Source organism: Tomitella fengzijianii (assembly GCF_007559025.1).
Taxonomy (GTDB): Bacteria; Actinomycetota; Actinomycetes; order Mycobacteriales; family Mycobacteriaceae; genus Tomitella; species Tomitella fengzijianii.
The window spans coordinates 914,814-970,351 of the sequence record NZ_CP041765.1; the positions used below are offsets into that span (position 1 = coordinate 914,814).

General features: G+C 71.7%; 56 protein-coding genes (2 of these 56 cut by a window edge). 22 read left to right on the top strand and 34 right to left on the bottom strand.

Annotated features, from left to right (window positions below; translation table 11 throughout):
* Positions 1-885, bottom strand: partial view of a cytochrome c oxidase assembly protein gene (locus FO059_RS04190; protein WP_143906631.1) — the 5' portion only. 1,233 nt of this gene lie to the left of the window's left edge; the window shows 885 of its 2,118 coding nt (coding positions 1-885); the start codon lies at positions 883-885; the stop codon falls past the left edge of the window.
* A complete protein-coding gene (locus FO059_RS04195) occupies positions 882-2,678 on the bottom strand; it encodes a cytochrome c oxidase assembly protein (RefSeq protein ID WP_143906633.1) in 1,797 nt (598 codons plus the stop codon). The genes FO059_RS04190 and FO059_RS04195 overlap by 4 nt, the downstream gene beginning before the upstream one ends.
* 500 nt (positions 2,679-3,178) lie before the next feature.
* Between FO059_RS04195 and FO059_RS04200 the strand changes: the two genes are divergently transcribed.
* Positions 3,179-3,808, top strand: coding sequence for a DUF5134 domain-containing protein (locus FO059_RS04200; protein WP_158726779.1), 630 nt, complete (start codon positions 3,179-3,181; stop codon positions 3,806-3,808).
* A gap of 92 nt (positions 3,809-3,900) precedes the next feature.
* Here the strand turns inward: FO059_RS04200 and FO059_RS04205 are convergent, their stop codons facing one another.
* Complete coding sequence (locus tag FO059_RS04205) at positions 3,901-4,371, bottom strand: hypothetical protein (RefSeq protein WP_233267130.1); 471 nt, start codon at positions 4,369-4,371, stop codon at positions 3,901-3,903.
* Positions 4,372-4,654: 283 nt separating this feature from the next.
* On the opposite strand from FO059_RS04205, the gene FO059_RS04210 reads away from it, so the two are divergent.
* Both FO059_RS04210 and FO059_RS04215 read left to right on the top strand, forming a co-directional pair.
* The gene (locus FO059_RS04210) at positions 4,655-5,347 is read left to right on the top strand and encodes a DsbA family protein (RefSeq protein WP_143906637.1); all 693 of its coding nucleotides are present in this window, start codon (positions 4,655-4,657) and stop codon (positions 5,345-5,347) included.
* On the top strand, positions 5,344-6,369 hold the full coding sequence (locus FO059_RS04215) for a cytochrome c biogenesis CcdA family protein (RefSeq protein ID WP_143906639.1): 1,026 nt from the start codon (positions 5,344-5,346) through the stop codon (positions 6,367-6,369). The genes FO059_RS04210 and FO059_RS04215 overlap by 4 nt, the downstream gene beginning before the upstream one ends.
* Positions 6,370-6,387: 18 nt before the next feature.
* Here FO059_RS04215 and FO059_RS04220 read toward each other — a convergent pair whose 3' ends face one another.
* From FO059_RS04220 to FO059_RS04230, 3 genes are all read right to left on the bottom strand, one after another.
* Entirely contained in the window at positions 6,388-6,834 is a 447-nt protein-coding gene (locus FO059_RS04220; RefSeq protein WP_308339538.1) for a DUF1801 domain-containing protein, read from the bottom strand.
* A 111-nt stretch (positions 6,835-6,945) separates the two neighbouring features.
* Complete coding sequence (locus FO059_RS04225; RefSeq protein ID WP_143906641.1) at positions 6,946-8,298, bottom strand: FAD-binding oxidoreductase; 1,353 nt, start codon at positions 8,296-8,298, stop codon at positions 6,946-6,948.
* Positions 8,299-8,332: 34 nt separating this feature from the next.
* Positions 8,333-9,040, bottom strand: a complete 708-nt coding sequence (locus tag FO059_RS04230) for a TetR/AcrR family transcriptional regulator (protein ID WP_143906643.1) — start codon at positions 9,038-9,040, stop codon at positions 8,333-8,335.
* Positions 9,041-9,190: 150 nt separating this feature from the next.
* Between FO059_RS04230 and FO059_RS04235 the strand changes: the two genes are divergently transcribed.
* From FO059_RS04235 to guaA, 3 genes are all read left to right on the top strand, one after another.
* On the top strand, positions 9,191-10,612 hold the full coding sequence (locus FO059_RS04235) for an MFS transporter (RefSeq protein ID WP_199257076.1): 1,422 nt from the start codon (positions 9,191-9,193) through the stop codon (positions 10,610-10,612).
* Positions 10,613-11,061: 449 nt separating this feature from the next.
* Positions 11,062-12,282, top strand: a complete 1,221-nt coding sequence (locus FO059_RS04240; RefSeq protein ID WP_143906644.1) for a nucleoside hydrolase — start codon at positions 11,062-11,064, stop codon at positions 12,280-12,282.
* Between the two features lie 54 nt (positions 12,283-12,336).
* A complete protein-coding gene (gene guaA, locus FO059_RS04245; protein WP_372497845.1) occupies positions 12,337-13,917 on the top strand; it encodes a glutamine-hydrolyzing GMP synthase in 1,581 nt (526 codons plus the stop codon).
* Between the two features lie 12 nt (positions 13,918-13,929).
* On the opposite strand, the gene FO059_RS18630 is transcribed toward guaA, so the two are convergent.
* On the bottom strand, positions 13,930-14,235 hold the full coding sequence (locus FO059_RS18630; RefSeq protein WP_233266919.1) for a hypothetical protein: 306 nt from the start codon (positions 14,233-14,235) through the stop codon (positions 13,930-13,932).
* Positions 14,228-15,589 carry a PspC domain-containing protein gene (locus FO059_RS18530; protein WP_199257075.1) on the bottom strand — a complete coding sequence of 454 codons (1,362 nt, stop codon included), beginning with the start codon at positions 15,587-15,589 and terminating at the stop codon, positions 14,228-14,230. The genes FO059_RS18630 and FO059_RS18530 overlap by 8 nt, the downstream gene beginning before the upstream one ends.
* A 128-nt stretch (positions 15,590-15,717) precedes the next feature.
* Here FO059_RS18530 and FO059_RS04260 point away from each other — a divergent pair, with 128 nt between their 5' ends.
* From FO059_RS04260 to FO059_RS04270, 3 genes are all read left to right on the top strand, one after another.
* Complete coding sequence (locus FO059_RS04260; RefSeq protein WP_143906646.1) at positions 15,718-17,052, top strand: ATP-binding protein; 1,335 nt, start codon at positions 15,718-15,720, stop codon at positions 17,050-17,052.
* 4 nt (positions 17,053-17,056) lie between these two features.
* Complete coding sequence (locus FO059_RS04265; RefSeq protein ID WP_143910423.1) at positions 17,057-17,740, top strand: LuxR C-terminal-related transcriptional regulator; 684 nt, start codon at positions 17,057-17,059, stop codon at positions 17,738-17,740.
* Between the two features lie 177 nt (positions 17,741-17,917).
* Positions 17,918-19,171: a family 43 glycosylhydrolase gene (locus FO059_RS04270; protein WP_143906648.1), complete on the top strand. Its 1,254-nt coding sequence runs from the start codon at positions 17,918-17,920 to the stop codon at positions 19,169-19,171.
* A gap of 43 nt (positions 19,172-19,214) precedes the next feature.
* Here FO059_RS04270 and FO059_RS04275 read toward each other — a convergent pair whose 3' ends face one another.
* From FO059_RS04275 to FO059_RS04300, 6 genes are read right to left on the bottom strand one after another with little or no spacing between them, the layout of a single operon-like run.
* On the bottom strand, positions 19,215-20,549 hold the full coding sequence (locus tag FO059_RS04275) for a serine/threonine-protein kinase (protein ID WP_268892874.1): 1,335 nt from the start codon (positions 20,547-20,549) through the stop codon (positions 19,215-19,217).
* 9 nt (positions 20,550-20,558) lie between these two features.
* Complete coding sequence (locus FO059_RS04280; protein ID WP_143906650.1) at positions 20,559-21,485, bottom strand: alpha/beta fold hydrolase; 927 nt, start codon at positions 21,483-21,485, stop codon at positions 20,559-20,561.
* Between the two features lie 22 nt (positions 21,486-21,507).
* Entirely contained in the window at positions 21,508-22,092 is a 585-nt protein-coding gene (locus tag FO059_RS04285; protein WP_199257074.1) for an META domain-containing protein, read from the bottom strand.
* Between the two features lie 33 nt (positions 22,093-22,125).
* A complete protein-coding gene (locus FO059_RS04290; protein WP_143906653.1) occupies positions 22,126-23,376 on the bottom strand; it encodes an MFS transporter in 1,251 nt (416 codons plus the stop codon).
* A 7-nt stretch (positions 23,377-23,383) separates the two neighbouring features.
* Positions 23,384-23,575: an N-acetyltransferase gene (locus tag FO059_RS04295; protein ID WP_143906655.1), complete on the bottom strand. Its 192-nt coding sequence runs from the start codon at positions 23,573-23,575 to the stop codon at positions 23,384-23,386.
* A 39-nt stretch (positions 23,576-23,614) separates the two neighbouring features.
* The gene (locus FO059_RS04300; protein WP_143906657.1) at positions 23,615-24,793 is read right to left on the bottom strand and encodes a low temperature requirement protein A; all 1,179 of its coding nucleotides are present in this window, start codon (positions 24,791-24,793) and stop codon (positions 23,615-23,617) included.
* Between the two features lie 122 nt (positions 24,794-24,915).
* Between FO059_RS04300 and FO059_RS04305 the strand changes: the two genes are divergently transcribed.
* The gene (locus FO059_RS04305) at positions 24,916-25,431 is read left to right on the top strand and encodes a helix-turn-helix transcriptional regulator (RefSeq protein ID WP_199257073.1); all 516 of its coding nucleotides are present in this window, start codon (positions 24,916-24,918) and stop codon (positions 25,429-25,431) included.
* A 74-nt stretch (positions 25,432-25,505) separates the two neighbouring features.
* Here FO059_RS04305 and FO059_RS04310 read toward each other — a convergent pair whose 3' ends face one another.
* From FO059_RS04310 to FO059_RS04320, 3 genes are all read right to left on the bottom strand, one after another.
* Positions 25,506-26,234, bottom strand: a complete 729-nt coding sequence (locus FO059_RS04310; protein ID WP_168226581.1) for a Clp protease N-terminal domain-containing protein — start codon at positions 26,232-26,234, stop codon at positions 25,506-25,508.
* 76 nt (positions 26,235-26,310) lie between these two features.
* On the bottom strand, positions 26,311-26,784 hold the full coding sequence (locus tag FO059_RS04315) for a hypothetical protein (protein WP_143906659.1): 474 nt from the start codon (positions 26,782-26,784) through the stop codon (positions 26,311-26,313).
* Positions 26,781-27,026 carry a hypothetical protein gene (locus FO059_RS04320; protein ID WP_143906661.1) on the bottom strand — a complete coding sequence of 82 codons (246 nt, stop codon included), beginning with the start codon at positions 27,024-27,026 and terminating at the stop codon, positions 26,781-26,783. The genes FO059_RS04315 and FO059_RS04320 overlap by 4 nt, the downstream gene beginning before the upstream one ends.
* 297 nt (positions 27,027-27,323) lie before the next feature.
* Between FO059_RS04320 and FO059_RS04325 the strand changes: the two genes are divergently transcribed.
* Together FO059_RS04325 and FO059_RS04330 are read left to right on the top strand one after the other, a co-directional pair.
* Complete coding sequence (locus FO059_RS04325) at positions 27,324-28,193, top strand: hypothetical protein (protein ID WP_143906663.1); 870 nt, start codon at positions 27,324-27,326, stop codon at positions 28,191-28,193.
* On the top strand, positions 28,183-29,736 hold the full coding sequence (locus FO059_RS04330; protein WP_143906665.1) for a DNA polymerase Y family protein: 1,554 nt from the start codon (positions 28,183-28,185) through the stop codon (positions 29,734-29,736). The genes FO059_RS04325 and FO059_RS04330 overlap by 11 nt, the downstream gene beginning before the upstream one ends.
* A gap of 299 nt (positions 29,737-30,035) precedes the next feature.
* Here FO059_RS04330 and FO059_RS04335 read toward each other — a convergent pair whose 3' ends face one another.
* Positions 30,036-30,419, bottom strand: coding sequence for a DoxX family protein (locus FO059_RS04335; RefSeq protein ID WP_143906667.1), 384 nt, complete (start codon positions 30,417-30,419; stop codon positions 30,036-30,038).
* A gap of 77 nt (positions 30,420-30,496) precedes the next feature.
* Here FO059_RS04335 and FO059_RS04340 point away from each other — a divergent pair, with 77 nt between their 5' ends.
* Entirely contained in the window at positions 30,497-31,039 is a 543-nt protein-coding gene (locus tag FO059_RS04340; RefSeq protein WP_233266917.1) for a hypothetical protein, read from the top strand.
* Between the two features lie 28 nt (positions 31,040-31,067).
* Positions 31,068-31,976: an RNA polymerase sigma factor SigJ gene (gene sigJ, locus FO059_RS04345; RefSeq protein ID WP_143906669.1), complete on the top strand. Its 909-nt coding sequence runs from the start codon at positions 31,068-31,070 to the stop codon at positions 31,974-31,976.
* Positions 31,977-32,127: 151 nt separating this feature from the next.
* Here sigJ and FO059_RS04350 read toward each other — a convergent pair whose 3' ends face one another.
* From FO059_RS04350 to FO059_RS04375, 8 genes are all read right to left on the bottom strand, one after another.
* Complete coding sequence (locus FO059_RS04350; protein ID WP_143906671.1) at positions 32,128-32,427, bottom strand: HigA family addiction module antitoxin; 300 nt, start codon at positions 32,425-32,427, stop codon at positions 32,128-32,130.
* 17 nt (positions 32,428-32,444) lie between these two features.
* Complete coding sequence (locus FO059_RS04355; RefSeq protein ID WP_143906673.1) at positions 32,445-32,723, bottom strand: type II toxin-antitoxin system RelE/ParE family toxin; 279 nt, start codon at positions 32,721-32,723, stop codon at positions 32,445-32,447.
* A 166-nt stretch (positions 32,724-32,889) separates the two neighbouring features.
* Positions 32,890-33,465 carry a carboxymuconolactone decarboxylase family protein gene (locus FO059_RS04360; protein ID WP_143906675.1) on the bottom strand — a complete coding sequence of 192 codons (576 nt, stop codon included), beginning with the start codon at positions 33,463-33,465 and terminating at the stop codon, positions 32,890-32,892.
* A gap of 327 nt (positions 33,466-33,792) precedes the next feature.
* Positions 33,793-34,461, bottom strand: coding sequence for a hypothetical protein (locus FO059_RS04365; protein WP_143906677.1), 669 nt, complete (start codon positions 34,459-34,461; stop codon positions 33,793-33,795).
* An 87-nt stretch (positions 34,462-34,548) separates the two neighbouring features.
* The gene (locus FO059_RS04370) at positions 34,549-35,490 is read right to left on the bottom strand and encodes a hypothetical protein (RefSeq protein WP_143906679.1); all 942 of its coding nucleotides are present in this window, start codon (positions 35,488-35,490) and stop codon (positions 34,549-34,551) included.
* A gap of 60 nt (positions 35,491-35,550) precedes the next feature.
* A complete protein-coding gene (locus tag FO059_RS18870; protein WP_268892873.1) occupies positions 35,551-35,685 on the bottom strand; it encodes a hypothetical protein in 135 nt (44 codons plus the stop codon).
* Positions 35,686-35,751: 66 nt separating this feature from the next.
* Positions 35,752-35,916: a hypothetical protein gene (locus FO059_RS18320; protein ID WP_158726609.1), complete on the bottom strand. Its 165-nt coding sequence runs from the start codon at positions 35,914-35,916 to the stop codon at positions 35,752-35,754.
* 285 nt (positions 35,917-36,201) lie between these two features.
* On the bottom strand, positions 36,202-37,080 hold the full coding sequence (locus tag FO059_RS04375) for an alpha/beta hydrolase fold domain-containing protein (RefSeq protein ID WP_143906681.1): 879 nt from the start codon (positions 37,078-37,080) through the stop codon (positions 36,202-36,204).
* Positions 37,081-37,189: 109 nt separating this feature from the next.
* Between FO059_RS04375 and FO059_RS04380 the strand changes: the two genes are divergently transcribed.
* The 3 genes from FO059_RS04380 (at position 37,190) to FO059_RS04385 (ending at position 41,266) form a co-directional block, all read left to right on the top strand.
* Positions 37,190-37,480 (top strand): hypothetical protein, encoded by a 291-nt coding sequence (locus tag FO059_RS04380; protein ID WP_143906682.1) that lies wholly within the window; start codon positions 37,190-37,192, stop codon positions 37,478-37,480.
* Between the two features lie 106 nt (positions 37,481-37,586).
* Positions 37,587-37,718 (top strand): hypothetical protein, encoded by a 132-nt coding sequence (locus FO059_RS18875; protein WP_268892872.1) that lies wholly within the window; start codon positions 37,587-37,589, stop codon positions 37,716-37,718.
* Positions 37,719-37,894: 176 nt separating this feature from the next.
* Entirely contained in the window at positions 37,895-41,266 is a 3,372-nt protein-coding gene (locus FO059_RS04385) for an error-prone DNA polymerase (RefSeq protein WP_143906684.1), read from the top strand.
* 143 nt (positions 41,267-41,409) lie between these two features.
* Here FO059_RS04385 and FO059_RS04390 read toward each other — a convergent pair whose 3' ends face one another.
* The gene (locus tag FO059_RS04390; RefSeq protein WP_143906686.1) at positions 41,410-42,375 is read right to left on the bottom strand and encodes an esterase/lipase family protein; all 966 of its coding nucleotides are present in this window, start codon (positions 42,373-42,375) and stop codon (positions 41,410-41,412) included.
* Positions 42,376-42,644: 269 nt separating this feature from the next.
* Between FO059_RS04390 and FO059_RS04395 the strand changes: the two genes are divergently transcribed.
* Positions 42,645-43,628 (top strand): hypothetical protein, encoded by a 984-nt coding sequence (locus FO059_RS04395; protein WP_143906688.1) that lies wholly within the window; start codon positions 42,645-42,647, stop codon positions 43,626-43,628.
* A gap of 164 nt (positions 43,629-43,792) precedes the next feature.
* On the top strand, positions 43,793-44,023 hold the full coding sequence (locus FO059_RS04400) for a hypothetical protein (RefSeq protein ID WP_143906690.1): 231 nt from the start codon (positions 43,793-43,795) through the stop codon (positions 44,021-44,023).
* A gap of 421 nt (positions 44,024-44,444) precedes the next feature.
* Here the strand turns inward: FO059_RS04400 and FO059_RS04410 are convergent, their stop codons facing one another.
* Positions 44,445-45,716, bottom strand: coding sequence for a helix-turn-helix domain-containing protein (locus FO059_RS04410; protein ID WP_143906694.1), 1,272 nt, complete (start codon positions 45,714-45,716; stop codon positions 44,445-44,447).
* Between the two features lie 183 nt (positions 45,717-45,899).
* On the opposite strand from FO059_RS04410, the gene FO059_RS04415 reads away from it, so the two are divergent.
* The gene (locus tag FO059_RS04415; protein WP_143906696.1) at positions 45,900-47,765 is read left to right on the top strand and encodes a flavin-containing monooxygenase; all 1,866 of its coding nucleotides are present in this window, start codon (positions 45,900-45,902) and stop codon (positions 47,763-47,765) included.
* A gap of 201 nt (positions 47,766-47,966) precedes the next feature.
* Here FO059_RS04415 and FO059_RS04420 read toward each other — a convergent pair whose 3' ends face one another.
* The 6 genes from FO059_RS04420 to FO059_RS04445 all read right to left on the bottom strand — a co-directional run bounded on the left by FO059_RS04420 (position 47,967) and on the right by FO059_RS04445 (position 53,347).
* Complete coding sequence (locus FO059_RS04420; RefSeq protein WP_143906698.1) at positions 47,967-49,163, bottom strand: ABC transporter permease; 1,197 nt, start codon at positions 49,161-49,163, stop codon at positions 47,967-47,969.
* Positions 49,160-50,098, bottom strand: coding sequence for an ABC transporter ATP-binding protein (locus FO059_RS04425; protein WP_143906700.1), 939 nt, complete (start codon positions 50,096-50,098; stop codon positions 49,160-49,162). Before FO059_RS04425 ends, FO059_RS04420 begins: the two co-directional genes overlap by 4 nt.
* A gap of 46 nt (positions 50,099-50,144) precedes the next feature.
* Positions 50,145-50,687 carry a hypothetical protein gene (locus FO059_RS04430; protein WP_143906702.1) on the bottom strand — a complete coding sequence of 181 codons (543 nt, stop codon included), beginning with the start codon at positions 50,685-50,687 and terminating at the stop codon, positions 50,145-50,147.
* Positions 50,680-50,994, bottom strand: coding sequence for a helix-turn-helix transcriptional regulator (locus tag FO059_RS04435; protein WP_143906704.1), 315 nt, complete (start codon positions 50,992-50,994; stop codon positions 50,680-50,682). The genes FO059_RS04430 and FO059_RS04435 overlap by 8 nt, the downstream gene beginning before the upstream one ends.
* Before the next feature lie 193 nt (positions 50,995-51,187).
* Positions 51,188-52,852 carry an ABC-F family ATP-binding cassette domain-containing protein gene (locus tag FO059_RS04440; RefSeq protein WP_143906706.1) on the bottom strand — a complete coding sequence of 555 codons (1,665 nt, stop codon included), beginning with the start codon at positions 52,850-52,852 and terminating at the stop codon, positions 51,188-51,190.
* Between the two features lie 30 nt (positions 52,853-52,882).
* Positions 52,883-53,347, bottom strand: a complete 465-nt coding sequence (locus FO059_RS04445; RefSeq protein ID WP_143906709.1) for a tRNA (cytidine(34)-2'-O)-methyltransferase — start codon at positions 53,345-53,347, stop codon at positions 52,883-52,885.
* A gap of 246 nt (positions 53,348-53,593) precedes the next feature.
* On the opposite strand from FO059_RS04445, the gene FO059_RS04450 reads away from it, so the two are divergent.
* Positions 53,594-54,631, top strand: coding sequence for a hypothetical protein (locus FO059_RS04450; RefSeq protein WP_143906711.1), 1,038 nt, complete (start codon positions 53,594-53,596; stop codon positions 54,629-54,631).
* Between the two features lie 75 nt (positions 54,632-54,706).
* Positions 54,707-55,538, top strand: partial view of a bifunctional methylenetetrahydrofolate dehydrogenase/methenyltetrahydrofolate cyclohydrolase gene (locus FO059_RS04455; RefSeq protein WP_199257072.1) — the 5' portion only. Its footprint extends 20 nt past the window's final position; the window shows 832 of its 852 coding nt (coding positions 1-832); its start codon is at positions 54,707-54,709; the stop codon falls past the right edge of the window.

Genomic DNA, 55,538 nt, shown 5'->3' on the forward strand with positions numbered 1-55,538 from the left:
GACCACCACACCCGCGGTGCACCACCGGACGCGGCGCAGTACTTCGCCGACGGGCGCGTTCGGGGCGGCGGCGCGCAGGTACGACCATGCGGCCACGAGCACACCCAGCCATACCGCGGCCGCCGCGGAGTGCAGGATCAGGAAGTTCGTGGCCAGGTCGTGGGAGAGGCCCTGGCCGTTGTTGCCGACCATGCCCGGCGCGAGCGCGGCGGGCAGCGACAAACCCAGCGTGGCCAGCACGGTCATCCAGCGCAGCGCCATGCGCAGCACCACGGCGACGACGACTGCCAGGACGAATGCCACGGTCCACGATTTCGGCTGCTCCACGGCCGCGTAGACGTCGAGGAACGCGTCGCGGCTCATCATTTCGCTGATGGAGACACCCGCGCCGTCGGCGGCGGTCGCGAGGATCATCACCGCCGCCGCGGCCGCCCATACCGTGGCGGCGCGGGAGGCCAGCCGGGTGGCCGCGTAGCCGCGCGCGCCCAGCAGGCCATCGCCGGAATGCCCGACGAAGAACGTTGCGAACACCGCGGCGCCCACGGTGACCGAGCCGGCGATCATCGCGGCGGCCCGCATGGCCGCCATGAGCGTCACCGACGCATCGCCTGGGTACAGCGACGAGACGATGTCGTACGGCCACGACCCCAGCCAGGCCGTCGCCGCCGCGGCCGCGGCGACGCACAGCGCGAACAGGACGGGCACGATGACCTGGCGCGAGGTCCGGCCAGCGCGGCGGGGCGCTGCCGTGGGGGCCTTCGAGGCCGTGCTCTGCAACGGTTCCGTATCGCCGGCGGGGTCGGTGTCGCTCGACCGCCCGGTGCCGCCCGGCTGTCCGGTGCGGCCTGTCGTGTCTGTATCGACCATGGGGTCCTTGTTGTTCATCTGCGCTGATCCTGTAGTTCTTTGAGCATGGCGTTGTAGGCGTCGAGTTCGTCGTCGCCGTACCTGTCGATCTGGCGGTCGTGGCGGGAGGCGGTGCGCCGGTCGCTGCGGGCCCACTGCGTGGCGAGTGAAAGGAACACCACCAGCAGCGGCAGTTCTCCGGACACCCACGCGATGCCCCCGGCGACGGTCTGCTGGTGGTCGATGGCGTCCGGCCCCAGGACGCCGAGCGCGCGGTAGAAGCTCTGGCCCAGCGCGCCGGACATCGACATCACTGCGATGCCGAAGAACGCGTGGAACGGCATGATGGCGAACAGCACGCCGAGACGGCCGACGTGCGGCAGCCGCTTCGGGCCCGGATCGATACCGATGATCGGCCAGTAGAACAGGTACCCGGTGATCAGGAAGTGCACCGTCATCCACTCGTGGCCCCACGGTGCGCGGATCGCCCAGTCGAAGATCCCGGAGAAGTACAGCCCATAGAGGGTGACGATGTAGATGGTGATCGCCACGAGCGGATTGCACAGCATCCGGGTGGACCGGGCGTGGACCAACAGCATGATCCACTCGCGCGGGCCCGGCAGGGACCGGGCACCGGCAAGCGCATCCGGCGCGTCGGTGCCGGTGTTCGGGGACTCCCCGGCGCCCAGGGCCTGCGGCCGTCGACGGCGCGCGGGCAGTGCACGCATCGCCAGCGTCACCGCGCCGCCCATCGCGAGCAGCGCGGGGATGAACAGGCTCAGGCCCATGTGCAGGATCATGTGCACGGTGAATTGGCCGTACGCGTAACGATTCACTCCGGTGCAGGTGATCACCGCGACGCCGAGGCACCCGCTCAACCACGACACCGTGCGCGCCACCGGCCACGTGTCCCCGCGGACGTGCAGCCGCCGCACCGCCATCAGATAGAACACGGCCATGGCGACGACGAGCGGACCGAACAGCACGTCCACCCGCCAGTCGGTCACCAGCCGCGCCCAGGTCCATTCCCCGGGCACGTCGAAGCCGACCATCAGCTGCTGCACGCTGAGCGGGTCATCCGGCGCGGGCCGGTCGACGTGCATCATCATCGTGGTGCTGACGGCGAGGACCAACAGCGCGCCGGCCTGCCCGGCGATGAGAACGCGGTCCGGACGATGGTGTCCGCAGTGGCGCTGCCGGGGACGGCGGTGGGCGGCCGCGGTGGCGGCGACCGCCACCGCAAGTGCCCCCAGGGAGACGGCGGACAGTGCACCCCACGCCGACGCCCATGACCCGCGCATGGTGATGACGACGATGCCGACGACCGAGTAGGCGAGCGCCGCCAGACACACCCACGACAGGTGCAGATGACGGCGGGTGGCGGCGGCGGTGGAGTCGCGGCGCGCGAGGTGGGCGGCGGCGCCGAGAAGTACCGGCAGCGTGACCGCGATGATGAGGCCGAAGACGCCGGTGCGGTCGTGGTCCGCCCCGTGCGTCAGTGTGCCCACAGTCGCGGGCAGGGCGGCCCCGGCGCACCCGGCGGCCACGCCTGCGAATCGTGTCTGCCACGCGCGCGCCCACCACGCGAATCCGGCCGCTGTGCCCGCCGCGAGTGCGGAGGCCGCCCAGGCGACGCGGGGCCCGGCGCCGTCGGAGGCATCGACGGTGGCCGCGGCGACGACGGCGACCGCCACCCACGCGAGGGAGGCATACCGTGGCAGCGCCTCCGCCGCTGGACGCCCGCGTATTCGGCCGCGATGGTCGGGATCGCTGGTGAGCAGGACGTGGGTGGCGGGGCCCACGGTGGCTGCCGCGAGCAGGACCGCCGCCATCTGCAGTGCCGTGGTTGCCGGGCCCCCCACTAGCGCCGCCGGTGCAGCCGCAGACCACCGTGGTCCACGAGTGCGTGTCGATTGCCGTTGTCGCACAGGCTGTGCGGCACACGCTGCAACGGCCGGGCGGTGCCGTGAGTGAAGGCCGTAGCGGCGTTCTCATCCCCGCTTCCGGCGGCGAGTGCCGGACGGGTCGGCGACGCGTCGTCCACGATTCGTCCTTTCGTGCAGTCGGCGTTCGTGTTCGGCGGCAGGGGTACCGGGAGCCGTCTACTACGCAACGTAGTCTTTACAGGTGGGAGAAGCTCCGATCGGTGATACGCCTCACCGGGCGGCGTGTGCCCACGATGCGCGCCGGAGGCCGTGCCGGTGGTCGCCGCACGCACCGGAGGCGCGCCTTGCCGCCCGTCGCGGCCGGACACGAGGAGTGCACGGGAGGTGCAGACGATATGAGGGACATCAGCGGAATGGGAGACATGGGAGACATGCACGATCATGCGATGACGTTGCTCCCGGGCGGGCTCGGCATCGCGTTCGGCGTCGTGTCGCTGCTCGTGGTCGTCCCGCACCTGCGGCACGTCGCGTCGACGGCAGGGCAGCACCGCTGGTGGCATGCCGGCCACATCGTCATGGCGCTGGGCATGGTGCAGATGTTCCTGCTGGGGATGGGCAACCCGGGTGTCGACAACGCCATGGGCGGGCTGTTCATCGCCATCGCATTCACCGTGCTCGTCGTCGCGGTGTGGTGCCGGACGCGCGAAGGAGTCGTCAATCCGCTGTGGATTGCCACGGCTCTCGACATGGCGGCGATGGCCTATATGTATGCGCCGCAGGGACTGCGGCCCGCACCGGTGACCTGGCTGGTCATCGCCTACCTGCTGGTGCAGGCGATCGCATGGGCGACCGGCGCCTGGGGTCGCGTACCGGTGTTCGCACTCGAGCCTGCAGCGGTGCCGACGGGAACCGGTGGCGGTGGCGGAGACCCGGCAAGCGTTGTGGCGGCGGGTGAGGGCGCGGCGCTGACGGCGCGGCTCGGTGTGGGGCTCAGTGGCCGCAACGGCCCGGGCGTGCGCGCCACACTCACGGTGATGGCGCTGCTCATGGCGTACATGCTGCTCGCCATGGTGTGACGATATCGGCCCTGCGGGGGCGACCCGGGCGGAGTTCCGCAGCGAGGGACTGCATCCCACCGTTATCGACGATGAATCGAACCCGGTGCGGGTCATGGGGTTTGGCAGGTGGTGCCGCAGTCGCGTCGTCGCCATCGGTAGGCGACGGCGGCGCCGAGTAGTGCGAGGGATACCACGGCGAGGTAGGGCTGGATGGGTGCCCAGAGTCCGAGTGCGCCGGAGGTGCCGACGGCGAGGAGTACGAGTTTGTTGCATACGGGGCAGCCGACGGCGAACAGGGCGAGGGCGGCGCCGCCGTAGGCGCCGGATTTGCCGGTGGTGTCCTGGGGGCGGGTCATGCGGATGGCGAACCATGCCGCGGTGAGCAGGCAGGTGGCGGCGAGGACGGGGTATTCCCACCATCGCACGGGGATCTCGCGGGAGAACCAGGGGTTGGCGATGATGTCGGTGGGCACGCCGACGATCACCGCGGTGGCCACTGCGGCCACGGCGGCGCGTGCCCAGTGGAACCGGGTGCGCGGGCGGGTGTCTGTTGCCGCGGGCTGGCCTGGTGCGACGCGCATTCCGGGCTCCTTCCTGTGGGGGGTCACGCCGGTGCCGGTGGCGGTGCTGATCGCCGGTGTCGGGCGTGACGTGTGTGTCCTATCCGGCATGGTAGCCATCTACTACTATCTGGCATAGTAGTTGGGGTGGGTCTGCCCGTGGGGCGCGTGGTGGCGTGTTCCGCGGGTGGGCCGGCCCATGCGCAACTTTCGAGGACACGGAGCACAGATGAGTACCAGTCCGGAATCCGGCGGCACGCCGCGTGGCGTCGGTAGCACCCGGCGGCGCCTGGAGATCGCGGCGATGGCGGTGCTGGCCGTCGTGGCCGTGACGCTCGGGGTCATTGTTTTCACCGGTAATGATGATGGCGGGGGCGGGCAGTCGTCTGCGGCCGCGTCGGGCGGGCAGGGGGTCACGCCGGGCGAGTTGGGGCCGCTCGGTGAGCTGGCGACCCGCGAGGAGGGGGATCCGTTGGCGCTCGGCGCGGTCGATGCTCCGGTGGTGCTGGTCGAGTTCGCCGATTACCGGTGCCCGTTCTGCGCGAAGTTCAGCCGTGATGTGGAGCCGGGTCTGGTCGCCGAGTACGTCGAGTCGGGGCAGTTGCGGATCGAGTGGCGTGATATGCCGATCTATGGGGATGAGTCGATGCTCGCTGCCCGGGCGGGGCGTGCCGCGGCGGCGCAGGGCCGGTTCTGGGAGTTCAACCGGGCGTTGTATGCGGCGGCGCCCGAGGGTGGGCATCCGGGGATGGATGTCGATAAGTTGCGCGGGTTCGCCGAGGATGCGGGGGTGCCGGATATGGATCGGTTCACCGCGCAGATGCAGAGCACTGAGTTCGATGCGGCGATCGGGGCGGATGTGGCGCAGGCCCAGCAGTTGGGGATTCCGGCGACGCCGGCGTTCTCGATCAACGGCAATCCGATGCTGGGGGCGCAGCCGGCGTCGGTGTTCAATCAGGTGATCGATGCTCTGCTCGGCGGGGAGGGGGGCGCATGAGTTCGGAGATCGGGCTGCTGGGCGCGTTGCTGGGGGGCATGTTGTTGCTGCTCAGTCCGTGTTCGGCGTTGTTGTTGCCGTCGTTTTTCGCTTATGCCTTCGATGGGGTGGGCAAGCTTGCGGCGCGTTCGGCGTTGTTTTATCTGGGGTTGGCGACGGTGATGGTGCCGTTGGGTGCCGGGGTGGGTGCGTTCAGTTCGTTGGTGACGCGGTATCGGGGGACGGCGACGCTGGTGGGCGGGATCGTGTTGATCGTGTTCGGTGTGGTGATCATCGTGGGGAAGGGGTTCTCGTTCGGGCCGGCGCAGCGGGCGAGTGCGTCGATCAAGATTTCCGGGAATGTGTCGGTGTATCTGCTGGGGACCGTGTATGCGTTGGCCGGGTTTTGTGCGGGGCCGTTGATCGGGGCGGTGTTGTCGCTGGCGTTGATCGGGTCGAATCCGGTTTACGGGGGTGTGATCGGGGCGGTGTTCGCGTTGGGGATGACGGTGCCGATGTTCGTGTTGGCGTTGTTGTGGGATCGGTTCAAGCTTGGTGACCGGCGGTGGTTGCGGGGGCGTGGGATCAAGATCGGTCCGTTGCATACGCACACGATGTCGTTGGTGTCGGGGTTGTTGTTCATCGCGATCGGCGTGTTGTTCCTGGTGACCGATGGTACGGCGAATCTTGGTGGGATCGTGGGGGTCGATACGGATCAGCAGTTGCAAGAGAGTGTGAGTGGTTTCGCCGGTTCGGTGTCGAATGCGGCGGTGATCTTTGCTGTGGTGGTTGTTGTGGGGTTGGTGTTGGGGTGGCGCATTGATCGTCGGCGTCGTCGCGAGCAAGACGCCGACAATGCCGACGGCACTCACAGCACCGACAGCGGCGACAGCACTGACAGCGGCGAAAACGCCGACGGCTCTAACAGCGCCGACAGCACTGACAGCGGCGACGAGGATGAAGCGGTGCCGTCCCGCGCCGGGGATGTGGCAGCGGCACCCGACGCCACTTCCGCAGCGGCCGAGCGGGACTCGGCGGGGTGATCGCGCGGGTCCGCCCGATCAGCGGGTGGCCTTGCTGATCAGCTTCTCCAGCTCGGCCCAGGCGGCCTCGGTCGGCTCGGTCAGGGCGTAGGAGGTCGCCCAGAGTCCGCTCGTGTCGTCGAGGTCGGCCTGCATGCTGAATCCGAAGGTCGAATACCGCTCCTTGTCATCCTGGCCGCTGCGGAAGAAGCACAGCACCTTGCCCTTTCTCGCATATCCGGGCTGGCCGTAGTACAGCTTGGGCTGCAGGTCCGGGGCGCACGCGGTGACGATCGCGTGCACCCTCTCCGCGAGGCTGCGGTCGGGTTGGGGCATCTCCGCGATCTTCGCCAGCAGAGCCGCCTCGTTGGCGGCAGCCTTGTCGGCGGCCTTAGCGCTGCGGCCCTGGGCCTTGAGCTCCGCGGCCCGTTCCTTGATGGCGGCGCGCTCCTGCGGGGACATGGTCTCAGTGGTCTTGTCGGTCACTTCTTCTCCTTCTCGGGTGCGTCTTCGGGTGTCGAGTGGCAGCGGGAGCCGGATCCTTCCGGGGCGATGATCCGCGGGCAGGAATCGGGCCCGCGTGGTCGGTCTGTCCGCTCACCGGCCATCGAGCCGCCCCCGCGCGGGCGCGAGCAGTCCGTCCGGGTCCACGCGGGCTGTGATGTCGACCAGCCGGCGCAGGTCGTCGGGGGCGTAGCAGTCGTGGGCGGGGGCGACGCCCCGGTTGTCGCCGAACAGGAAGTTGAGCACGCGCCCGGCCGGCTCGATGCTCAGCGACCGCACCAGGCGATCCTGTTCGTCCGCGATGACCGCGGGATCGTGCGCGGGGCCCGGGCCGGTGATGATCCGGGCGAGGTACTCGGCGTCGCGGTTGCCGATGCACGAACCTTCGTCGGGTGCGGCGGCCATCTCGCCGCCCAGGCGATGGATGAATACGAACTGCGGCCGGTCCTCGGCCTCCAGGCATGGCGCGTTCGTCGCAAGCGCTTGTGCAGCGATTCCCGACGTCGCCATGGCGTCGCCCTGGAAAGGATGCGGCCCGGCCGGTTCGCGGAACACCGCCGTCAGTTCGGCGGGAGGCGTGGGCGCGAGGCCTGCGGACCGGTCTACGAGTCCGCCGAGGGCGCGTACTTGGTCCACTGCTTCGGACTCGGTTCCCAGCGAGGTCACGTAGACCGTCGCGGTGCGCTTGCCGCGGATCACCTCGGGCAGGCCGGGCAGGTCGGGGAAGCTCTTCAGCGACAGGAACGTGCCCGTGTGGTCGGGGATGCCCGCCGACCAGGTGGCGAACCGGTCAGCCGCCTCGGCCCAGTCGTCGATGATGACGGGCAGTGCCCCGGCCCGGACCTGGTCGATGGGGAAGAGCCGGAATGCCATGCGGGTGACCACGCCGAGCTGGGCTCCGGCTCCGCGGGCGGCCCAGAACAGTTCGGGGTCGTCCTCGGCGCTCACGTGCCGTAGTCGGCCGTCGGGGGTGACGAGGTCGAGGTCGACGAGGTGGTCGGCGGCGTAGCCGAACGTCCGCGACAGTGGTGAGATGCCGCCGCCGAGGCTGTAGCCCACGGCGCCGACCGTGCCGGCGGTGCCGCTGAGTGGAGCAAGGCCGTGCCGGGCGGCCGCCGCCGTGACCTGGTCCCAGGTGGCGCCTGGTCCGATCTCGGCGACCCGGGTGTCCGGGTCGATCGTGATCGCCGACATCCGGTGGGTGCGGATGAGCAGGCCGCCGGTGAGCGAGGTCGCGCCGTGCCCGGTGCTGGTCACCGACACCGGCATGCCCCGCTCGGCGGCGTGGCCGATGGCGCGGGCCACGTCGTCGCTGTCGAGCGGCTCGACCGTCAGCTCGGGGCGGACTGTGACGGCGGTCTGCATGGAAGGGAGGGCGCCGGGTGCCCCTTCTGCTGTGATGGGGCCGCGGAAACCGCGTATCGACGTGCTGTCCGGCCGGTTCATGGTCGTTCTCCTCTTCGAGTGCGGTCGATGATGGTCATGGGGTGGGTCCGGTGCGGATGCGGAGCTCGAGGCCGTCGAGGAAGTAGGCGAGGCCTCGGGCGAAGTCTCCGAGCCAGTCGTCGTCGTCGAGGTAGCGGTGGCCGGCCAGCGTCGGGTAGCGGTCGGAGTGCTGCTGCAAGACGGCCTGTCCGGCCTCGCGGTCATGGTCGCTGATGTTCAGAGTCGCCTCGGTGGAGGCGGACCCGAAGATCAGGTTGTGCAGCGTCCACATCGCCGCGGACAATGCAGCGCCGTCCAGGCCGGCGCGGTGCAGAGTGGACATGACCAGCTCCAGCTGGTCGAGGTAGTTCGGGCCGAAGCTGGGCCGGGATGCCGCCACCGGCGGGACCCAGGGATGCCGGACCAGGGTCGCCCGCCACGCGACCGCGACGGCTTCGATGCACGCCCGCCAATCGTCCTGCTGCGATCCGGTGGGGGCGTCGGTCTCGGCGAACACGTGGTCGACCGCGAGGTCGATGATGTCGTCCTTGGTCTTGACGTGCCAATAGAGCGACGGAGCGACGACCCCGAGCTGCTCGGCCACGCGGCGCATCGTCAGCGACTCGAGCCCGCCCGCGTCGAGGATCTCTATCGCGACGTCGACGATCCGCTCGCTGGTGACCGGGGGCTCGCCTCGTCTGGCCCGCCGCGGTCGCAGCCACACGTTCGACAGGTCCGCGCGCCCTTCGGTGTGTTCCGGCATCCGATCGTCCTCCTCGGCTCGACGCCGCATCCCGGCGTCCAGTCACGTTAGACTAACAACGTTAGTCACTCTTGACCAGTGTTAGGGATGTGAGGGTGGAGCATGGACGGACAGACGGCGGCGTCGGCACGCTGATGGACGCTCGCGCTGGTGGCGCCGGCGCAGCTGCTGGTGGTGCTCGATGGCACGATCGTCAACATCGCCCTGCCCTCGGCCGACGCCGAGCTGGGCCTGGGTGCGGTGAACAGGCAGTGGGTGATCACCGCATATCTGCTGACATTCGGGGGCCTGCTGCTCATCGGCGGCCGGGTCGGCAGTGCGATCGGGCACCGGCGTGCCTTCATCATCGGACTGATCGGCTTCGCCGTCCCGTCCCTGATCGGCGGACTGGCCTGGAGCGCGGAGGTCCTGATCGCCGCCCGCGCACTCCAAGGCGCGTTCGCCGCGCTTCTGGCACCCGCCGCGCTGACACTGCTCTCCATATCGTTCACAGAGGAGCGGGAACGGGGCCGGGCGTTCGGCGTGTTCGCAGCCGTCGGCGCGGCAGGGTCAGCGATCGGCCTGCTCCTGGGCGGGGCGCTGACCGACTTCGCCGGCTGGCGCTGGTGCCTGTACATCAACGTCCCGATCGCAGTGCTCGTCGCGATCGGCGCTGCGATCACCCCCCGGGGCGCCGCGGTGAAGCAGTCCGGGCGCATCGACGTGTTCGGCGCGCTGCTCAGCGCGGCCGGCATCGCCGCAATCGTGATCGGTATCGGACGGCTCGACGGCCAGGAGGTTTCGGTGCCGGTCGTGACCGCTCTGCTCGTCGGCGGCCTCCTGCTGCTCGTCGGGTTCGTTCTCGTCGAGCGGGCGGCACCCGACCCGATCCTCCCGCTGGCGATCCTCAAGAACCCCGCCCGCGCCGGCTCGTTCATAGCGATCGCGCTGATGTTCCTGGCGATGTTCGGCTTCTACCTGTTCATGAGCTATTACATGCAGGATCAGCTGGGGTATCCGCCCCTGAACGCAGGCCTGGTGCTGCTCATCCACGCCGTCGCCGCGTTGATCGGCTCCATGCTGATCGCCGGGCGGCTTCTCGGCCGCGTGTCGGCGGCGGTACTCGTGGGCGCGGGACTCTTCGCCGCCGCGGCCGGCCTGGCCGTACTCACGTTCCTCGGCTCCGGGGCGACCAACGTCCTGGCGACCCACCTGGTGCCCGCGATGGTGCTGACCGGCCTGGGGATGGGCATGGTGATCACTGTCACCGCCAGCACGGCCACCGAGGGCGTCGCCGTCCACGAGATCGGGGCGGCCTCCGCCGCCTACAACGCGTCCCAGCAACTCGGTGCCGCACTCGGGGTCGCCCTGCTCAACGCGGTCGCCGTGATCTCCAGCAGCGGTCACCGGGCCGTCGGCGCGGGGGGAGACGACGGGGCCGTCGTCCACGGCTACACCGTCGCCTTGGCGGTCAGTGCGGGGATCCTGGTTGCCGCGGCCATCCTCGCCGCGATCCTGCTGGGACGGAGGCACCGCGGTTTCGAGGATCCACCGCGTCCGGATCACCGCGCCGAGCCGGCCCACGGATCCTGAAAGAAAGGAACACAGAAATGGACAACCACGTGAACCCCGATCCCGGAAGTTCTTCGACGCGTACGCCGCAGGCCTGCTGCACGGATTATTGACTTCTGATCCGTGGTGCCCGACGACACAGCGGGAAGGGCGGACCCCGTATCCCGAGGGGGTCCGCGGCGACGTCGTCCGCGCCGCGAGGAGCCGTGAGTCACGACAGCAGCAGGGGGCCGCCGACCGTTCGATTTCGAAGCCGAATACGGGCGGCACGCGAACATGACGCATCCTGTAGCGGCAACCTGCAGCCCGAACAATCGAGCAATTGTCACCAAACCCGAAACTTGACCTGCAGTGCGCCGCGCCGTACTGTTTCGAACAGTTTAAGTCCAATCGAATTCTGCTATATCTTTGCGGCGTCTCGTCGAGGGGCGGGGCAGGAATCTGAGGACGCAATGCCTGGCGGATCCTGGGTGAAACGCGATCGTATTCGCGCACTTCTGCTGACGGCGCTCGTGGCCGGCGTGTTGCTCGCGATGTTCGCCGGGACGGGCCAGGCGGCCGCCGATTCGGGTGACCGCGCAGCGGTCCCGGTTCCGAAGCTGATTCTGGACGGGGACGTCGGCCCCGACCCGTGTGATTTCAGCACGCTCGCGATGGCCCACAATCTGGACCGGTCCGGTGAGATCGACCTGCTCGGCGTCATGAGCACCATGCCCGAGGCCAGCAATGTGGAGGTGATCGACATCTTCAACCGCTGGTACGGCGACCGGATACCGATCGGCACGTTCAAGGACCCCTCCGACCGCGGATACGCGCAGACTGTGCAGCCAGCCTCGGATTTGGCGAACACCATGTTCCCCGCCAGCAGGACCATCGCCGCCGAGTATTCCGGGTGGCACCCCGAGACCGCGGCGACGGCGGCCGACAGTGTGACGCTGTACCGCAGGCTCCTGTCGGCCGAACCGGACCGCAGCGTGACCATCATGACCCAGGGGCAGCTGTACAACATCAAAGCACTGCTGAGCTCGGGCCCGGACGAATACTCGCCCCTCGACGGCATGGACCTCGTGCGCGCCAAAGTGAGCCGGTTCGTGATGATGATCGGGGCATTCGGCGGCCCGATGACCATCGACGTTGCCGCGCGCCTCGAAGCCGATTACGACCGGCCGCCGAACTCCTTCTTTCCGCAAGCGCTCTCGCAGCGCGCGACCACGGGCAACGGCATCGGGGCTGAGTACAACGCGCAGGCGTGGTATCCGGGCCTGACGCAGAGCGTGTTCCAGAAGCTGGACGAGCTCCCGACGCCCAAGATCCTGCTCGGGAACGAGCAGGGATTTCAGGTGCCCACCGGGGACGCCTACAACAAGTTCAGCGTCGATCACCCCGTGCGGATGGGCTACTACGTCAACAACCTGGCCAACGCGGTCGGGTCGAAGGTCGCCTACAACAATCCCGCCTACGACGAGATCGCCCTGCTGTACGTGGCGCGCGGCGCGGGCGGGTTTCTGCAGGAGAACGCCGGTCACGCGCGGTTCAGCCACTTCGGAACATCCACCTGGGCGGACACGCCGGCGTCGGGGCACATCCGGCTGACCCTCAGGCCGGGGGCCAACGACGACCACGAACTCTCCGACCTCATCGAGGGGCTCGTCCTCGGGCCCGAGTCCACCTGGCACGGCCCGGCTGCGTAGCCGCGGCCCCGGGCGTGATGGGGACGGTCGGCGCGGCCATCGTAGACTGTCCGGGTGCCTGAACTCCGCCTGCAGCAGTCCGCCCGGCCCGTCCTCGTCGTCGATTTCGGCGCGCAGTACGCGCAGCTCATCGCCCGCCGGGTCCGCGAGGCCGGCGTCTACTCCGAGGTGATCGCGCACACCGCGAGCGTGCGGGAGATCGCAGCCAAGGACCCGTCCGGCATCATCCTGTCCGGCGGCCCGGCCAGCGTGTACGCGGAGGGCGCGCCCGCGCTCGACCCTGCGCTGTTCGACCTGGGCGTGCCGGTGCTCGGCATCTGCTACGGATTCCAGGCGATGGCCCGCGCGCTCGGCGGCACGGTGGAGCACACCGGCGGCCGCGAGTACGGGCGCACGGCGGTGGAAGTTTCCGGGGGCGCGCTGCACCAGGGACTGCCGGAGCAGCAGCCGGTGTGGATGAGCCACGGCGACGCGGTGACGGAGGCCCCCGCCGGGTTCACGGTCACCGCGTCCAGCGAGGGCGCCCCGGTCGCCGCGTTCGAATGCCTCGACAGGCGCCTCGCCGGGGTGCAGTACCACCCCGAGGTCCGGCACTCGCCGCACGGCCAGGAGGTGCTCACCCGGTTCCTGCGGGACGTCGCCGGCCTCGAGCGCACCTGGACCACCGCGAACATCGTCGAGCAGCTGATCGAGCAGGTCCGCGCCCAGGTGGGCGACGGCCGCGCCCTGTGCGGGCTGTCCGGCGGGGTCGACTCGGCCGTGGCCGCCGCTCTGGTGCAGCGTGCCATCGGCGAGAAGCTCACCTGCGTGTTCGTCGACCACGGGCTGCTGCGCGAGGGGGAGCGCGGCCAGGTGGAGAACGACTTCGTCGCGGCCACCGGGGCCCGGCTGGTGACGATCGACGCGGCGGCGACGTTCCTGGGCGAGCTGGCCGGGGTCTCCGACCCGGAGGCCAAGCGCAAGATCATCGGGCGCGAGTTCATCCGCAGCTTCGAGGGCGCGGTCACCGAGGTGCTCGGCGACGCGGCCTCCACCGGCGCGACGGTCGACTTCCTCGTGCAGGGCACGCTGTATCCCGACGTGGTGGAGTCCGGCGGCGGATCCGGTACGGCGAACATCAAGAGCCACCACAATGTGGGCGGCCTTCCGGAGGACCTGCAGTTCACCCTGGTCGAGCCGCTGCGCCTGCTGTTCAAGGACGAGGTGCGCGCCGTGGGGCGCGAGCTGGGGCTGCCGGAGGAGATCGTCGGCCGCCAGCCTTTCCCGGGCCCGGGGCTGGCCATCCGCATCGTCGGCGAGGTCACCGCCGAGCGTCTCGCACTCCTGCGCCGGGCCGACGCCATCGCCCGCGAGGAGCTCACCATCGCCGGGCTCGACCAGCAGATCTGGCAGTGCCCGGTGGTGCTGCTGGCGGACGTGCGCAGCGTCGGCGTGCAGGGCGACGGCCGCACCTACGGCCACCCGATCGTGCTGCGGCCGGTGTCCAGCGAGGACGCGATGACGGCGGACTGGTCGCGGCTGCCGTACGAGGTGCTCGAGACGATCTCCACCCGCATCACCAACGAGGTGCCCGACGTCAACCGCGTAGTCCTCGACGTGACGAGCAAGCCGCCGGGCACCATCGAGTGGGAGTGACCCGGCCGGGCGTCACGTCCCCGCCGCGCCGCCGCGCCGCCGCCTCCGTGGCCGCAGGCGCGGGCCCGCGATGAGCAGCAGCCCCACGACGCCCGCGGCGATGACGAAAGCCCACCGCAGGTCCACCTCGCCGAGGAAGGCCAGCGAGAACGGGCCGAACAGCGCCCATACCGCCACCGCGAACGCGGCGATCGCGGCGACCAGCATCGGGCCGGACGGGCCACGCCGGTCGTCGTGCTCCGCTGCGTCGGTCGCGGCCGTGTCCGGGTGACCGTCGGCAGGACCGCCGGAGTCCGGGCGGAATGCGTTGTCAGCCATGGCGGACCACCACCTCTCCGAAAGTGCTGTCGGCGTTGAGCGTGAGTACGGGGCTGTCACCGGGTTGCCCCGGACGGGGTGCGGCGGCCGCATCCGGCAGGCACGAGGTGTCTCCGACCGTCGTGTGGCAGGTGGCGTCGACGCGCATGCCGTCCGGAACGATGACCTCCACGCGGCCGGCGGTGGATCGCACGTCCACCGTCTTGTCCGCAGTGAGGTCCAGTCCCCGCAGATCCAGGAGGATCTCGCCCGCGCCCACCCGGTACTCGGGCTGCAACTGGGCCAGGGTGGTCGGGCGGAACTCACGCTGCCCCACCCCGCCGCTCGTGTCGAGCGAGCCGGCCAGCGAGCCGAGGATGACGAATCCGGCCAGCGGCGCGGCCACGATGAGCAGGCCGTAACCGGTGCGCAGGAACGCTCCCACCACGAGGCCGACGCCGACGACGGCGAGCGCGATCGCCGCGATCCTCGGGGCGTTGAGCCAGTCCGCTCCGGCGGCCGACAGGCCCGATGCGATCGCGGCCGCGATGAGCGCCAGCCCGACGGTGAACACGGTGAGTGGCGACCGCCGTGGTTTCGGCGGTGCGGGCTGGGGCGGCGGCGTCGGCAGGTCCCACGCGAACGGCGCGGCGCCCAGCGGATCCCACTCGGGCGGGGTGGCGGCGGCAGCAGTGCCGCCCGCGGCGGCCGCGTCCCGGGCGCCGGTGGTCCAGGCGGCCGGCGGCGGGCCGGCATCAGCCGGAGCGGGCTGCTCGGAGCCCGCCGCTGCAGTGCCCGCGGAGGGCGGTGCGGGGGAAGCGAAGGCGGGGCGGGGGCGCCTGCGGTACAGCAGGTACAGCGCGCCGAGCATGAGCACCGCGCCGAGCAGCCCCGCGCTGCCCCGGCCGGTGGTGGCGGGAAGCGTGGACACCGCGACGATCCCGAGGATGCCCAGCAGCGCGACGTTCCTGGCGCGGAACCGGTTGCGGGGCTTGACCGGCCGGCTCCAGGCGGTGGGGTAGGGGTGGCCCGGGTGCGGGTGGGGAGGGTATCCGTGGACGCCGTACGGGTATCCGTACGCGGCGTGCGCATAGTCGTATCCCGGGTGGCCCGCGGCGGACGGGTGCCGCGGCGACGGGAACGTGAGCCAGCACGCGAGATACAGCCACACGCCGGCCCCGCCGAAGAGCGCGGACACGACGAAGGCGATCCGCACCAGCAGCGGGTCCACGTCGTAGCGCCTGCCGATCCCTTCCGCGACGCCGGCGATCTTGCCCTGCTCGCGCAGCCGCTCCGGCCGGGTGTGCCACAGGTCCCGCAGCTCGTCGGCAATACCGTCGAGTCGGGGCGGGCCCGTGGGTCTCGTAGTGGTCATGTGCTCAATCGTGGCCGCGCGGCGGCGCCGGCACCATCGGGGATCGCCCTGAATCGTGCCGGTTCCGCCGCTGGAAGGTCAGGGCAAGCCCTGATGCCGTGCACGGCCGGGCGTGCCAGGATCGGGGTGTGACCACCGAGCGCCCGCCGACGCCGCAGCCGCAGCCGGCGCCGCAGCCGCAGCCGGCGCCGGCGCCGTATCCGGCCGTCCCGCCGCTGCGGCGCCGCCGGCGCGGCGTGCTCGGCGGGGTCGCGGGCGGGACGGCCGATCATCTCGGCGTCGACGCGACCAAGGTGCGCGTGGTGTTCGCGCTGCTCGCGGTGCTCGGCGGCGCGGGCATCGTCGCCTATGCGCTGCTGTGGATCTTCATGCGCCCCAGCGAGCAGGGTGGCACCACCCCGCCGGCGGAACGCCGCCGAGCCACCGGCCTCGTGGTCCTCGGAGTCGCGGGCGCCTTCGCGTCGAGCTGGCTGTTCAGCGGTACTGCGGCGTCGGTGATCGTGCCGATCGTGGTGGTGGGCATCGGTGCCGCGCTGGTGTGGCGGGAGTTCGACGCGGACGGGCCCCGGTCCATCATCGGTATGCCGCGCAATCCCACCGCCCTCACCTGGGCCCGCGTGGTGGCCGGGGTGAGCCTGGTCGTCGTGGGCCTCGGCGTGGTGGTGCTCGCACAGGTGGACCTGGCCTCGCTGCGGTCCTCACTGCTGGCGGTGGTCGTCACCCTCGTCGGTGTGGGGCTGCTGTCGGTGCCGATCTGGCTGCGGATGGTGCGCAGCCTCAACGAGGAGCGGGCGGCGCGCATCCGCGACGCCGAACGCGAGGAGATCGCCTCGCACCTGCACGATTCGGTGCTCCAGACGCTCGCCCTGATCCAGAAGCAGCCCGACGAGCCGCAACAGGTGCTGCGGCTGGCGCGGTCGCAGGAGCGGGAGCTGCGGCAGTGGCTGTTCGGCGGTTCGCGTACGGCGCAGGACAGCCTCACCGAGGCGCTGCGTTCGGCGTGCGCCGAGGTGGAGGACCACTACGGGGTGACGATCGACCCGGTGTTCGTCGGCGAGCTCGACGCGGCGTCGCGCTCGGCCGACGACGATGCGCGGCCGGCGGTCAGGGCACTGGTGGCCGCCGCGCGTGAGGCGCTGGTGAACGCCGCCAAGCATTCCGGGGCGCAGCGGGTGGACCTCTACGCGGAGGCGCAGGCCCCGCCGGAGGAGTATCCGGCGGGCGAGCGGATGCGGGTGAGCGTGTTCGTGCGCGACCGCGGCGTCGGCTTCGACCCGGACGCGATCCCCGCCGACCGCAAGGGGGTCACCGGGTCGATCCGTGCGAGAATCGCCCGGCACGGCGGCGCGACGGAGATCCGCTCCGGGGTCGAGCGGGGCACCGAGGTGCGATTGACGATGCCGTTCGCGGTGCAGCGGGCCGCGGAGAACCGAATCGGAGACGGAGGACCTGCAAGTGGGTGACGTTCTGCGCGTGTACCTGGTGGACGACCACGCGGTGTTCCGCTCGGGGGTGCGGGCCGAGCTGAGCCGTGAACCGGACATCGCGCTGGTCGGCGAGGCGGGCGACGTGGCCGGGGCTATCGAGGGCATCGGCGCCGCGCACCCGCACGTGGTGCTGCTCGACGTGCACATGCCGGGGGGAGGCGGCGTCGCCGTGCTGCGCGGGGTGGACCGCCCGGGCAACGGCGCGGCGGACGGGACGGCGGGTCGCGAGGCAGCTCCGGACCCCGTCTTCCTGGCGCTGTCGGTCTCGGACGCGGCCGAGGACGTGATCGCCGTGATCCGGGCGGGCGCGCGCGGGTACGTCACCAAGACGATCTCCGGTGCCGAGCTCGCCGACGCGGTCCGCAGGGTGGCGGGCGGCGACGCCGTGTTCAGCCCGCGGCTGGCCGGGTTCGTGCTCGACTCGTTCACCGGCCGCTCACCCCTGCCCGAGCCGGCGCTGGACCCCGAGTTGGACTCGCTCACGCCGCGCGAGCTGGAGGTGCTGCGGCTGCTCGCCCGCGGCTACACCTACCGGGAGATCGGCGAGGAGCTGTTCATCTCGGTCAAGACTGTCGAGACGCACGCGTCGAACGTGCTGCGCAAGACCCAGCAGTCCAACCGCAACGCGCTCACCCGGTGGGCGAGCCGGCGGCGGCTCGACTGATCTCCGAATTCACCCTGGTTCATTCGAATCGATCACACAGAGATCACGGAGCGGTTACCGTCTAAGCGTCCGTCCGGTCGGGAAGCGCGGTCGGTCCGAGGAGTCGGGGCCGTCGGCGTAGGCGCCCCCGTTTCGCGTTCTGCCACGGGGGCGAATGCAGAATGATTCGAGGAACCTATGGCCCGTGACCTGCCGATGTCCGATCCCGTTCTCCCCGCGCCGACCCCACGATCGACAGGCGCCGCCCCGCCGCCGACGCCGAAGCGTCCCCGCGGGCTCGTCCGGGCCCTGCTCGTGGCGCTGACGGCGGCCGCGCTGACCATCGGCGGGACCGCGGTGGCCGGGGCCGCGCCGGGGTCGCTGGACCTGGGTGACCTGTCGGGTTCGTCGGGGCCGGTTCCGCAGTCCGGTGACGCCACCGGGCCCACCGGTTCTCTGGGATCGCTGGCGCCCGGCTCGGGGCGCGTGGATTTCGGCACCGGGGTCAACCCGGTGGTGCTGCCCATCGCGGCCGACCCGTCCGTGGTCCGCGCGCCCGACGGCACCTTCTACCTCTACGCCACCTCCGACGACTGGCAGGACGGTGGCGGCATGCGCCACCTGCCGATCTTCCGTTCCACCAACCTCGTCGACTGGACCCCGGCGGGCAACGTGTTCCCCGGCAAGCCGGGGTGGGTGGACCCCGTCGGCGGGCTGTGGGCGCCGGACGTGCACCTCGTCGACGGCACCTACGTCGTCTACTACTCGGTGGGCGGGACGGCGAATCCGTGCGTCGGCATGGCCACCGCGGCGTCGCCGACGGGCCCGTTCACCGACCTTGGCCGGCCGGTGTTCTGCTCGTCCGACGTGGGCGTGCCCGGCACCATCGACCCCTACGTGTACTACGACGGCGCCACGCCCTACGTGTTCGTCGGCAACTTCGGCGGCATCTACGCGATCCCGCTGACCCCCGACGGCACGGCGGTCGCGGGCGACGACCCTAAGGCCGCGCCGGTGCGCGTGGCGGGCAACGGGTACGAGGCGCCGTACATCCAGCACAAGAACGGCTTCTACTACCTGTACGTCTCGGCCGGGAACTGCTGCAACGGCGCCGCGAGCGACTACCGGGTGTACGTCGGCCGGTCGCAGAGTCTGCTGGGCCCCTACGTCGACTCCACGGGCAAGCCGATGCTCGACGAGGGCGGCGACCTGATCCTGTCCGGCAACGTCACCTGGCTCGGGCCCGGCCACATCACGGTGGTCACCGACGACGCCGGCACGGACTGGGCGATGTACCACGCGGCGCCGCGGGCGACGCCGCGCCTGGGCGCGGGGCCGCAGAACAGGCAGGGGATGATCGACAAGATCAGCTGGGTCGGCGGGTGGCCGCGCATAGGCGACGGCACCCCCTCGTCCACTGCGCCCGCAGTGCCGTACATCGGCGGCGTGTAGGCGGGGGCGTCGGGAGGCGCGGCGGGGGCGGGGCCGCCGCCGCTCAGAAGACGCTGGTGATCAGGAGGATAAGGATCAGCACCAGCACGACGGCGATCCCGGCGACGATGGCGACGCGCAGGAGCCACGCGTGGCCCGGTGCCGCGGAGGGCGTCGAGTGCCGCGGCACCCGCGACGACGCGTCCGCGTGGATGCGCGCCGGTTCGGCATGCATCTGCGCCCCCCACTGGAGCGTGGCCAGCGCGGGGTTGTCCGGCTTGCGCACCTGGTCCAGGGGCGTGGCGTGCTGCACGGCGATCAGCCCGCCCACGGTGCTGCCCGGCACCGCCTTGCTGCGCTGCCGGATGCCGCCGGCCCGGCGCACCCACACGGGGATGCGGCCGTCGGGGGCCAGCAGCGGCGACGTGAGCATCAGCTCCGGGTCCAGCTCATCGCCCGCCGCGACATGCGCGAGCCTGTCGCGCGCCTCCGCCATGGTGGGCCGCCGCGCGGGGTCCGGCTCGAGCATCGCGAGCACCACGCCCATCGCCGGATGCGTGGACAGCGGCGCCGTGACCTCGCCGCGGGCCACGTTGTGCAGCACCACCGCGTGGTCCTCGTCCACCCCGAACGGCGGCAGCCCCTCGATAGCGGTGTACAGCGCGGCGCCCAGCGAGAACACGTCGCTGGACGTCGTCGGCGTGTGTCCGCGTGCGATCTCCGGGGCGAAGTAGGCGGGCGTGCCCACGATGACGTCCTCGCCCACCCCGGCCGGATCCGGGGTGCCGGTCACCGGATCCGCCATCGGATCCGCCATCGGATCCGCCATCGGATCCGCCGCCGGACCTGCCATCGGCTCCGCGGCCGGGGCGGCCCGGGCGATGCCGAAGTCGCTGATCTTCACGACGCCGGCGGTGGTGCCGCGGTCCGCGATGAGGATGTTGCCCGGCTTGATGTCGCGGTGCAGGATGCCCGCGCCGTGGGCTTCCGTCATCGCGTCCGCCACCTGGGCGCCGATCTGCGCGGCCTGCTGCGGCGGCAGCGTGCCCGTCATGTGCAGAACCTGCGCCAGGCTGCACGACGGAAGGTACTCGAGCACGATCCACGGCGCGCCCTGGTCGAGCGTCACGTCGAAGACCCGGGTGATGTGCGGCCCGGTGAGCTGTGACAGGACGCGGCCCTCGTGCAGGGCGCGGGTGCGCAGCGACTCGGCGCGGTCCGACTGCAGGCCGGCGGTGTCCGCGATCTGCTTGAGCGCCGCCTCGCGGTCCAGCAGCACGTCGCGTGCCAGCCACACCGTCCCCATGCCGCCACCGCCCAGGCGGGATTGCAGGCGGTACCGCCCGGCGACGAGATAGTCCGGCCCGGCGACGTGCGGGGAAGGCGAGGATCCGGTCACTTCATGAGGTTACCGGAGCCGCCCGTCCGCGGCCCACGCCGCAAGCACGGACCGGATGGCCGCGACGAGCAGCAGCGGCTGGTCGGCCATCGGGTGGTGGCCGGTGTGCGGCAGCTCGAACACCACCGCCTCGGGTCCGAAGCGCGCGCGCATCTCCGCGAACACCTCGTCGGTGATGATGCCGTCCTGCGCGCGGAAGTAGGCCATCGGGCACGGCGGCGCCCCGGCGCCCAGCGCGTCGCTGCCGTCGCGGCCGGTCATCGCGGGATCGAACTTCCACGACCAGCCGCCCGGCACCGGGCCCATCGAGGTACTCGCCACGTGGTCGATGACGTACGGCAGGGTCGCCGGCTGGGCGGGGATCAGCCGGAAGTGCGCGAGCGCGGTGGCGACGTCCGGGTAGACCTTCTTGGGGCGGCGCAGGGCGGAGCCGCGCGTCTCCTCCTCGGCGGGCGTGCGCAGGCGGATGGGGGAGTCGATCACCTGGATCCCGCCGAGCCGCGGGCCGTGGCGGTGCGCGGCCACGTAGGTGACCATGCCGCCCATGCTGTGCCCCACGACGACGGGCCGCGGGCCGAGCTCCGCCGCCTCGGCGACGGCGAGGAGCTCGTCCGCCCACTGGGCCAGCGCATAGTGGTCGCGGGTGTCGCTGTCGCCGTGGCCGGTGAGGTCGAGCGCCGCCACCCGGTGCCGGCCTGCGAGCTGCGGGGCGATGTGGTCCCACCAGTGCGAGTGCGCGGCGCCCCCGTGCACCAGCAGGATCCCCGGCGCGGTGGCGCCCCGGGGCGCCACCGCGCCGGTGGTGTCCTGGGCCGCGGCGGTCCTGTCCCACACCCGGTACCGCACCTGCGCGCCGCCCACCTCGACCTCGCCGCTGGTCGGCCGGACCGCCAGCGCGTCGGTGAACCATTGCGGGGCGCTTGTCACGGGGTCCATGGACTGAACCTACGGGACGGCGTCAGCCCTGCCGGGCGAAGGTGATCACCGTGCCGTCGAACGGGGTTCCCGCGGCGCCCGCCAGCGTCAGCGTGTCGCCGTCGAGGCCGATCGTCGTGCCGGTGGCGAGCAGCTGCGTCAGCCACTGGTCCTGGTCCATCAGCGCGGGCTCGCAGGCCATCATCGTGCTCGCCGCCTGCGGCACGGTGAAGGTGCCCTCGGCGATCGTGTAGCCGCCGAAGAGCCGGTTGCACCCGGCGTGCAGCGAGGCCGTGTCGCCCTGGAAGGCCGCCTCGATCGCGGAACCGGGCACCAGCTCGTGGCCGGTGACGGCGGTGCTGGTGAACACGGCGCCGTCCAGGTCCGCCGGTGTGGGGGCGTCGGTCATCGCGGGGGCGCCTTCCTGCCCGGTGGCGGTCGGCGCGGGTCCGGAGGCGTCCGGGGCGGCCGACTCCTGGCTGTTGCTGCAGGCGCCGAGCATCGTCGCCGACGCCGCCAGCACCGCGCCGGCCGTGACGGCGCGCGCGGTCCGGCGTGCACGGCGGTCCGTGCGCAGAGACCGCGCGGGGCCGGTCGGGGCGGTGCGGCGCAAGAGATTCCATGGCATGCGTCGAGCGTAGTGCGCGGCCGATGGCGGCCGTCAGCGCCCGCGCATCCGGGGAACCGCCCCGGCCATCCCGGCCCCGGCCGCGGCGGCGAGCACCAGGCCGAAGATCACCACCGACCAGACTGTGCCGATGACGCCGCCGAGCGCGGCGAGCCCGATCACCGGAAGCGCCATGCCGATATACGAGATGAGGAAGAACCCGGAGTGGGCGCCGGCGCGCCGCTGCGGGTCGGCGATGCGGTCGACGGTGGAGCTGCCGGTCTTGAACAGCAGCCCCGCCGCGGTGCCGGCCACGACGGACGAGACGATGAACAACGCGAGCGAGGAGGCGTGGACGGCGAGAGCGGTCAGCAGCCAGCCGACCGGATAGAGCGCCACACCGGCGGACGCGAGAGTGCGCGTGCGGGCGTTGCGCAGCAGCAGCTGCGCGCCCGCGGCGGTGCCCATCACCAGCATCACCAGGACGCCGGAGAGTACGCGGCCGGGCGATTCGAGCACGTCGGCGAGGATCACCGGCACCAGCGCGGTGAACGTGCCGAACACGGCGAATGCCGTCAACCCCAGTGCACCCGAGCAGAAGTACACCCCGGCCTTTCCTCGCGGCACCGCGATCAGGGCGCCGGCGCGGCGGTGCGGCGTCGCCGGGGCAGGACCCTGACCACGCGGCGCGGTTTCGGGGACCAGGGTCAGCGCGAGCCCGGCCACGGCTATCGCGGCGCCGAAGAAGATGAACGGCGCGGTGAGCGGCCCCGGGACCCATTCGCTGATCATCCCGCCGATGAGCGCGCCGGCGCCGAGCCCGCCCAGATTCGCGAGCGTGGTGGCCGTCGTCGCGCTCGTCGCGGGCCGGCGGACGGCGCCGCGGTGCCCCAGCTCCACCATCGCCGCGGTCGCCGTCGACGTCGTCAGCCCCACGCCCATGCCTTGAACGAGCCGCGCGGTGAGCAGCCCCGGCACGGACTGCCACAGCAGGAACACCAGCACGGAGGCGATGCCGAGCGCCGCGGCCGCCGCCAGGATCCGGGTGCGGCCGAAGCGGTCGGACAGGCTGCCCGCGAACATCAGCGTGGCCACGGTCCCCACCGCGTACATGGAGAACACGACCGTGACCATGGTGGGCCCGAAGTGGTCGCGATCCTGGTACAGCGGCCACAGGGGCGTGGTGACGGTGCCGTAGCCCATCGTCGCGAAGAACAGCAGGCCCACCACGGCGAAGCCCGTCCGCGGGCGCGCGCCCGCGTGGTCATGCCGTCCCGGCGTGGACGACGCGGGCGGTGATCCCATGCGGGCGCTACCGCCGCGCAGCGGCCTGGGCGGCCGCGATCGCGTCCGGCGCCACCGCGGTGAGGGCTTCGTCGACCCCGTGGTGGGACTTGATGTACTTCGCCACGTACGGGCACATGGGGACGATGCGCTTGTCCGGCACGTGCCGCACCGTCGGCTCGGCGCTGTCCGGAGCCGTGCTGTCCGAATGCGTTCCCATGCCCTCACCTTGCCTGATGCGCCAGCGCCGCGCCGGGGTTCAGCCGCGTGCCTCGCCGCCCTGGCGGGCCGCGTCGACCCGGCGCGCCCGGCGGGTGGCGGCGGCGGTGACGATGCAGGTGAGTGCGGCGGCGACGGGCAGCGCGTGCGGCAGCAGCGCGGAGAGGCCGACCGCCACGGCGCCCGCGAGCAGCACCGCATCCAGCGGGCGGTCGCGGCGGTGCCGCAGCGACAACAGCCAGAACACGACCATGAACAGCGCGATCGGAAAGGTCACGAGTGCGGACGACGCGGTGCGTGAGAGCTCCGTCGCCCCCACGTCGTAGTCGAGCACCGCCCCGATGCCCACGGAGACGGTGGCCACCGCGCCGAACACGAAATAGTGCCCGTACCCCCAGCGCAGCGCCATCGACAGCCGGTCCAACAGGTGGTGCTGCGGGCGGTCGAAGTACAGCCACCACACCGAGCCCGCCAGCACGAGCGCGCTCGTGCTCACGACGATCAGGGTGCCCGTGTCCGACTCCTGATCGCGGGCGGCGATGATCGCGTTCGTCGACGCCAGGATCGTCTCGCCCAGCACGATCAGCGTGAACGAACCGTAGCGGTCGGCGATGTGCTCCGGGTTCCACGGCGTCGGGTCGCGCCGCTCCGCCAGCGCGGGCACCGCGAGCTCGCACGCGGCGCACACCACGAACAGCGGGGCCTGCCAGGCGTCGGGGACGAACAGCCATGCGACCCACAGGGCCTGCACGACGGCGATCCCGCCGGCGTAGGTGAGGGCCACGCGGCGGCGCCCCGGGTCCGCGCGGGAGGCGCGCAGCCACTGCGTGACCATCGCGATCCGCATGACCACGTAGCCGATGACGACGAGGGTGAAGTCGCGTTCCGCGATGGCGTCCGGCATGCCCGCGGCGAGGATCAGCACGCCGGCCATCTGCACGAGCGTCGTCAGCCGGTACCGGGCGTCGTCGCAGTCGTAGGCGCTGGCGAACCAGGTGAAGTTCATCCACGCCCACCAGATGGCGAAGAACACCATGGCGTAGCCGACCAGGCCGGATCCCACCCGGCCGTCGGTGACGCCCGAATGGAACTCCGCCGAGGCCAGGCTCACCGCCACCACGAACACCAGGTCGAACAGCAGCTCCAGCGGCGAGGACCCGCGGCCCTCCTCGGTGGGGTCGCGCGGGGACATTGCCCGGGCCGGCAGCGGTGTCGTCACGGTTGTCGAGGATATGGGGTGCGGGCGCAGCGCGCTGTGTGCGCCGGCGCTGCGCCTGCACCGGTCACCCGGCCGGCGGGGGATCTGTCCACCTGGTGTATCCGATCGGATACACTGGGTGCGTGGGTGTGGAACGCATTCTGGTGCAGGCGCGGATGAGGGCGGGTATGTCGCAGGCTTCGTTGGCCGCCGCGGCGGGAACGTCACGGTCCACCTTGTCGGCATACGAACGTGGAAGGAAGTCGCCGACGCTGGCCACTGCGGCGCGGATCATCGACGAAGCGGGGCAGGGTCTTGTGCTGATTCCGCAGGTTCGGTTCCGGCAGGTGTTCGCAGGCAGGGGGCGGCCGATCATCGTGCCGTCCTGTCTGCCGAGGCTTCCTGTGGAGCGGGCCTTGGCGATAGTGCGGCTTCCGCTGCACCTCAACTGGTCGGACAAGGGGCGGTCGTTCGACTTGAGCGACCGCCGTCAGCGTGCCCGGGTGTATGAGACGGTCCTCCGGGAAGGGACTGAGACGGACATACTCGAATACATTGACGGTGTTCTGCTCATAGACCTGTGGGACGAGTTGGTGTTGCCCGCCGGTGTTCGCGAGGAGTGGTCGCCTCTGGTCCGTGGTCGCGGGGTGGCAGCCTGATGGCGGCCGCTTTGGTCGGCGGTGACCGCAGGCCACATGCTCCGTGCCGGAACCGTGCTCGAAGCCCGTGCCGGTCACCCGGCCGGCGGGGGATCGAGCCGGGCCAGCGTGTCCGCCACGTACTTCTCGACGTCCGCGCCGCGCACCCCGAGTGCGCCGAGCGGCCCGTCCGGTTGGTGTTCGAGCAGCGCCAGCAGCAGGTGCTCCGTGCCGATGTAGCCGTGCCCCATGCGCTGGGCGGTATGGAAGGTGAGCTCCAGCGCCGTCTTCGCGTCGTCGTCGTAGGGGATGAGCGCGGGCACCTGGTCCGCGGCGGAGGGCAGGGCGCGCGTGGCGGCCTCGCGAATCTTCTCCGGGGTGACGCCCTGCTCGGCGAGCGCGTGGAGTGCCAGCGAGCCGGGCTCCGTGAGCAGGCCCAGGGTCAGGTGGGCGGGGGTGATCCTGTCATGAGATCCGGCGCGGGCCTCGTTCTGGGCGGCCACCACCACGTTGCGGGCGCGCGGGGTGAACTTGCTGAAGCCCGCGCTCGCGTCGATCCCGGCGGCCGGTTTGGCGACGAACCGCTTCTGCGCGGCCTGCTTGGTCACGCCCATGCTGGCACCGATCTCGGTCCATGAGGCGCCGGAGCGGCGGGCCTGGTCGACGAAATGCCCGATCAGGTGGTCCGCGATCCCGCTGAGGTGGTCCGCGGCCAGCACCGCGTCGGTGAGCTGCTCGAGGGGGTCGGTGTGCGCCTGGGCGATGGCCGCGATGAGGTCGTCCAGGCGCACGGTGCCGGTGATGGGGGTGCTGTCGTTGCTCATGCGTCAACCATGTGTTGACGGTGGGGTGGGGCGGGGCGGCCGGCGGGGGTGAGGGTGTCCAGGCCGGTCATGTCGGTCAGCTCGCGCGCCGTGCGGGCCGGCCGGGCTTGCGATCCCAGTCGGCGGCGAACTTGCGGATCGCCGCCGCATCCCAGATCGGGCCGGTGCGCAGCTCGACGAGCGGCAGAGGGAAGTGGGCAGTGTGGCGCAGCTGGTGCACCCGCTGACGGGACACCCCCAGCAGGTCGCCCACCTCGGGCGCCGACATCAGTTCGGGCAGAGTGGGCGCCAGCGCGGCCTGCTCGTAGAGGTCGTCGCGCAGCGTTTCGATCCCGACGGCGTCGATCTTGACGACCTTCGTCGTGTGCGCCAGTGCATCCTCGATGGCGCTCGGCGCGTCGAGCGTGTCGATGTGCGCGACCACCTGAGTGCGCCCGGCGGCGGCCGACACGTGGGCGTCGATGCCCGCCAGTGCGTCCTCCCACGCGTCGAGGGTCTCGGGGGTGGGGGAGGTGTCGTAGGTGAGGGTGACGGCCCACACGGGGATCACCGGTCCTTCCTGCGCTGTGCGCGTAGTTCCTTCTTGCTCGGTGGCGGGATCTGCAGTCCCGCCTTCTTGAGTGCGACGGTGAGATCGAGCATCCGGCGGTACGGATTGCTCGGTGTCGCCGGATATCTCACGACGTACTCGCCATCGGGGCTGTAGAAGCGGGTGTAGCCCTTGGTGTCGTCGGTGACCGTCCAGCCTTGGGAGGCGGCCCAGTCTGCGATGTCCTTGATCGCACGGTTCATTGTGCATTAATCCTTTCCATATGTAAAGGATAGTGGGGACGGTGCGGCGGGGGTGCCGATCGGCCTCGGGAACGTCGGGTGTCGCACCTCCCGGAAGCGCCCATGACCAGGGAGTTTGACGGTTCGGGCGTGTCGCGCTTTACTGGAACAGGCATCGAACTGGTGTTCGTACATGACGCTTGCGGGCGCTGCGTGCGAACGGTCCGGTTCACCGTCGAAATGGCTTGAGTGCGAGATCGCGTCTTCCCCGCGATCCCCGGCCGGGCATGGCCGTGCGGAACGTGGGAGGAGTGTGCGATGACGGGGTTGTCACCGGCGGGCAGAACGGTAGACGGGGGGTCCGACAACCGGGCCGAGACGATCGCGCACCTGCGCCGTCGGATGGCGGCGCTGCACGCGGTGCCGTCGCCGGGGGACGGGCAGGGGGTGCGGCCGGTGCGGGAGCCGGAGGTTCCGCGGAACCGTCCCGCCCGTGAGAACCCCGCCCGCGAGAACCCCATCCCCGCGCCGGCCCGGACGGCCCCCGCCCGCACGGCCCCCACGCCGGCCCCGAACACCGCCCGCCCCCTCGCCACGCTCCCCGGCCTGGCCGGGATCCTGCCGGCGGGCGGCATCGAGCGGGGCGCGGTGACGTCCCTGTCCGGCTCGCGCGCGCTGCTGGTGGGCCTGCTGGCCGAGGTGACCGCGCACGGCGGATGCGCCGCGGTGGTGGGGCATCCCGGCCTGGGCCTGCTGGCGGCGGTGGAGATGGGCGCCGACCTGGCCCGCATCGCGCTGGTGCCCGACCCGGGCGCCGACCACGTCGGGGTGGCCGCCGTGCTGCTCGACGGCATGGACCTGGTGGTGCTCGACCTGGCGGGCGCGTCGGTGCCGCCCAGCCGCTCGCGCGCGGTGGTGGCCCGGGCCCGCAGCCACGGCGCGGCGCTGGTGGTGACGGGCGGCGAGTGGGAGGGCGCGGCGGTGCGGATCGACGCGCGCGTGGGCGCCTACGAGGGCCTGGGTGCGGGGCGCGGGCGGGTGCACGGGATGCGCTTGGACGTGCGGGCGCGCGGGCGTGCGTTTCCGGCGCGCTCGGGCGCCATGGTGCTGCGGCATCGCGGGGGCGGCACGGGATGGACGGCGGGGCACCCGGAGCCGACGGCCGGGGAGGCCCGCCGTGGAGCGTGAGCGCACCCTGGCCCTGTGGTGCCCCGACTGGCCCGCGGTGAGCGCCGCCGCAGACGCCGACCTTTCCCCCGGCGAGCCGGTGGCCGTGCTGCACGCGAACCGCGTCGTCGCCTGCACCGCCGTGGCCCGCGCGCAGGGGGTGCGTCGGGGTCTACGGAAGCGCGAGGCCCAGGCGCGGTGCCCGGGCCTGCACGTGGCCGAGCTCGACGCCGCCCGCGACGCCCGCGCCTTCGAGCCGGTGGTGTCGGCGGTCGAGCAGCTGGTGCCGGGCGTGGAGATCCTGCGCCCCGGACTGCTGGCGGTGGCGGCGCATCGGGCGGTGCGCTACTTCGGCGGCGAGCACGCGGTGGCCGAGCCGCTGATCGACGCCGTCGCGGCGGCGGGCGCCGAGTGCCAGGTGGGGATCGCCGATGCCCTGGCCACCGCCGTGGTCGCCGCCAAGCGGGGGCGCCGGGTGGAGCCGGGGGACGACGGCGCGTTCCTGGCGGAGCTGCCGGTGGGGGTGCTGGCCGAGGAGCCGGCGCTCGCCCCGCCGGAGCGCGCCGACCTGGTCGACCTGCTGCGGCGCATGGGTATCCGCAGCATCGGCGGGTTTGCGGCGCTGCCGAGGGGCGATGTCGCCTCGCGCTTCGGCGCCGACGGCACGGCTGCGCACCGGGTGGCGCGCGCCGAGCCGCAGCGCCCGCCCGCGCCGCGCACGGTACCGGCGGAGCTGGCGGTGCAGGCCGCCTGCGACCCGCCCATCGACCGCGTTGACGCCGCCGCCTTCGCGGGCCGCAGGCTGGCCGAGCGGCTGCACACCGCGCTGGCGGCGGCGGGGGCGGCGTGCACGCGGCTGGCCATCCATGCGGCCACCTCCGAGGGCGAGGAGCACCATCGCGTGTGGCGCTGCGCCGAGCCGCTCACCCCGGCGGCCACCGCCGACAGGGTGCGCTGGCAGATGGACGGCTGGCTGACGGGGCGGGGTGCCGCGCGCCCCACCGGGCCGATCGTCCTGCTGCGGCTCGAGCCGGTGGAACTGGTGGCGGCCGGGGCGCTGCAGATGGGGCTGTTCGGCGGGGCGGGCGAGGCGCTCGACCGTGCCCGCCGTGCGGTGTCGCGGGTGCAGGGGCTGCTGGGCGGCGATGCGGTGCGGTTCGGCGTGCTCTCGGGCGGCCGGGGCCCGAGCGAGCAGGTGACGCTGCGCGCGTGGGGCGATCAGGCGGTGCCGGCGCACGACCCGTCCGCCCCGTGGCCCGGGCGGCTGCCTGCGCCCGCCCCGGTGGAGCTGTGCGCGGAGGAGGCGGGGCTGCTCGACGGTGCGGGCGGCCCGGTGGGGGTGACGGGGCGGGGCCTGTTCACGGCCGAACCCGCGGTGCTGGTGTGGCGGGGGCGCGCCCGCCCGGTGACGGGCTGGGCGGGGCCGTGGCCGGTGGACGAGCACTGGTGGGATCCGGCCGCCGGGCTGCGGGCGGCGCGGGCGCAGGTGCTGGCCGAGGGCGTCCCGGCGGTGCTGCTGCTGTGCCGCGGCGGGGAGTGGACGGTGGAGGGGGTGTACGGGTGAGCGGGGGCTATCGATGCGGGGTGTTCGGGCTCCCGGTGCGCCCGGTGCGGGCCGGGTCGGGATCCTCACCCGTGGCGCTTGCCCGGCGTTTGGTGCCGACGCTCGGCATGTGCCGGGTCTTCTCTGCGGCCTCGGCTTCAGCCGCGATGAGTTCGCTCAGACGGCTCATGGCGCCTCCCAGTATTCGCGCACATCCCGGGGGTTCGACCGCCAGGCGTTGACTCCGTACATCCTGCCTTCATCTTCCACCAGGATGACGGTGATGGGCCGGCACACGCGGGTCGCCGTAGGCCGCCCCCTCAGCCGCGCGCCGCCCGCAGCGCCCAGAGCACCAGCGGCACCTGCAGCGGCAGCCGCCCGTAGGCCACGGCCTGCTGCCACGCGGGGCGGTTACGCCGGCGGTAGTCCAGCGCCATCTGGATGTTGCCGGGGAACACCCCGACCAGCAGCGCCGCGGTCGCGTATCCGCCGATCCTGCGGGTCCTGGGGGCCGCGACCGCCGCCGCGCACGCGAGCTCGCCGGCCCCGGATGCGTACACCCAGTCGCGTCGCGAGGCGACGCCGGTGAGCTGCGGCGGGATCAGCGGCTCGAAGACGCGGGGACGCAGCATATGGATCGCCCCGGCGCCGCCGAGCAGGCAGGCGAGGGCGGGGGCGGCGATGCGGTCGGCGGTCACGTTCATGCGACCGATTGTGCAGCACTGCCGGTTCCTGCCCCGGAACCGGCCGCCGCGCGCGCCGCGGGCCGTAGGATCGACGGATGGCTGACGGGAATGCTGTGGCAGGTAATGCGGACGCCGACGCAAGGAGTCGCACCGGGCGTGCGTTCCTCGGCTGGGCGGCGGTGTACACGGTCTCGCAGGCGAACATCGCCCGCACGCTGGGCCCGGCGGCGCCCAAGCTGCTCAAGATCCAGACGGCCACCTCCGCTGCCGGCTACCGCGAGGTGCTCGACTCGATGACGCCCCGCGAACTGGCCGGTTACCGCGCCCACTACCCGCTCGACATGGTGCATCCGGCGATCTATGCGATGGCGCTGCGGGCGGGGGCCCGGGCGCTCGACGCGCGCCGCCCGCAGCCGGAGCCTATGCGGCGGTTCCTCATGGCGGCGCCGCTGGTGTCGGCCGCCTGCGACTACGTCGAGAACGCTGCCGGCTGGTACCTCATCGACCACCGCGAGCACGTCACCGATGCGGGCACGCGCGCGGTGACGGCGGTGAGCACGCTCAAGTGGGTGCTGGCGCTGGGGGAGCTGGGGCACGTGCTCTCGGGCCTGGCGGTGTCCCGGCTGCGGCGGCACTGACCGGCGGCGTACCCCCTATCCTCGGCGCATGGGTTCCGACGCGCTGGCCGCGGAGTTCGACGCGCACCGCGCCCACCTTCTCTCAGCCGCCTACCGGCTCACCGGCAGCGTCGCCGACGCCGAGGACGCGGTGCAGGAGGCGTGGCTGCGACTCGACCGCGCCGGGGCGGCCGGCATCGACGACCTGCGCGCCTGGCTGACCACGGTGGTGGGCCGCATCTGCCTCGACAGGCTCCGCTCGGCGGCGGCACGGCGCGAGACGTACACCGGCCAGTGGCTGCCGGAGCCCATCGTCACGCCGCTGTCCGGCGCACGCCCCGAGGATCCGCTCGATCAGGTGGTGCGCGACGAGGACAACGGGCTGGCCGCGCTCATCGTGCTCGACACTCTCACCCCGGAGCAGCGGGTGGCGTTCGTGCTGCACGACGGGTTCGGTGTCCCCTTCGGCGAGATCGCGGCGACGTTGGCGGTGACGCCCGCGGCGGCGCGGCAGGCGGCCTCGCGGGCGCGGCGGACGGTGGCCTCGGCGCCGCCCCCGGTGCCGGCCGGCGAGCACGCGGCCGCCGTGCAGGCGCTGGCCGCGGCGGTCGCCTCCGGCGAGGTGGACGCGGTGGTGCGGGTGCTGCATCCGCAGGCGACGTTCGTCGGCGACGCGGGCGGCACCACCCGCACGGCGCCCAACGTGATCGTGGGGCCCGACCGGACTGCGCGGTTCCTGCTGGGCCTGGCGCGGATGTACGGGCCGCACCGGCTGCTGGAGCTCGAGCCCGTGCTGGTGAACGGGCGGCCGGGCCTGCTGCACCGCGGGGCCCCGGCGGATGCGGCGACGGGGCGGCCCGCGATCGCCCGCCGCGTCATCGCCTGCACCGTCCGCGACGGGGCCGTGTGGGCCGGCTACGACATGGCGAACCCGGCGAAGCTGCGGGGCGTGCACTGAGCGGTGCGCGGTGCGCCGCGATCCTGCGGCCGAACCCGATCCGCAGGTTGCCTCCCGATCCGAGCACCGTCTGCCCCGCACACCGGCGTGTCGGCGCGGCGTGTCGGGCGAAGCGGCGCTCGGATCGGGTCAGGCGACGGGCATGCGCCGTCTACGACGCGATGGGGCGGATCGCGTCGAGTGCGTCGCCGAGCCGGTCCTTGGCCAGCTCCCGCTCGTAATCGTCCTGCAGCCCGGTCCAGAACCCCTCGGACATGCCGAAGTAGCGGGACAGCCGCAGCCCGGTGTCGGCGGAGATCCGGCGCCGGCCGTGCGTGATGGCGCTGATGCGGGTCTGCGGTACGCCGATGTCCTTGGCCAGCTGGTAGCTGGTGATCCCCATCGGCTCGAGGAACTCTTCCGCCAGGATGACTCCCGGATGGACCGGATCCATGATCGGTGCGTCGTCCATGATCTTCACCTCGGGTGTCAGTGGTAGTCGGTGATCTGCACGTCTTCAGGGCCGGAGTCGGTCCAGACGAAGCAGATCCGCCATTGTCTGTTGATCCGGATGCTGTATTGGCCGGCTCGATGACCTTTGAGCTGTTCGAGCCGGTTGCCGGGCGGGACCCGGAGGTCGTCGACGGTAGCGGCGCGATTGAGGATGGCGAGCTTGCTCCACGCGCGACGCTGCACATCGGGTGGAAGGGCTGTGCGGCGTCTGGCCCACACGCGTTCGGTGTGCTTGTCGGCGAACGACCTGATCACATTCGAATGCTACCGTGCCGCGATACTGATGTCATGCGTTAGCAGAAAGGCGGCTCGTTGGGGTGTGGACGCCGTCCTGAACCCGATCCGAGCACCGTCTGCACCGTGCACCGGCGTGTCGGCGCGGCGTGTCGGGAGAGGCGGTGCTCGGATCGCGGGCGGCCGGTCAGGTGCCGTCGGCCCACGGCACCCGGCACGCGTCGGTGCTGAATCCCTGTTCGTGGATGCCGAGCGCCGAGTTCATGCGGGCGCGCGAGTTCTCCAGGGCGATCTGGTAGGTGAGCTCCACCAGCCCGTCGCGGCCGAAGCGGGCCTCGAGGTCGGCCACCTGCTCGTCGGTGACGGCGGTGGCGACGGCGCCGGTCATCGCGTCGGCGTAGGCGATGGCGGCGCGTTCGTCGTCGGAGTAGAGCGGCGAGGTGGCGTAGTCGGCGATGTGGGCCAGACGTTCCGTGTCGAGGCCGGCGAGGCGCTGTTCCATGGTGCCGAAGTCGACGCACCAGCTGCAGCCGATGGTCCAGGCGGTGCGGTAGACGGCGATGTCGCGGATGTTCGCGGGCAGCCGCTTGGACGCCTGCTGGGCCATCATCTCGTGCACGGTGCTGGTGCGGGCGATGCCCGGGTGGTGCAGCGCGACGGCCAGCGGCTCGGGCACCTGCCCGTACATGCGGGCCGCGATGCGGTAGGCGAGCTTGGCGACGGGGCCGGCCTGGGCGGGGGTGACGGCGGGGATGCGCGGCATGGTGGGGCTCCTCCCGGAGGGTGCGGATCGAGTGTGCTTCTGCACCTAGGACGATGCCGGGCGCGCAGTTGTGACGGGGCGCAGCGGGACGGTGCCGGGAAGTCTCGGGCGATCGCTCGCCCGGCGCGGAGGAGTGAGCGCGGTTACGCTTGCGGCTGCGTGGCCGGGAGGGGCGCGTTGGGGGCGGAACGCGGCCGCCGCGCGCGACCGGTGATGGTCGCGCGCGGCGGTCGTTGGGGCCTCAGTGCCCCGTCCCCGCCCGGTGGCTGCCACCTCGAATGGCAGCCACCGGGCGGGTCAGAGGGCGAACCTCAGACTGCGCGTTCGTCAGGGCTGGGGTGCATCCAGGACCTGGACGATCGGATCGAACTGCAGATTGCCGGTCAGCGTGGCGGTGCCGGACGGCGGGCACGGGGTGCTACCGGTGTTCGAGGACGTGAAGTTGATCGTTCCACTGTTGCTTGCTGAGGCCACTCCCGTCGAATTGCTGTATGGGATGTTCGTGATCTCGCTGGCCTGATCGACATCGATGGTGCACGTCCCTGCCGTCACCACCGCGCCATGGGCGGGGATCTTGAGCGTGCCGATCGGGCTGCCGGAATCGTGGTTGACGTTGATCAGCCACGGGCTCGACGCGGTGTTGGTGACTGCAATCGTCGCCGGCGTGCCGTTGAGATTGCAGTTGGTGAACGCCACGCTATCGATCGGGACGTCGATGCCTCCGGTGCCCGAGTTGACGACCCAGTCGGGGTTGGCCGAGTCGTTACCGGTGGGCACCGTTCCCGCTGCAGTGAGGCTTTCACAGTTGAGCGCATATGCGCCCGAGACGATCTGAACGCCAGGGGTGAAGATGTCGCCTGTGGCACTCGCCTGAATCGAGTCGCCTGCGTGGTCGATGGCAGTGGAGGCCGAGGCGATCCCGGCCGCTGTCAGAACCAGCGCAGAGGCACCGCCCGCAACTGCGAGCAGTTGTCTTGTCGTCGAAGCTGACTTCATGTCCTACTTCCATTCTTGGGATTGTCTAGAACGTGCTGATACTCTGCGTGATTGGCATCGACCTCCTTCCATTCTGGGGCGCTTTGGCTAGGGGGTCGTGATCGGCACAGGCGGCCACGCTGGCAGCAAAGAGCTGATGTTGTAGACGTCGGAGACCGTCGTCAGCGAGTTCTGACCCGATGCTGACGGTGCGCCGGCCTTCGAGTTGACGATCCCGTTCAGGCTGCCGAAGAGACCGCAGCCTGTAGCGCCCGGGACGGAGAAGCTGTTGTCTTCGCTCTTGAGCCCGATCAGCATCGCGCCATCGCCGTGGTCATTTTCCAGCGCGGGCGGGACATAGGTCGGCTTCAGATCGATGTTGATCGGGTTTTCGGCCGATCCGAGATAGCACGAATCGCCGAGGAGCGGGTTGGAGAGCTTGAGGCGGATCGACATCGTCAGCCGGGATTCCAGTAGATGGACCACGGGGGGCTTGACCGCCTGGACCTCTGCCTTGATGCCGGTCAGTGCGAAGTTCTCCGAGGAGCTCGTGCCGAAGGCGCCGCCGGGGACTGTCACATCGTTGCTGTAAAGACCGTTGTGCCCGTCGTCCTTCGAGTGCCAGGCCAGCTCGTAGCCGGGGCCGGGGTCGAGCGGGATCGGATTGCCGTTCTCGTCAATCTTGTAGTTCTGGCCGACAGCGATCTTCAAGCTGCCGTCAGGAATGTCCACGGTGAGGTTGCCGAGCTTCATGGTTCCTGAGCGGACGTACAGGTCGTAACAGCTCCCGACATTGTTCGGACCGCCGGGCTTGATGGGCGCCGTCACCGTGTCCTTAGGGCAATCGGCAAAGTTGTCGAACGTGAAGGGGGTTCCCAAGTCAGCTGATGCTGACATCGTGCTCGACCCGCCGCTGCCGGCCGATCCGCCCGAGTCGCTTGACAAATCCGAGCTGGGCGCGGCGCCGGCGAGGCCGGTGCCGATGAGCGCGACGGACGCGCCCACCGCGGTGGCGGCGCCGAGTACTCGGCGCATGGTCTGGGTCTTCATGGGGTTCCTTTCCCGTGGGGATGGTGTGGTGCGGCGCCGCAGGCTGCGGCGAGCCGCGGGCTACTCGAACGAGCCGGCGGTGAGGTCGTCCACCGACCAGCCCTGGATCTTCCAGAAATCGGCGGAATCGCTGGTGGAGCCGGCGACGATCGCCTTCATCAGCGTGCCGACGACGGCGGGCAGGTTGCTGCTCATGAACGGTCCTTCCTCACTGCGTACGGGCAGTGGTGTGCGGGTGATTTCGGAGGCGTGGCGCGGCCGTTACGCGTTGGCCAGGCTGCCGTCCGCGAACGTCTGGCTGGCGGTGTCGAAGTCGCCCAAGGCGGCGGACGCCGGGTCGACCGAGGCGAACGCCCGGAGAACGCCGATGAAGGGGATGGCGGTGACGGAGTTCGCCATCACGTAGAACAGGGTTTTCGAACCCATGGGTTTCCTTTCCTGCGCAGGGCACGCCGAATAACCGGCGGACCGGTGCGGAATTTGTGAATGGGTCGACCGCGGGTGAAGGTGGCCGCAGCGGCCGAGGAAGACGTGTCAGCCGGGATTGCCGGCGCGATCACAGGTTGCGAGTCGTATATCACCCCAACGGCTCGATGTGTCGAACATCACCCCTCGGGATGGGACCCTACTTAGGGGTAGTGACGAAGTCAATCAGTTTGAGGGAGGTCCGGCCGATTATTTACGAGGCGGTCGCGCGTCGCCTGCGGAGTGCTACGGGGTCCCGGTCGCGCGCACGACGATCCGCCGTCGCGCTGCACGCCCGGCCCGGGTGGGCACCAGCGGATACACGTGGCACGCCCCGGTTGCCACCTGCAGGTCGAGCGGGGTGTCGGCGTCACGGCAGGCGCGCTCCAGCGCGGCGGCGTCCGCGTAGGTGATGTCGAAGGTTCCGTAGTAGGCGTCGATCGGCGGCAGGCCGGCCATGCTGCCGAGGGCGGGGCTCAGGCGCGGATCGTCCGGATCGGTGCCGCGGGCCCACGCCCGCCCGGCGACGAGCGCCCCCGCTTTGCCCAGCCAGGGGTCGTAGGCCTCGATGGCGTCGATCTCGGGGTTCCGGCAGGCGATGTCCAGCCACGGCGCGATGAGGGTGAGCGCGCGCGGCAGCGGACGCGCGGAGTCGCGGAGCGTCTGCGCGAAGCCCAGGGTCAGGCCTCCGCCGGCGGAATCGCCCATGACGGTCAGAGCGGGGGCCGCGTCGGCGAGGTCCGCGTAGACGGCGTCGAGCATCGCGTACGCCTCGGTGAACCCGTGCTGCGGGGCCAGGCCGTACAGCGGCACGTGCACCGTCGCGCCGGCCCGGGCGAGCATCCCGATCAGCGTCCAATGCTGCGGGGCGATCTCGTTGACGTACGCGCCGCCGTGCAGATACAGCACGACGGAACCCGTCGCCCCGGTGCGCGGTGCGACGGTGACGAGCCGGAACCCCTCGACGGTGTGCTCGGCGACCGCGCATCGCCTGCGCAACCATCGCGGCGGCCCCGCGTCGGCCTTGGGCTGCTGCAGGTGCCGGGCATAGCGCTCGGCGTCGGAGTAGAGGGGCTTGCGGGTGCGGCGCAGGTAGGCGGCGACGATCGCCGTATCGATGCTCATGGCGCCCTCCGGTCGGTCGTGGTCTGCGCGCGCAGTCTATGGCGGGTGGATCGTCCGCGGTGGTTGTCGGAGCGCGGCGCTATCGTGCGCGTGTCCGGGAGGGGGCTTCATGACGGTGCAGGTGTGGGTGACGGTGATCGTGGGGGTGGTCGGGTTCGGCGGCGTGATCGTCACACTGTCGCAGAAGGATCGTGCCGATCGGCGGGCGGAGTTGTGGCGTCGGCTCACCTGGGCGTTCGAACGGGCGGTGAGCATGAACGCGGCCGCGAGCGCGCTCGGCCTGTCCGCTGTCGACATCGTGAGCAGATCGTCGCTTGTCTCGCGTGAAGAGAAGGAGATCGCGTCGGCATTTCTTGACGCGACCCTCGTATCGCCGCGATCAGATGGTGACTTCGAATGAGATCCGGGGGAGGATGGGTGTGGTGGAGGTGAGGGTGATGACTCAGTGCGAGGGTGGCCCTGCGGCCTGGTCTCCCGAGACGCGTCAGAGGGCTGCCAGGATTCTGGTGAGGCTCAACGAGGAGCTGGGCAAGGAGATCACGACGCGCGTCCGCTGGATCGCCGAGGGCGGGGAGGTGCAGGCGGCAGGGGCCGCTGCGCCCGCTGAACCCACTGCACCTTCCGGGGAATCGGGCTGACCCGCCCTTCTCGGGATCCTCCGTCTTGACCGTGCAAGCGGATTGACGCTATATTCGATCATATCGAATGTATGTTCTATTTCGCTTCCGTGTCTTCCCCACGGCAGTGCATCCGGGCGGCCGGGACGGGAGTCCGGCGGCCCGGATGATGCGCGTCGTCCGGGAAGGGGACAGCCATGGGGTGGGGCGGAGCCAGTCGGTGGAGCAACGGTCCACCCAGCTGGTCGGAGATGGAACGTGTGCTCTCCGGCCGGCCGGCGCCGGAGTCGGCGCAGCCCGGGGCGGGGGAGCGGGCCGCACGCCGGGCGGAGCACCCCGGCGACGGCAACGACAGTCCCGCCTGGTCCCGCACACGCGCCCCGTACCTGCCGCCCGACACGGCGCGGCAGAGCACCCGCACCCCCTATGCCGAGCTGCACGCGCACTCCGCGTTCAGCTTCCTCGACGGGGCCAGCCCGCCGGAGGAACTCGTCGAGGAGGCGGCGCGCCTGGGGCTCGAGGCGGTGGCGCTCACCGACCACGACGGGCTCTACGGCGTCGTCCGCTTCGCAGAGGCCGCCGCCGAGCTGGGCGTGCGCACCGTCTTCGGGGCCGAGCTGGGCCTGGACGCGGCGGACGAACGGGCCGGGGCCGACGGCGGACCGGACCCGGACGCCACCCACCTGCTGGTGCTCGCCCGCGGCCAGGAAGGCTACCGGCGCCTGTCCCGCGAGATCGCCGCCGCGCACCTGGCCGGCGGGCGGAAGGGGCGCCCGCGCTTCGACCTCGACCGGCTCACCGCGGCCGCGGGCGGGCACTGGCAGATCCTCACCGGCTGCCGCAAAGGCCACGTGCGCAAGGCCCTCGCCTCCAGCCCCGACCCGGACACGGCGCTGGCCGCCGCCGATGCCGCGCTGGGCGGGCTGGCCGAGCGTTTCGGACGCGAACGCGTCACCGTGGAACTCACCCGCAACGGCAGCCCGCAGGACGACGAACTGTGCGAGGCGCTCGCCGGGCTGGCCCGCCGCCACCGCCTCGACACCGTCGCCACCACCGCCGCCCACGCCGCCGCCCCCCGGCGCCGGCGCCTGGCGATGGCCATGTCCGCGGTCCGCGCGCGCCGCAGCCTGGACGACGCGGCCGGCTGGCTCCCCGCGGTGGGCGGCGCACACCTGCGTTCCGGCGACGAGATGGCCGTGCTGTTCGACCGCTACCCGGACGCGGTGGCCCGGGCCGCCGCACTGGGGCGCGAATGCGCCTTCGACCTGCGCCTCATCGCCCCGCAGCTGCCGCCGTTCGACGTGCCCGCGGGGCACACCGAGGCCACCTGGCTGCGCGAGCTCACCCTGCGCGGCGCCGCCCGCCGCTACGGCGGCCCCGCACGCAACCCGGCGGCCTACCGGCAGATAGAACACGAACTGGCCGTGATCGAACAGCTCGACTTCCCCGGCTACTTCCTGGTGGTGCACGACATCGTCGACTTCTGCCGGCGCAGCGGCATCCTGTGCCAGGGGCGCGGCTCGGCGGCCAACTCCGCGGTGTGCTTCGCGCTCGGCATCACCTCGGTGGACGCGGTGAGCGCGGGGCTGCTGTTCGAACGGTTCCTCTCGCCCGAGCGCGACGGCCCGCCCGACATCGACGTCGACATCGAATCCGACCGCCGCGAAGAGGCCATCCAATACGTCTACCGCAAGCACGGCCGCGACCACGCCGCCCAGGTGGCCAACGTGATCACCTACCGCCGGCGCTCGGCGGTGCGCGACATGGCGCGGGCGCTCGGATTCTCCCAGGGGCAGCAGGACGCGTGGAGCAAGCAGGTGCGCGGATGGGGAAGACTGTCGCACGACCAGGACCTGCGCGCCGACACCGACATCCCCGGCGCGGTGCTGGACCTGGCCGAACAAATCGAGGACTACCCCCGCCACCTGGGCATCCACTCCGGCGGCATGGTCATCTGCGACCGCCCCGTCGCCGACGTGTGCCCCGTCGAATGGGCGCGCATGGCGGGGCGCACCGTGCTGCAGTGGGACAAGGACGACTGCGCCGCGGTGGGACTGGTCAAGTTCGACCTGCTGGGGCTCGGCATGCTCTCGGCGCTGCACTACGCCATCGACCTGGTGGCCGAGCACAAGGGGATCACCGTCGACCTGGCGCAGCTGGACCTGGCGGAGGACGCCGTCTACGCGATGCTGCGGCGGGCCGACTCGGTGGGGGTGTTCCAGGTGGAGTCCCGGGCCCAGATGGCCACGCTGCCCCGGCTCAAACCCCGCACCTTCTACGACCTGGTGGTGGAGGTGGCGCTCATCCGGCCCGGCCCCATCCAGGGCGGCTCCGTGCACCCCTATATACGGAGGCGCAACGGCGAGGAGACGGTGACCTACGAGCACCCGGCCATGGAGAACGCGCTGGCCCGCACCCTCGGCATCCCCCTGTTCCAGGAGCAGCTCATGCAACTGGCCGTGGACGTCGCCGGATTCACCGCCGCCGAGGCCGACCAGCTGCGCCGCGCCATGGGCTCCAAACGCTCGCCGCAGAAGATGGAACGGCTGCGTGGACGCTTCTACGACGGCATGCGACGGCTGCACGGCATCACCGGAGACAAGGCCGACCGCATCTTCGAAAAGGTCTGCGCCTTCGCCGATTTCGGCTTCCCCGAGAGCCACTCGCAGTCGTTCGCCGCCATCGTCTACTACTCGGCCTGGTTCAAGCTGCACCACCCGGCCGCCTTCTGCGCCGCGCTGCTGCGGGCCCAGCCGATGGGCTTCTACTCGCCGCAGTCCCTCGTCGCCGACGCCCGCCGGCACGGCGTCGCGGTGCAGGGGGTGGACATCAACGCGTCCGGCGTCGAGGCGGGGCTCGAGGACGCGGGGCGGGACGTGCGGCTGGGGCTCGGCGCGGTCCGCGGGCTGGGGCAGGCCAAGGCCGAGGAGATCGCGGCGGCCCGGCCGGACGGCGGATTCGCGTCGATGACCGACCTCACCGGGCGGGTGGAACTGTCCACGGCGCAGGTGGAGGCGCTGGCCACCGCGGGGGCGTTCGGGTGCCTGGGGCTGGGGCGCCGCGACGCGCTGTGGTCGGCGGGCGCGGCCGCCGCGGAACGGCCCGGACGGCTCCCCGGCCTGGGCACCGTGGCGGTGGCGCCCTCGCTGCCCGGCATGAGCCGGCTCGAACTGGCCGCCTCCGACGTGTGGGCCACCGGCATCTCACCCGACAGCTACCCCACGGAGTTCATCCGCACGTGGCTGGACGAGCGCGGAATCGTCCCGGCGTCGGGGCTGCTCACAGTGCCCGACGGCGACCGGGTGCTGGTGGGCGGCGCCGTCACCCACCGCCAACGACCCGCCACCGCGGGCGGAGTCACCTTCCTCAACCTCGAGGATGAGACCGGCATGGTCAACGTGGTCTGCTCGGCGGGGCTGTGGGCGCGGCACCGTCGGCTCGCCGTCACCGCGACGGCCCTGGTGGTGCGGGGCACGGTGCAGAACGCCTCCGGTGCGGTGACGGTGGTGGCCGACCGGCTCGAACCGCTCGACCTGCGCATCGCCGCGCGGTCACGGGACTTCCGGTAGGGGGCGGGGGCGGCTGCGCGGGCCCGGCGGGCGGCTTGCGCAATCCGAGCGCCGTTTCCACCGGATCCGCCGGGAACGCGTGCTCGGGCTGCACAGGAGGTGCTCGGACCGTGCGGGGCCGGCGGCGAGGCGACGCCCGCCCGTCAGTGCACCCAGGGCGCGAACGGCGCCTGGTAGAAGCACGGCACCGGCTGCGCGTGCGCGGGGTCGAGGGCGTTGAGGACGAACAGCCACGAGCGCTCGTTGTAGAGGGTGGAGACGTGCTCCGAGTGGTCCGCCGCGCACCCGTTCTGGAGCAGGATGTTCGTGACGTCGCCGCCGCGGTAGAACTGCTGGTCATACGGGGTCACCACCTCGTCGTACCGGGTGATGACGCTGTAGACGTGCACCCCGTCGATGCCGGTGGGCCGCCCGGACGGGTACACCTGCCGCATCAGCGGCGAGCCCACCGCCTGCTGGGTGAGCGCGGGCGTCGCCTGCTCCAGGCTGCCGTACACCGCCGGGCCCAGCAGCGGGATCAGCGACCGCAGGTACACCACCTCGCTCATCGTCGTGCCGGTGGACGGCGAGATCCCCACCTTGGTGTGCACCTTCGCGGCGCCGCCGAGCTGCGTGAGGTAGTAGTCGGGCAGGATGCCGCCGCCCTGCGAATGACCGACGAGGTCCACCTGCTCCGCGCCGGTGGCGGCCAGCACGCGGTCGACGGTGGCGGCCAGCGTCCGCGCCGAGGACGGGATGTCGGCGAGCCCCTGGATCGGGATCTCCGAAATCCACTCGGGGTTGCCGTAATTGAAGGTGAACACGCAGTAGCCCGCGTTCTTCAGCAGCGGCGCGCCAGCCTGCCACGCGAGCGCCTGATTGGTGCCGGTGGGGTTGACCAGCACCACAGGATACGGATGCTCGGGGGAGGGGCGGCAGTTCCAGTCGTTCGCGCCCGGCGGCGGGGTCTCCGGGAAGACGCCCGCGCGCACCCCGGCAGAGATGTCGAACGGCACCGGAAGCGGGCCGTCCGTGGGGTTCTGCGCGGCGGCGGGGGAGGCGGTGCCCAGGGCCAGTGCGACGGCCGCCCCCGCGCACGACATCAGCGTCCCGAATCGTCCCGCCCTCATGTCGCGCTCCCCGCCCTCGGTGCCTGTTTCCCGCAGCCTCGCATACACGAGTCCAGTGGGGACGGGGTTCGGGTGGCCGGGGCCCGATCCGAGTGCGGTTTCCCGCCGGGCCCTTGCGAGCCGGTGCTCGGTGTGGGGAGCAGGTGCTCGGATCGTGAGGAGGGCCCCTGGCCGGCGGGTTTTCCACAGGCAGGAGGTTTTCCACAGAGGCCGCCCGCGGAGGGCCTTCGGAGCTGCGATCGGTCGGAGCGCCCGTGCACCATGGCCGCATGGGGAGGATCGAGATCATCGACAGGGCAACCGGGCACCACATGGGGCTCGACGACCGCGAGCTGCAGAAGCGGTGCAAGCGTGGTGAACTGCAGCGCATCCGGCCGGGGGTGTACGCGGTGCCGGATCCGGACAGCACCCGCCGCGAGCGCCACGTCGCGGCCGTCCACGCCGCGGTGCGTTCGCTCACCGTGCCGGCGGCGGTCAGTCACGTCTCGGCCGCGGCGCTGCACGGAATGTCGCTGTGGGACGTCGACCTGGCCAGGGTGCACATGACGCGCCCGGGCCACGAGGGCGGTCACGTCAGCGCGCGCCGCCACCTGCACATGGGACCGCTCGGCCCGGAGGACATCACGACGCTGGGCGGAATCGAGGTCACCAGCGCTGCCCGCACGGTGGTCGACGTCGCGCGGACCGCCGACCTCACCCGTGCGGTGGCCGTCGGCGACAGCGCACTCAACAAGGCCAAGACCACCCGGGACGAACTGGATGCGGCGGTGGATCGGGTGCGGGGCAGGAATGGGGCACGTCGTGCCGCGGCCGCCGTCCGGATGATGGACGCCCGCAGCGAGAGCCCCGGCGAAACCTGGAGCCGTCTCCAGATGGTCGCCTGCGGAATGCCGGTGCCCGAGCTGCAACGGGTGATCCGGAGCCGCGGGGTGGCACTCGGGCGCGTCGACTTCTACTTCGAGGAGCTCGGCATCGTCGGCGAGTTCGACGGTCGGATCAAGTACCTCGGCCGCGACGTGGCACGCCCCCGCGGCGCGAGCGGCGACCAGATCGTCTACCGGGAGAAGCGCCGCGAGGACGCGCTGCGGCGGTGCGGACTGGTCGTGTTCCGGTGGAACTGGGACGACCTGCGCGCGACCGGCCGGCTGCGGCGGTTGTTCGAGGACGCCTGCGACATCGCCGCCGGCATGCCCGCCCCGCGCATCGACCCGCCCCGTGCCGGCGACGAGTACCGACTGCGGGCGGGACGGTGACGGCGCTGGGGTGTTGGTGCTGGGATTCCGCCGGCCGCTCCGAGCGCCGTTTCCACCGGATCCGCCGGGAACGCGTGCTCGGGCGGTGCAGGAGGCGCTCGGACCGTGGGCAGTCGTTCTCCTTCGCAACTTATGTTGTCGCGACGTCCGGGCGGGGATAGTCTGTGAGCACAGGGCCGGTGATTGCCGACAGCGCCCGTCGACATGCAATCGATGACCGCGACATCATTCACGCGTTCAACCACCCGATGTGGTTCGAGGAACTGGGAGACGGGTTGGTGATGATCATCGGCCCGTCGCGTTCAGCGCAGATGGTGGAGGTCGGTGTGGTCGATTCCGAGGCGGGGCCGGTGATCGTCCACGCGATGCCGGCGCGCAGAAAGTTCTTGAGGTGAGAGCGATGCCACGTAGCTTGGACCAGGTACTTCGCCACGCCGACGAGCTGGGTCGGAGGTTCGAAGAGCACGAGCCGGCAGGTGCAGACGCAGGCGCACTCCGCGCCATCCGCGATGCCGTGGAGAAGCGTGCCCAGGCGGAGCGCTTGTTGGCCGAAGCGGTGCGTGCAGCTCGGAGCGCAGGCATATCGTGGTCCGCCATCGGCGCGATGGTGGGAACGTCGGGTGAGGCTGTGCGTAAGCGGTACTGCGGCCGGCTGGGGGAGAGCGCCTGACTGTCCGTTCCGCCGGCCGCTCCGAGCGCCGTTTCCACCGGATCCGCCGGGAACGCGTGCTCGGGCGGTGCAGGAGGCGCTCGGACCGGGCTGGCCGACCCCGCCGGAAGCCGACCCCGCCAACCGCCAACCGCCGGCCGTGACGGTCAGTACCGCAACCCCGCAACCGCCCCGCGCACCTCGGGACAGGCCACGCGCTGCACGAACGGCGACTGCGCCGCCCGGCCCGCTCCGGCGGGGTCGAGTGTGAGCTCCACGGAGTCTGCCAGCCGGTAGGGCCTGCTCAGCACGATGCCGCCGAGCACTCGCCGCAGCCGCGACACCTCGGCGCGCACGGTGACGACGTGCTCTGCGTCGCCGAACAGGCCGCGGCTCAACTGTGCGGCGCTCACACCGTCCGGCCCGTGGACGCAGAGCAACAGGAGGATCTCGGCGTGCCGCGCGGTGAGCGCCGCGGCACCGGAATCCGCTCCGACGCCACCGGAAATCGTCGGCTCGGAGGTGAGAGTCAGCGTGAGGGCGATCCGCGCGGAACTCCCCGTCGGGCGTATCAGCCAGCCGCCCGCCACCTGCTCGGCCCCGCACGAGCCCATGCCCGGCACCTGCATCGGCTTGTCGGGGTGGGGGACCGGGACTCTGCCGCCGACGCTGACGCCGTCCGACTGCGCCACCCAGCCTTCCGTGTCCACGAGCAGCGCGGGCCCGGACCTGCCGGCGAGGGCGGCGGCGGCCGACGACCGCAGCCGCTCCAGCCGCGACTCATGGTGGCGCCACAGCTGCGACTCGGCCATGCGCACCGCGGTCTCCACGAGCGCCACCACGGTGGGGTGCAGGGTCATGGCCGGGCCCGACACGTCGACCACCCCCAGCAGCCGGCCGGTGCGCGGGTCGTGGATGGGGGATGCGGTGCAGTACCAGGGGTGCTGGGACTGCTCGAAGTGCTCGGCGGAGAACAACTGCACGGGCGCGGCCTCGGTGAGTGCCGTGCCGATGGCGTTGGTGCCCACTTGCTGCTCGGTCCATTCGGCACCCTCGGCGAATCCCAGGCGGTCCGCGTGCCGGCGCACAGCGGCCGAGCCCGAGCGCCAGAGGATCACGCCGTCCGCGTCCGCCACCACCATCAGCATGTGCGACGCGTCGGCGATCGCCTCGATCACCTGCCCCAGCTCGTCGATCACGTATTGCAGCGCTGTTGCACGCCGCCGTCGCTCGAGCTCGGCCGGGTCGGCGACGGCCCGGTTTCCGGCGGAGTCGGCGGTGCGGCCGGCCGCGAGCATCCGCGACCACGAACGGGCGACGACGGCGCGCGGCGCGTCGGAGGAGGCCGATCCGCTGAGGACGGCGTCATGCACCCTCGCGAGTTGGTGCGCGTACCGGGGCAGGTCGGTGCCGGGCCGCACCGCGCTGAAACCGCCCATGCCGAACATCCCGTCGCCGCGTTGAACCTGCGCCCGGGAACATGTGTCCCGGACCACAGTCTTACGCGATTGTCCGGCGCGGGTCGAATCGCGTGCAACCCCCTGCAACCGTTGCCGCGGCGCCACAGGCGGAGTGTGCTGTGAATCACAGAAAAGCGCAGACCGCGACCCGAAGGGACGATCATGACCGAGATGCTCACCCGGCCGGAATGCCGGCTCCAGGCCACCGCGCCGGCCACCCCGCAGCAGCGCGTCGACGCCTGGCTCGCCGCGTTCGAGGCGGCGCTCGCGGACCGCGACGTCGAGCGGGCCACCGGCATGTTCGCCGTCGACGGCTACTGGCGCGACCTCGTCTCCTTCACCTGGAACCTCAAAACCGTCGAGGGCCGCGGACAGATCGCCGACATGCTCACCGCCCGTGTGGACGGCACGGACCCGTCGGGTCTGCGTGCCGCGGAAACCCCCGAGGCGGACGACGGCGTGCTCACCGCGTGGATCACCTTCGAGACGGCCACCGGCCGCTGCGAGGGCCACCTGCGGCTGCGAATGGATGACGCCGAAGACGCCGACGGCACCACCGACAAGGCGTGGACCCTGCTCACGACCCTGCAGGAGCTCAAGGGCCACGAGGAGAACCAGGGCGCGAGCCGCCCGATGGGGGCCAAGCACGGGGCCGACAGGAACCGCCTGAGCTGGGCGGAGGAGAAGGAGATCGAGGAGCGCGAGCTGGGGTACTCGGTCCAGCCGTACGTGCTCATCGTCGGCGGCGGTCAGGGCGGCATCGCGCTGGGCGCCCGCATGCGCCAGCTGGGGGTGCCGGCGATCGTCATCGACGCGCACGCGCGCCCCGGCGACCAGTGGCGCGGCCGCTACAAGTCGCTGTGCCTGCACGACCCGGTCTGGTACGACCACCTGCCGTACCTGCCGTTCCCGTCGAACTGGCCGGTGTTCGCGCCCAAGGACAAGATCGGCGACTGGCTGGAGATGTACACCAAGGTCATGGAGGTGCCCTACTGGAGTTCCACCACCGCCACCTCGGCGCGCTACGACGACGAGGCCGGCGAGTGGGTGGTGCACGTGGAGCGCGACGGCCGGCCGCTGACCCTGCGCCCGCGGCACCTCGTGATGGCCACGGGCATGTCCGGCAAGCCCAACGTCCCGCAGTTCCCGGGCGCCGAGCGGTTCCGCGGCGACCAGCACCACTCGTCCCTGCACCCCGGGCCCGACCAGTACGCCGGCAAGCGCGTCGTCGTGATCGGCGCCAACAACTCCGCGCACGACATCTGCGGGGCGCTGTGGGAGAACGACGTGGACGTGACGATGGTCCAGCGCTCGTCGACGCACATCGTCAAGTCGGGCTCGCTGATGGAGCTGGGGCTGGGCGACTTGTATTCGGAGCGCGCGGTGGCGGCGGGCATGACCACGCACAAGGCCGACCTCACCTTCGCGTCGATGCCGTACCACATCATGCACGAGTTCCAGATCCCCGTGTACGACAAGATCCGCGAGCGCGACGCCGACTTCTACGCGCGGCTGGAGAAGGCGGGCTTCGCGCACGACTGGGGCGACGACGGCTCCGGGCTGTTCATGAAATACCTGCGCCGCGGCTCCGGGTACTACATCGACGTGGGGGCCGCCGAGCTGGTGGCGAACGGCGACATCAAGCTGGCCCGCGGCGGCGTCCGCGAGATCACCGAGGACTCCGTGATCCTCGACGACGGCACCGAACTGCCCGCGGACGTCATCGTCTACGCCACGGGGTACGGCTCGATGAACGGGTGGGTGGCCGACCTCATCGACCAGGACACCGCCGACAAGGTGGGCAAGGTGTGGGGCCTCGGCTCGGACACCACCAAGGACCCGGGCCCGTGGGAGGGCGAACAGCGCAACATGTGGAAGCCGACCCGGCAAGAGCGCCTGTGGTTCCACGGCGGCAACCTGCACCAGTCGCGCCACTACTCGCTGTACCTGGCCCTGCAGCTCAAGGCCCGCTACGAAGGGATCGACACGCCGGTCTACGGGTTGCAGGAGGTGCACCACCTGGGCTGACCGGCGCCGGGGCGGCCCCCGCCGAGCCGAGTAGCCCCGCCGAGCCGCCCCGCCGAGCCGCCCCGCCAGGCCGCCCCGCCGAGCCGAGCACCTGTTCCCGCGAGAGCCGCGGGAACAGGTGCTCGGGCCGTATCGGAGGTGCGCGGACTGCGTAAGGGGTGCGCGGACTGGGCACGAGGCGCGTAGACCGCCGGGTGACCGCTACCTGCCCAGCGCCTCCTTCCAGCTCACCACCTTGCCGATGCGCAGGATCGAGCGCTGGTAGATCTTGGCGGCCACCACAGACAACGCCGCGATGGCGACGAGCATGATCGCGATGGTGCCGACGATCTGTCCGGGCCCGGCCACCCCGGCCGCGATGCGCAGCGGCATGAGGATCGCGGAGAACGGCGGTATCCAGCTGAGCACCGTGCCCGCCGTGCTGTCCGGGTTGTCGACGGTGGAGAACGCCACGATGAACATGGCGACGATGAGGATCATCAGCGGCATCGCCGTGGAGTTGACGTCCTCCTGGCGCGAGACCATCGACCCGGCCGCGGCATACAGCACCGCGAACAGGGCGTACCCCAGCACGAACCAGCCGAGCGTGGCGAACAGCGTGGCCACCGCCGTGCCGGTCACCGTCAGCACTCCTGTGGCCAGTCCCGCGGCGACGCCGGCCACGCCGTAGGCCGTGAGCTGGATCAGGCCGACGGCGCCGATGCCGAAGATCTTGCCCCACAACAGGTGCAGCGGGCGCACGGTGGACAGCAGCAGTTCGACGACACGGCTGGACTTCTCCTCGACCACGCCCATGGCCACGAACATGCCGAACGTGAGGATCTGCATGTACAGCAGCACCACGGCGGCAATCGACATGGCGATGCGCTGGCCCTTCTCCGGGTCGGGCGGGTTGAGCGCGTCGACGTGCACGGTGGCCGCCGACACCGCCTGGTCCACCGCGGCCACGTCCACGTCCTGGGCGGCCAGGGCGCGCTCCTGGGCCGCCGAGCTCACGGCGGCGGAGATGATCGTGTGCAGGTCGGAGCCCAGTTCCGACTCGGTGATCGCCGTGACGGATCCGTTCGCCGCGGGGAGCAGGGCCGCGTCCACGTCCCCGTCGGAGACCGCGGTGCGGGCGGTCTGCTCGTCGGGGATCTCGCGCACGTCGATCGTCATCGACATCGCCTCGCCCGTCGATTCCAGCGGCTGGGCCAGCGTCTGGTCGCCCACGATGGCCACAGTCGCGTCGTGCCCGTCGTCGCCGCCGGAGAACGCGGAGTAGACGATGATCCCGCCGATGATGGCGATGAGGATGATGATGTTGCTGATCAGGAAGCTCTTCTTCCGGATCTGCGTGGAGAACTCGCGGCGGGCGACCAGGCCCACGGCGCGCGCTGGGGAGATGGTGGCGTTCATGCGGTCACGACCTCTCGGAACAGCTCGGTCAGGGACGGGCGGCGCAGGGTGAACTCGTGCACGGGGCCGGTGCGGAGCGCCGCGGCGAGCACCGCCTGGTCGTCGGCGCCGGGGGTGAGGGTGAGCAGCGTGCGCTCGCCGGACTGCTCTGCGGCGGCGACGCCGGGGACGGCGGATGCCCACCCGGCGGGCGCCTGCGGGGCGTGCACCACCAGCTGGGCCTCGCCGCGCGCCCGCAGCTCGTCGACGGTGCCGATGGCGCGCATCCGCCCGCCGGCGATGATGCCGACGCGGTGGCAGAGCCGTTCCACCAGCTCGAGCTGGTGGCTGGAGAAGATGACGGGCACCCCGTCGGCGGCCTTCTCCCGGAGCACGTCGCTCATCACGTCGACGGCGACGGGGTCGAGGCCGGAGAACGGCTCGTCCAGCACGAGAACGGCCGGGTCGTGCACCAGTGCGGCGGCGAGCTGCACGCGCTGCTGGTTGCCGAGGCTCAGCGCGTCGACCGTGTCGCCGACCCGCCCGTCGATACCGAGCCGCTCCGTCCACCGCTGCACTGCGACGTCGGCGTCGGCCCTGCTCAGGCCGTGCAACTGGGCGAGGTAGGCCAGCTGGGCGCCCACCTTCATCTTGGGGTACAGCCCTCTTTCCTCAGGCATGTATCCGACTGTGCGGCGCACGTCGAGGTCGACGGGCCGGTCGCCGATGCGCACCTCGCCCGCGTCGGCCGAGAGCACGCCGAGGGCGATGCGCATCGTCGTCGTCTTGCCCGCCCCGTTGCTTCCGACGAAGCCGAAGATCTCGCCGGGCTGCACGGAGAAGCTCATGTCGTCGAGGGCGCGGACGGTGCCGTAGGACTTCGAGACGCCGTCGATGGTCAGTACTGCGGCGTGACGGCTCGGCGGGGCGTTGCCGGAAGGGGTCGATCTGGTCATTGCTGCTCCAAGGGGTGTCAGGGATTGACTCTGCGGGGCGCGGGGATCAGTCGATCACGCCGTCCTCCGGCTCGGGGTCGGGGCGAGTCCAGGCGAGGATCAGCGTCGGCGACGTGCCGCCGATGAGCAGCGCCGTCACCACTAGCAGGCCGCCCATGTAGGCGAGCTGGGGCGAACCCCCGCCGCCGCTGGTGATGAAGATCAGCACTGCGGCGGGCACGAACGCGGCGATCTGCGTGATGGTCAGGCCGATCGAGCGGGCGCTGTTGCGCAGCTGCAGCTCGTACTCGTCGAGCGCATCACGCGGGGCGTCGCCCTGGCGGCCGGAGACGATCTGCACCGCCGGCCACAGCACGAGCAGCGCCGCCGTCGCGCCCAGCCACGACCAGTAGGCGGCGGTGATGTCCCAGTAGGTGAGGACGGCGATGATAATCATCGCCGCGTACAGCGCGCACAGCAGAACGACGAGCGTGCGACGTGCGGGCCGCGTGCGCAGGCGCCGCAGCCGGGTGCTGAAGCGCCGCTGCTGTTCGAGGAATCTGCGCGTGCGATAGGCCTGATAGCGCTCGACGGCGCCGAAGTCAGTCATGATGGTTACCGCCTTCCGGGCCGGATCCGCCGGTCCGGCCGGTCTCTGGTGCGGGATGGAGGCTCTGGGCGAGGGGCGCGAACTCCGTGCGGGAGAACACCGCCTCGACGGGCAGGGCGAAGACCTCGCAGATGCGCAGCGCCAGGTCCAGGCTGGGGTAGTGGTCGCCGCGTTCCAGCGCGCCGATCGTCTGCGGGTTCACCGAGACCAGCTCGGCCAGCTGTGCGCGCGACATCCGCCTGTCGGCGCGCAGCACGCCGACCCGGTTGTGGATGGGGGGTGTGCTTCCCCTGCGTGCAGCACTCACAGAACAAAGTGTTGTATAAACCCAACGATTGTGCAACCGGAAACAATTACCTGATAGGTATTCGCGATGGAGGGGGTGGCGGGCGGCTGCGGCCCGGGCGTCCCCGGCGATCCGAGCGCCGTTTCCCGCCGGGCCCTTGCGAATGCGTGCTCGGCGTGCGCAGCCGGTGCTCGGATCGAGGCCGGCCGCCCCGTCAGGCCTCGCGCACCCGGCCGTCCGCGACCTCCCAGCGAGCGGTGGCGTGCACCGCGTCGAGCATCCGCCTGTCGTGCGTCACCAGCAGCAGCGTGCCCTCGTACGCGTCCAGAGCCTGCTCGAGTTGCTCGATGGCGGGCAGGTCGAGGTGGTTGGTGGGCTCGTCGAGCACCAGCAGGTTGGCGCCGCGCGCCTGCAGAAGCGCCAGCGCGGCGCGGGTGCGCTCGCCGGGGGACAGCGACGCGGCCGGGCGCCCCACTTGCGCCGCCCGCAGCCCGAACTTGGCCAGCAGCGTGCGAACGTCGGCGTCGGGCCAGTCGGGCACCGCCGCGCCGAACGCCTCCGCCAGTGGCTCGGGCCCCGCGAAGGCGCCGCGTGCCTGGTCGATCTCGCCCACCCGCACGCCCGAACCGAGAGCCGCGGCGCCCTCGTCCGGGGAGGCCGTGCCGAGCAGCAGGGCCAGCAGCGTCGACTTGCCCGCCCCGTTGGCGCCGGTGATGACGATGCGGTCGCCCCAGTTCACCTGAGCCGACACCGGTCCCAGGGTGAAGTCGCCGCGGTGCACGACGGCGCCCGACGCGGTGGCGACGACGGTGCCGCTGCGGGGCGCGGGCGCGATGGTCATGCGCAGCTCCCACTCCTTGCGCGGCTCCTCCACCACGTCGAGTCGCTCGATCGCGCGCTGCGTCTGCCGCGCCTTGGCCGCCTGCTTCTCGGACGACTCGGCGCGCAGACGGCGGCCCATCTTGTCGCTGTCGCCGGCCTTGCGGCGCGCGTTGCGCACGCCCTGCGAGAGCCAGTTGCGCTGCATCTGGGCGCGGTCCTCGAGCCGCGAGCGGGTGTCCGCGTACTCGTCGTAGGCCTCGCGGGCGTGCCGGCGTGCCACCGCCCGTTCCGCCAGGTACGCCTCGTAGCCGCCGTCGTAGACGTCCACCGACTGCTGGGCCAGGTCCAGCTCCACCACCCGGGTGACGGTGCGCGCCAGGAACTCGCGGTCGTGGCTCACCACCACCAGGCCCACGCGGGTGTCGGCGACGAACCGTTCGAGTAGAGCCAGGCCGTCCAGGTCGAGGTCGTTGGTCGGCTCGTCGAGCAGCAGCAGGTCGTAGCGCGAGAGCAGCAGAGCCGCGAGGGCCGCGCGCGCCGCCTGCCCGCCGGACAGTCCCGTCATCGGGGCGTCGAGCGGGTCGGCGTCGCCGGTCGGGGCGCGCAGCCCCAGGTCGGCGGCGACGGCCGCGGCGCGCTCGGGCAGGTCGGCGCCGCCCAGCGCCAGCCAGCGCTCCAAGGCGGGGGTGTAGTGGTCCTCGGCGCCGCCGTCGGCCAGCGACTCGGCGGCGGCGTTCATGGCGGCCTCGGCATCGGCGACGCCCGTGCGGCGCGCGATGAAGCCGAGCACCGACTCGCCAGGTCGGCGCTCGTGCTCCTGCGCGAGGTGGCCGACGGACGCGCCGGGCGGGGTCAGCGTGACCGTGCCTGTTTCCGTTCCTGCGTTGTCGGTGCGGGTGGCCGCGGCGAGCATCCGCAGCAGCGTCGACTTGCCCGCCCCGTTGGCGCCGACGAGCCCCACCACGTCGCCGGGGCCCACCGTGAGGTCGAGGCCGGAGAACAGGGTGCGGTCGCCATGGGCGGCGGAGAGGCCGGTGGCCTGCAGGAGTGCGCTCACACGGACAGTATGACCGCGCGGGCCGACGGTTCAGACGCCGCCGGGATAGCCCAGCTGCCGCCACGCCTCATAGCAGGCGACGGCCGCCGAGTTCGACAGGTTCATCGACCGCCGGCCCGGAATCATCGGAATGCGGACGTGCGCGGTGACGTGCGGATCGTCGAGCACCTCCTGCGGGAGACCCGTCGTCTCCGAGCCGAACAGCAGCACGTCGCCGTCCCGGTACTCCACCTGCGCGAACGACGTGGTGGTGTGGGTGGTGAACGCGAACACCCGCCCCGGGGCGACCGCCGCCCACGCCGACTCCACGTCCGGGTGCACGAACACCCGGGCCAGGTCGTGGTAGTCGAGCCCGGCCCGCCGCAGATGCTTGTCCGACAGGTCGAACCCCATCGGCTCCACCAGGTGCAGCTCCGCCCCGGTGCCGGCGACCATGCGGATCGCGTTGCCGGTGTTCGGCGGGATGAGCGGCTGGTGGAACATCACTTTGAGCACGGGGTACAGGATGCCACTCGGCGCGGCGGGGGTTGCTCGGCGTCGCGCTCGAAGTTCGGGCGTGGTGGGCCCGTGCCCCGGCTTCGTCCCGCGGACGCCGGAGATTCCCCTGGCAAGTGCAGAACCACGATCCGTCCGCAGGAGCTTCTGTGTGAAGCGGCGGTGATGACGGGGCTTCGGGCCCGGAGCGGGCGGGGCTCGGACTACGGTCGTCATACCTGCCGAGACGCTCCAGGAGGGTCAGCGATGTCCGTGCCGCCGCAGCCGCCGCCCGATCCCGAGCATCCGTCCGGTGACGGCCCGCCGGACGACGACACCCCCATCGCCTATTCGCAGACCCCGTACGGCCACCCCGGATACGCCCAGGACGATCCCACGCAGCAGATCCCGCTGCAGCGGCCCTACCCGCAGGAGCAGGCATACGGCTACGGCTATGCCGCGCCGCCGCCCCCGCCGTCCCCGCCGCCGAAGAAGCGGTGGCCGTGGGTGGTCGGCGCCGTCGCGGTGCTGGCGGTGGCGGCTCTCATCGTGGCGCTCGTGGTGGAGCTGGTCGGCGGTCGCGACACGGCCGACAATGCCGGCGCGGTCACTGCGCCCGCTCCGGCCACCGGCGAAGCCTCCGCGCCGGCCGCAGGGACGGCTCCGACCACGGCAGCGGCCCCGACGCCCACCGCGGACACCGGCGTGCTGCCCGCGAGCGGAATCTTCAAGGTGGGCTCCGACATCCAGCCCGGCGAGTACGCGGTGTCACCGGTCGGCGGTACGGCGGGCTACTGGGAACGGTTGTCCTGCACCACCGGCGAAATGCAGTGCATCATCGCCAACGACAACGTTTCAGGGCCCGGCTATCTGACGATCCTGCCCGGCGACCTGGCCGTGCGCGTCGAGCGGTTGCGGCTGGTGCCCACCGGCGCGGCCCCCGCCACGGCCCCGCCGGCGACCACCCCGCCTCCAGTGCGCGGCGGCGACCTGCCCACCGACGGTCAGGGTTTCGTCGGCCGCGCGTCGGCGCGCTGCAATTCCGACGACCCGGCCGTCGTGACCGCCCGCACCGGCCGGTCGCTGGTGGTGATCTGCCGGACCGGCGTCGGCCGTTTCTACTACAAGGGCGTGCGGTTGGAGGACGGCGCGGCGATCGAGATCGATGACCCGGTGCCCTCGGGTTCCGGCTTCGCCGCGACCAACGACGGCGTGGAGTACACGATCAGCCCCGGCGCCCTCGTCATCACACAGGACGCGACGCGGCTCGCCGAGGAGAAGGTGCTGCAGTACCGGGCGCGGTGACCTATCCGTCGCCGCCGCCGCGGGTCCACGCTGACCGCCCCGTCGGGCCTGTTGCGGACCTGCCAGAATGGCATGGTGACTGCGACGACTCTGGACGGCAAGCTGACCCGCGACGAACTCTTCGCCGACCTCACCACCCGGGTGGCGGCGCTGGCGGCGAAGGGCATCACGCCCGGCCTGGGCACGATCCTCGTGGGGGACGACCCGGGCTCGCACGCCTACGTGCGCGGCAAGCACAACGACTGCGCCAAGGTGGGCATCACCTCGCTGCGCCGGGATCTGCCTGCCGACGTCAGCCGGGAGCAGCTGCTGGACACCATCGCGGAGCTCAACGGCAACCCCGAGTGCACCGGCTACATCGTGCAGCTGCCCCTGCCGGACCACCTCGACGAGAACGAGGCGCTGGAGGCGGTGGACCCGGACAAGGACGCCGACGGCCTGCACCCGATGAACCTCGGCCGGCTGGTGCTGGGCAAGGAGGCTGCGCTGCCGTGCACTCCGCGGGGGATCCTGCACCTGCTGCGCCGCTACGAGGTGCCGATCGCCGGCGCGCACGTGGTGGTCGTCGGCCGCGGGGTCACGGTGGGCCGGCCGATCGGGCTGCTGTTCACCCGGCGCACCGAGAACGCCACGGTCACCCTCTGCCACACGGGTACGAAGGACCTCGCGGCCGAGGTGCGGCGCGCGGACATCGTCATCGCCGCAGCCGGAAAGCCCGGGCTCATCACGGCGGACATGGTCAAGCCGGGCGCCGCGGTGCTCGACGTGGGGGTCACGCGCACCGACGCCGGCTTGGTGGGCGACGTCGACAAGGCCGTGTGGGAGGTGGCCGGCCACGTGTCGCCGAACCCGGGCGGCGTCGGGCCGCTCACTCGGGCCTTCCTGCTGCAGAATGTGGTCGAGCGTG

Excerpts from the sequence above, each read along its gene's own strand:
- FO059_RS04195 (WP_143906633.1), bottom strand. The coding sequence starts at position 2,678 with ATGGCGGCGGTCCTGCTCGCGGCAGCCACCGTGGGCCCCGCCACCCAC.
- FO059_RS04200 (WP_158726779.1), top strand. The coding sequence starts at position 3,179 with ATGACGTTGCTCCCGGGCGGGCTCGGCATCGCGTTCGGCGTCGTGTCG.
- FO059_RS04205 (WP_233267130.1), bottom strand. The coding sequence starts at position 4,371 with ATGCGCGTCGCACCAGGCCAGCCCGCGGCAACAGACACCCGCCCGCGC.
- FO059_RS04210 (WP_143906637.1), top strand. The coding sequence starts at position 4,655 with ATGGCGGTGCTGGCCGTCGTGGCCGTGACGCTCGGGGTCATTGTTTTC.
- FO059_RS04215 (WP_143906639.1), top strand. The coding sequence starts at position 5,344 with ATGAGTTCGGAGATCGGGCTGCTGGGCGCGTTGCTGGGGGGCATGTTG.
- FO059_RS04225 (WP_143906641.1), bottom strand. The coding sequence starts at position 8,298 with ATGAACCGGCCGGACAGCACGTCGATACGCGGTTTCCGCGGCCCCATC.
- FO059_RS04230 (WP_143906643.1), bottom strand. The coding sequence starts at position 9,040 with ATGCCGGAACACACCGAAGGGCGCGCGGACCTGTCGAACGTGTGGCTG.
- FO059_RS18630 (WP_233266919.1), bottom strand. The coding sequence starts at position 14,235 with ATGGCTGACAACGCATTCCGCCCGGACTCCGGCGGTCCTGCCGACGGT.
- FO059_RS18530 (WP_199257075.1), bottom strand. The coding sequence starts at position 15,589 with ATGACCACTACGAGACCCACGGGCCCGCCCCGACTCGACGGTATTGCC.
- FO059_RS04270 (WP_143906648.1), top strand. The coding sequence starts at position 17,918 with ATGGCCCGTGACCTGCCGATGTCCGATCCCGTTCTCCCCGCGCCGACC.
- FO059_RS04280 (WP_143906650.1), bottom strand. The coding sequence starts at position 21,485 with ATGGACCCCGTGACAAGCGCCCCGCAATGGTTCACCGACGCGCTGGCG.
- FO059_RS04285 (WP_199257074.1), bottom strand. The coding sequence starts at position 22,092 with ATGCCATGGAATCTCTTGCGCCGCACCGCCCCGACCGGCCCCGCGCGG.
- FO059_RS04290 (WP_143906653.1), bottom strand. The coding sequence starts at position 23,376 with ATGGGATCACCGCCCGCGTCGTCCACGCCGGGACGGCATGACCACGCG.
- FO059_RS04295 (WP_143906655.1), bottom strand. The coding sequence starts at position 23,575 with ATGGGAACGCATTCGGACAGCACGGCTCCGGACAGCGCCGAGCCGACG.
- FO059_RS04310 (WP_168226581.1), bottom strand. The coding sequence starts at position 26,234 with ATGAGCAACGACAGCACCCCCATCACCGGCACCGTGCGCCTGGACGAC.
- FO059_RS04320 (WP_143906661.1), bottom strand. The coding sequence starts at position 27,026 with ATGAACCGTGCGATCAAGGACATCGCAGACTGGGCCGCCTCCCAAGGC.
- FO059_RS04325 (WP_143906663.1), top strand. The coding sequence starts at position 27,324 with ATGACGGGGTTGTCACCGGCGGGCAGAACGGTAGACGGGGGGTCCGAC.
- FO059_RS04335 (WP_143906667.1), bottom strand. The coding sequence starts at position 30,419 with ATGAACGTGACCGCCGACCGCATCGCCGCCCCCGCCCTCGCCTGCCTG.
- FO059_RS04340 (WP_233266917.1), top strand. The coding sequence starts at position 30,497 with ATGGCTGACGGGAATGCTGTGGCAGGTAATGCGGACGCCGACGCAAGG.
- sigJ (WP_143906669.1), top strand. The coding sequence starts at position 31,068 with ATGGGTTCCGACGCGCTGGCCGCGGAGTTCGACGCGCACCGCGCCCAC.
- FO059_RS04350 (WP_143906671.1), bottom strand. The coding sequence starts at position 32,427 with ATGGACGACGCACCGATCATGGATCCGGTCCATCCGGGAGTCATCCTG.
- FO059_RS04360 (WP_143906675.1), bottom strand. The coding sequence starts at position 33,465 with ATGCCGCGCATCCCCGCCGTCACCCCCGCCCAGGCCGGCCCCGTCGCC.
- FO059_RS04365 (WP_143906677.1), bottom strand. The coding sequence starts at position 34,461 with ATGAAGTCAGCTTCGACGACAAGACAACTGCTCGCAGTTGCGGGCGGT.
- FO059_RS04370 (WP_143906679.1), bottom strand. The coding sequence starts at position 35,490 with ATGAAGACCCAGACCATGCGCCGAGTACTCGGCGCCGCCACCGCGGTG.
- FO059_RS18870 (WP_268892873.1), bottom strand. The coding sequence starts at position 35,685 with ATGAGCAGCAACCTGCCCGCCGTCGTCGGCACGCTGATGAAGGCGATC.
- FO059_RS18320 (WP_158726609.1), bottom strand. The coding sequence starts at position 35,916 with ATGGGTTCGAAAACCCTGTTCTACGTGATGGCGAACTCCGTCACCGCC.
- FO059_RS04375 (WP_143906681.1), bottom strand. The coding sequence starts at position 37,080 with ATGAGCATCGATACGGCGATCGTCGCCGCCTACCTGCGCCGCACCCGC.
- FO059_RS04380 (WP_143906682.1), top strand. The coding sequence starts at position 37,190 with ATGACGGTGCAGGTGTGGGTGACGGTGATCGTGGGGGTGGTCGGGTTC.
- FO059_RS04385 (WP_143906684.1), top strand. The coding sequence starts at position 37,895 with ATGGGGTGGGGCGGAGCCAGTCGGTGGAGCAACGGTCCACCCAGCTGG.
- FO059_RS04390 (WP_143906686.1), bottom strand. The coding sequence starts at position 42,375 with ATGAGGGCGGGACGATTCGGGACGCTGATGTCGTGCGCGGGGGCGGCC.
- FO059_RS04395 (WP_143906688.1), top strand. The coding sequence starts at position 42,645 with ATGGGGAGGATCGAGATCATCGACAGGGCAACCGGGCACCACATGGGG.
- FO059_RS04410 (WP_143906694.1), bottom strand. The coding sequence starts at position 45,716 with ATGGGCGGTTTCAGCGCGGTGCGGCCCGGCACCGACCTGCCCCGGTAC.
- FO059_RS04415 (WP_143906696.1), top strand. The coding sequence starts at position 45,900 with ATGACCGAGATGCTCACCCGGCCGGAATGCCGGCTCCAGGCCACCGCG.
- FO059_RS04420 (WP_143906698.1), bottom strand. The coding sequence starts at position 49,163 with ATGAACGCCACCATCTCCCCAGCGCGCGCCGTGGGCCTGGTCGCCCGC.
- FO059_RS04425 (WP_143906700.1), bottom strand. The coding sequence starts at position 50,098 with ATGACCAGATCGACCCCTTCCGGCAACGCCCCGCCGAGCCGTCACGCC.
- FO059_RS04430 (WP_143906702.1), bottom strand. The coding sequence starts at position 50,687 with ATGACTGACTTCGGCGCCGTCGAGCGCTATCAGGCCTATCGCACGCGC.
- FO059_RS04450 (WP_143906711.1), top strand. The coding sequence starts at position 53,594 with ATGTCCGTGCCGCCGCAGCCGCCGCCCGATCCCGAGCATCCGTCCGGT.